This window comes from Methylobacterium sp. J-070, assembly GCF_022829385.1.
In the GTDB taxonomy this organism is placed as follows: Bacteria; Pseudomonadota; Alphaproteobacteria; order Rhizobiales; family Beijerinckiaceae; genus Methylobacterium.
The window spans coordinates 1-43,974 of the sequence record NZ_JAKSXX010000243.1 but is presented as its reverse complement, the minus strand read 5'-3'; the positions used below and the strand labels follow the sequence as shown (position 1 = coordinate 43,974).

Genomic DNA, 43,974 nt, shown 5'->3' with positions numbered 1-43,974 from the left:
CCTTCATGCGTCTCGACGTCAATGGCTTGCGGGCCTTCTACGCCAGCCCCCTGGGCCGCACGACGCACCGCGTGGTCGGGCGCGCCCTGCACGAGTTCCTGGGCTCGGTGTCGGGCCTGCGCGTCCTCGGGATCGGCTACGCGACCCCCTATCTCGGGCCGGTGCACTGCATCGCCGAGCGCACCTTGGCGTTCATGCCCGCGACGCAGGGCGTGGTGAACTGGCCGGACAGCGGCCGCTCCTGCGCGGCGCTGGCCGATCCGACGATGATGCCCCTGCCGGAGGCCGCCATCGACCGGGTCATCCTGGTCCACGCCCTCGAATCGGTCGAGAGCCCGACGGAACTGCTCCAGGAGGTGTGGCGGACGCTCACGCCCGGCGGCCGGATGATCCTCGTCGTTCCGAACCGGCGCGGCGTCTGGGCCCGCCGCGAGGCGACGCCCTTCGGCCACGGCCAGCCCTATAGCCGCTCGCAGCTCGGGCGGTTGATGCGCGACACGCTGTTCTCGCCCGTGAGCTGGGCCGAGACCCTCTACATGCCGCCGGTGCGCTCGCGGGTGATGCTGCGCACCGGCCCCGCCTGGGAGCGTCTCGGCACCAGCCTCGCCCTGCCCTTCGCGGGGCTGCACGTGGTCGACGCGACGAAGCAGCTCTATCGGCCCGTCGCCGTCCAGCAGGTGCGGCGGGCCCGGCGCCTCGCGCCGGCCCGGGTGCTGGTCCCGGCCCCGGCTCCGGGCTGAGCGTGACGGGCGCCTAACGTCGCAGATCGGCGGATGCCCGGGCCTGGAGCGGACGCACCGCGTCAGGCCGGCTGCGTGGCCGTGGGCCGGCGCAGGCGCTGGGCGGCGGGGTGTTTCGTGTACGATGCCCGGATGAGCGTCGATTTCACCATCCAGCAATTCCTGCTCGCCCTCTCGGGCCTCATCGCGATCGTGAACCCGATCGGCGGCGCCTTCATCTTCGCGCAGGTGACGAACGCCTACAGCCACGCCGAGCGGGTCCTGCTGTCGCGTCGGATCGGCGTCTACGCCGCGCTGATCATGCTCGGCGCGCTCTGGGCCGGCACGCCGATCCTCAACTTCTTCGGCGTGACCCTGGGGGCGCTGCGCATCGCCGGCGGTCTGGTCGTGATGTCGTCGGCCTGGAACCAGCTGAACAGGCCGGAGGCCCGCGAGGCGCGCAAGCAGGCCGAGGCGTCCGGTTCGGCGGATCGGGGGCCGGCGCCCGCCGAGCCGCCGGGGGATCAGGGGCGGAGCCCCCTCTCCGAGATCGCCTTCTTTCCCCTGACCCTGCCGTTCACCACAGGGCCGGGCACGATCGCGGTCGCCATCACCCTGGGGGCCAACCGTCCCACGGCCTACGCGGAGCGGTTCGGCTTCTATCTCGGCGTGACGCTGGCGGCGCTGGTGGTGGCCGCCGCGGTCGCCCTGATCTACGCCTCGGCCGACCGGGTGGTGGCCCTCATCGGGCCGGCCCGGGCGCGCGTGACCGGGCGCCTCTTCGCGTTCCTGCTGCTGTGCGTCGGGACGCAGATCCTGATCAACGGCCTCATGGACGTGGTCGCGCCGCTCGCGGCGGCCCGGTGATCCGCATCCGAAGCGGCCTCAGATGACCGGGATCGCGCCGAGGCCGCCGAACAGGGCCGCGTGGCCGACGTAGTAGAGGAACAGGAAGGCGGCCAGGGCCGCTCCGTACCAGGCCGGCGCCAGCAGCGCCTGCCGGACGCGCACCGGCACCCGGACATCGTCCGCCGCGATCCCGAGGAGCACCACGATGATCCCGGAATGGCCGATCGCGTCCACCTTGCCGAACTCGAAGATCGCCGAGACGAAGATCGCCGCCAGGATGATCGCCGCGCTGCGCCGGACCAGGGGCGTCCAGAGCAGCGCGAAGGCGAGGGTGAACTCGATCACGCCGGCGGCCTGCATGAACATCGCGGGCGTCGCCCCCATGGTCATCTCTGGCTTGGCGGCGATGAGCGGCGCCGTCCATTCCGGATAGGCCCACTTCTCGATGGAGGCCCACATCAGCGTCACGGCCGCGGACCAGCGCACGAGGTCGAGGGAGCGGACGCGGCCGGTCTTCAGGTCGAGGCCCTGGACGATCAGATACGCGGCGATCCCGAGGAAGATCGGGTAATCGGCGAGGTGGAACAGGCCGTACTGCGCGGTGGCGAAGCTGAACAGGAAGACGAGGCCGAGACCGGTGATCGGCATCGTCCGGCGCCAGATCAGGCAGCCCGCCAGCGCGAGCTGCAGCCACGGGATCCAGGCGACCTCGGTCTTGAGTTCCGGCGTGAGGATGATGTCGCCGAGGCTCCAGAGGGAGATCAGGAAAAAACCCAGCGTGGCACGGACGAGGAGTTCCGTGTCGGTCCGGATCCGCGCGGTCACGCGGTCCAGCGCCTTGAGCAGCGCGCCCCCGAGCGGCGTGCCCTCGGCCAGGCAGCCCAGCATCAGGCAGACCAGGGCGAGCCCCGTCAGCCACTCGAAATCCGGGCACAGCACCTGCTCGAGGCCCTGCGGCTGACCGGCCACGTCGTAGGCGCAGAACCATTTCACGTGCGCCTCGGCCGCGCCCGTGGCGGCGAGGATCCCTAGGCCCGACAATCCGAGGGCGCAGCCGCCCGAAAACAGCGCATTCGCGGCTCTTCGCATCGGGACCTCGGCGCACCACAGCAGCATCGCGGTTACCGAGCTATTTAGCTATCTTCGTGCGCATTTCGCCAAGGATTTATTAACGAATGTGAGTAAAAGGTTAACGCTGTGGATCCCGGTTAAACGGCCCCGCCCGAAGCGGGCCGCGCCGCGCCGATCCGCCGGCGGATCGACGGCGCGGCCGGCGTGCCGCCTGAGAAAGCCGGCCCTGTCGAGCGATGCCGATCGCTCCAGTTTGCCGGCCAGCCCCGAGCCGCCGAGATCGTGCGCCCCTGCGGACCGTCCCCGGGATCGGAAAGCCGGTCGCCGACACGTCCGAGGATAGCAGTATCATCGCGGCGACGATCGCCAGATTTTCGATCATAGTCGTACGATATCGCCATTTTTGAGTAACAATTCGCGTAAATAGACAGTAATTACTGGTATAAACCGATTTGGTTGTCCGCGGATAGATCTGTTAATGTTTGCGATATAGGAGAGGATAGAGTAACCGGACAGGGCGATACGGGCTTGCATCTCGCATTCTTCTGCGCTGAGGCTCGGCGCGCTCGGCTAGAACGGCGTCATGCCCGCGCGGCGGTCGTCGGCAACAGTGGACCGGTAACGGGGCGGAGGGTGAGGAGGAACGACATTCCGCGGCCCCAGACACAGGCCGACGCCGGGTCGCACGCGTGATCCGGCCGTTCGCATCCGACCGCACCGGCGCCCGACCCTGCACCCCGTCGCGGGGGGGTCGACGGCGTGCCGCATCGGGGCGGCCGCGTGAGAGCCGGTCGCCGTCCGGCGCGCCGTCCCGGGGGCGTGTTCAGGCCGCTGACCCGCATGTCGGTTCGCCGTCGGCGCAGGCCTGCCTGAAGCCGGGCGCACCGCATGAACCCTGAAACCCCGCAGGTCCGGTCCCGCGCGTGCCAGCCGCGCGCGCTGGCCCGCCCCCGCATTCATCAGCAAGGAAACATCCCATGACCGACGGTACGCAGATCAAGGTTCCGGCTTGGTACAGCCCGGACGAGATCCAGGACATCCAGCGCGACCTTCTGGGCTCGGCGGGCAAGCTCCTCGTCCTCTGCCTTGGCGGCAAGGGCGGCGTCGGCAAGACCACGATCGCCCTGCAGGTCGCCGATCTCTGCGCCGAGGTCGGGCCCGTCCTGGCGATCGATACCGACCCGGCCAACCGGCACTTCCACACCGCGCTGATGCAGGAGACCAATCCCGGCAGCGACAACTTCGTACCGCGCCGGAACGGCTTGACCTGCTTCCGGCAGCGCCTGCGCGCGGAGGACAGCACCGGCCGGGTCGACCCGACCCTGTGTCAGGACATGATCGAGCGCGTGATCGAGGCCGCGGAGCGCTTCGTGGTGGTCGATTTCCCCGCCGGGGACACGGAGACGACGCGGCGCTGCGCCGAGATCATCGTGGAGAGCTGCCGGGAGGCGAATGTCCGCCTCTGTGTGGTCGTCGCCGCGGGCGCCGTCGATCCCACCGCCCTTGAGGTTCTCAAGGAACTCCGGCCGATGCTCATCGAGTGCGACCGGGCGATCCTGGCGAAGAACACCGCGCAGGCGACCAATTTCGATTATCTCGAATCCTCCGACCTCGTGAAGGCGCTGCGCAAGCAGCCGAACTTCCGCACCATCGAGATCGAGCGCATCGGCGAGCGCCTGATCGAGGCGCTGCGGGTCCAGCACATGACGTGGCAGGCGCTGGCGAACAGCGCCCCCATGCGCCTGCGCGTCGAGGGCCGGCGCCTCCGGCGCAACTTCCAGACGGCGTGGCGGGATGCGCTCCGGCCGTGATCAACCTCGAGCGGTTCTACCGGTCGGTCCACGGCCGCGATCTCCAGCCCTGGGAGCGTCAGCTCGCCGTGCGGATCGCGGCCGCCTTGAACACCACGACGGACGACGACTTCGTCGTCCACCTGCTGCTCGTGTACATGTCCACCAACGCCATCACCAACATGTACAACGAGCTGGTGGCGGCTCGGAACGGTCTCGCCGAGGACAACCGGGATCTGGTGCAGACGGTCAAGGGCGATCTGCGCCGGAACCGGCTGATGACCTACGGGCTGCTCGGCGTGGTCGGCGTCGGCCTTCTGGCAAGCGGCTGGACCCTGGGCGCCGTGCTGAGCCTCTCGCACGACTCCGCCGCCAACGAGACCCGCATCGCCGCCGCCCTCGAGGCCTGCGAGCAGCGGAGCCCGCCCGGGCCGCCGCGGGGGCTCGGCATCGGACGCTGAGCCGCGGGCGCCGATGCCGTCCGGGGCGGAGCCCGCGGTGTCAGGGCGCCGGCGGGAGGTTCGCGAACGATACCGTCATGAGATCGCCGCCCGTGCCGCTGGAGAGCGTTGCCAGGAAAGCCAGCAGGTCGGCCCGCTCCGACGCCGACAGATGCAGCGGCTTGATCGACCGGGACCGGCTCGGGCGCTCGATGCCGCCGCGGTCGTAGAGGTCGATGACGGCCTCGAGGGTCGGCACGGAGCCGTCGTGCATGTAGGGGCCGCGCTTGCCGATCTCCCGGAGCGTCGGCGTCTTGAAGGCGTAGGTCAGCGCGACCGAGTTGGGCTTCAGCCGGCCGCGGCCGATATCGGTTCCGACCCCGACCCCGATATCGTGGAACGAGTTGTCGGTGAACGACCAGCCGGAATGGCAGCTCGCGCAGCCGGCCCGGCCGTTGAACAGGTCGAATCCCCGTTGGGCCGCCGCGCCGATCGCGTCCGCGCGGCCGCCGATCCAGCTGTCGAAGGGCGTCGGTTTCGTCACGATCAGCCGTTCGAAGGTCGCCAGGGCTGCCTCCAGCCGTTCGCGCGTGACCGCGGGGTCGGCGAAGGCTTCGGCGAAGGCGGCCGCATAGGACGGATCGGCGGAGAGCCGCGTCACGGCCTCCGGCATCGGCAGGTTCATGTTGCCCGGCGCGGCGATCGGCATCGCGGCGACCGCCTCCAGCGAGCGGAACTTGCCGTCCCAGCCGAGCGGTCCATCCTGCCACGCGACGTTGACGAGGGTCGGCGTCCGCAGGTCCATGTCGTCCTGCTGGCGGGTCGCCGCCCGGGCGCGGCCGTCGCCCCAGGCCAGATCCGGGACATGGCAGGTCGCGCACGAGCGGGTCCCGTCCCCCGACAGGATCGGATCGAAGAAGAGGCGCCGGCCGAGTTCGGCCTTGGCGGCCGAGTAGGGATTCTCCGGTGGAAACGGGATCGCGGCCGGGGGGCGGTAGGCCGCGCGCCAGCCATCGCGGCGCGGATCGACGTCGCCGCCACCGAGACCCACACCGACGAACCCTACGAGCACCGCGACCGCGGCGCCGACCTTCCACGCCATCATCGACCTCACCGGACACGAATAGACCCATATCCGTTAGTGATCGGTGAATATCCGCATGCATTCGCTGGAGTCTAAACGCGCCGATCCATGCAAAATCGTGCAATGGTCAAGCTTCTCGGGGGCCGAACGACGGCGCGGCGCTATTCGAGCCGGACGGAAACGCTGTCGCTCGCGCCGGTCGAGTCCAGGACGGAGATCCGCGCGAAGCCGGCACCTTCCGGGAACCACTCGGCGCGGCGTCGCGGCGTCTGAACGACCGGCTGCCCGTCCACGAGCCACGTCAGGGGCGGAACCCCCCCCAGCGCCTTGAGGGCGAGGCCCGCACCGCCGGCCGGGCCGGGCGCATCGTGCGCGACCGCGACGAGGCCGAGGTCGATCCGGGCGCCGTCCGGCGGGTAGGCGATCCGCAGGGCCGGCCCGGCTGCCTCCGAGGCGTCGCGGCGCAGCCGCCGGAGCGGCGGCGGCAGGCCGCCGGGCCCGGCCGTCAGGACGTCGCGCGGTTGCGGAATCGGATCCGGCGCATGCCCCAGGCGCGCGAAGGCGTCGAACAGGATCGGCGCCGCCACCGTCCGCCCGACGAGCCCCGGAACGGCGGCGCCGTCGGGCCGCCCGACCCAGACCACAACCGTCACGTGCCGATCGAAGCCTGCCGCCCAGGCGTCGCGGTAGCCGTACGAGGTGCCGGTCTTGTAGGCGATGCGATTCGGCAGCGCGTTCTCCGGAGGCGGCGTCCCGCGGAGGATGTCGGCGACGTACCACGACGCCACGGGCTCGGCGATCCGTTGCTCGGCCGAGGCCGAGGCCGCGGTCGCATCGGCGCGGCGAAGCAGGTCCGGCACCGCGCCGCCGCGGGCGAGCCCGGCATAGAGGCGCGCGAGATCGGTCAGGGTGATGCCGAGGCCACCCAGCGCCACGGGCAGGCCCGGCGCCGACTCGCGCGGGAGCTGGATCCCGGCGCCCGCGGCCCGCAAGCGGGCGATGAACCGCGCCGGCCCGACCGCGTCCATCAGCGCGACCGCGGGCACGTTGAGCGACATCTGCAGGGCACGCCGCGCCGTGACCGTCCCCTGAAAGCTCAGGTCGAAATTTTCCGGCGCGTAGCTCGCCGAGAAGCGCGTGGGGCGGTCCTCCAGCAGCGTCTCGGGATGCGCCAGCCCGTCCTCGAACGCCATGGCGTAGACGAACGGCTTCAGGGCGGAGCCGGGGGAGCGCACCGCGAGCGTCATGTCGATGGCGCCGCGCCGGGTCGGGTCGAGGTAGCCGGCGCTTCCGACCTGGGCGAGAACCTGTCCGTGGCGATTGTCGAGGACGAGGATCGCGGCCGAAAGGTCCGGGCCGGCCGCCGCGGCGCGCTCGGTCGCCAGCGCTTCCAGCCGCTCCTGCAGGCGCGCATCGATGGCGAGGCGGATCTCCGCGGCGGCGGGCTCGGCGGCGACCGCCTCTTCGGCGGCGTGCGCCGCGAGCATCGGGAACGGGCGCCGGACCGTCGGAACGGGCTCGGCCCTGGCGGCCGCGGTCTCGGCCGCGGTGAGAAGGCTCTGCGCGTGGGCGATCTCCAGGACGCGGTCGCGGGCTGCGGCGGCGCGCTCGGGGAAGCGGTCGGGCCGGCGGGTCTCGGGGGATTGCGGCAGGGCGACCAGGAGGGCGGCCTGCGCCGCCGTCAGCCGCACCGGCTCCCGGCCGAAATAGGCGAGGCTAGCGGCGCGCACGCCCTCCAGCGGGCCGCCGTAGGGGGCGAGGGCCATGTAGAGGTCGAGCAGCCCGGCCTTCCCGAATCGCCGCTCCAGGGCGATTGCGCGCACGATCTGCCGGAGCTTGGCCGCGACGGACCGCTCGCGCCGCGGCTCGATCAGGCGGGCCACCTGCATCGACAGGGTCGAGCCCCCCGAGACGATGCGGCCGCGCACCGCCCATTGCAACGCGGCGCGCAGCAGCGCCACCGGGTCGATACCGGGATGGTGCGCGAAGCGCCGATCCTCGTAGGCGAGCAGCATCGCCCGATAGCGCGGATCGACCGCGTCGGCGGGCACCGGCAGGCGCCAGCGCCCGTCCGCGGTCGCGAAGGGGCGCAGCAGCGTGCCGGACCGGTCGAGCACCACCGTCGACCGCGCCGACGCGGACGCGAGATCGAGGGGCGGCAACGCGGCCGCGGCGTGCCACGCGGCGCAGGCTGCCAGAGCGGCCGATGCCAGCGCGGCGGCGATGCCGAGGCGCGCGGCGCGGCCCGGCAAGCGGGCCGCTCTGTCTGGATCGGGCGCGACGTCCGGCACATGTCCCCCCGCTACCGGACCGGCCGGCCGCGCGCGCAGGATTCTCCGGTTCCGTCGGGGGGACAAGTCCTGCGAGGCCGGCGTCTTCGCCGCCGATACCCGCGGTGTCCGTCCCCGTCCTAGGCCATGCTGACGCCGCGCAGGCCCGGCAGAGCCGGACGGTTCGGCCAGCTCTCCCGGGTCGGGAACGGCACGACGTTCGACGGTATGGCTGCCGATTCGGCGGGGGGTGTCGCCGGGCTCCGATTCTTGTTGAGCTTCGTCCAGCGCCCGATCCGCTTGAAGTACGTCCGCCTAGCGAGCCAAGTCGGAATCCGCCTGTCCTTCAGCATGATCTGTCCCTCTGGATGCGACGTGCGACGACGAAATCCAGCCCGCGGATCCGATCATTGCACCGGATCGAGTCGGGACTGCATTCGTGATACGAGCGGATCGCGGACAGGCCCGCATCCTCCGTTTGGGTGACGCCGGCCCCGGCGGGCTCGGGGCAGCACGCGCCTGTCGCTCCGATCGATGCCGCTCAGGCCGCGGCCGACGCCTTCGCGCGCTCCTGGGCGAGCTTGGCGACGGACATTTGGTCGATCTTGCCGCTTCCGAGCATCGGCAGCGCCTCCAGCACCACCACCTCGGCGGGGATCGCGACGTCCGAGGCGCCGCGGCTCTTGGCGAAGCTCTGGTAGGCCGCCCGGGTGGCATCCCGCGCCTGCGTGAACAGGATGAGCCGCTCGCCCTTGCGCGGGTCCGGCACGGCCGCCACGGCGCTCGGGCGCTCGGGCCAGAGCTCGGCGGCCAGCGCCTCGATGCCGGCGAGGGAGACCATCTCGCCGGCGATCTTGGCGAAGCGCTTGGCCCGCCCCTTGATCGTGATGAAGCCCATCGGGTCGATCTCCACGATGTCCCCGGTGTCGTGCCATCCGTCGGGCGGCGGTTCCAGGACCCCCGGCCGCTCGGCGCGCAGGTAGCCGAGCATGATGTTGGGGCCGCGCACGGACAGGCGGCCGCCCTCGTCGATCCCCGGCACCGCCTGCAGCCGGGTCTCGATGCCCGGCAGGATCCGTCCCACGGTGCCGAAGCGGTTGAACATCGGCGTGTTGAGCGCCACCACCGGCCCGCATTCGGTGACGCCGTAGCCCTCCAGGATCCGCAGACCGAACTTCTCCGCCCAGGTCCTCCGGGTCGTCTCCTTCACGGCTTCGGCCCCGGCCACCACGTAGCGGAGCGAGCGCAGGTCGTAGGCGTGGGCGGCCCGGGCGTAGCCGGTCAGGAACGTGTCGGTCCCGAACAGGACGGTGCTGTTCGAGCCGTAGATCAGCTCCGGCACGATCCGGTAGTGCAGCGGTGACGGGTAAAGGTAGACCGGCACCCCGGAGACCAGGGGCAGCACCAGCCCGGCCGTGAGCCCGAAGGCATGGAACACCGGCAGGACGTTGAACACCTTGTCCATCGGTCCGAAGTCGATCCGAGCCGCCACCTGCGCCACGTTGGCCAGCATGCAGCGGTTGGCCAGCACCACCCCCTTGGGCGTCCCCTCGCTGCCCGAGGTGAAGAGCACGGCCCCCGGATCCTCGCCGGATCGCGCCACCAGCGGCCGGCGGGCGGAGAGCAGCCCGCGGACCTTGTCCGACGTCGTGATGCTGGCCCGCACGTCCTCCAGGTAGATCAGTTCGACCGATTCGCGGATCGCCTCGACCAGCGGGCCGAGCCGCCCCTTCTCGATGAAGGCCCGGGAGGTCAGGATCTTGTCGACCTGCGCCGCCCGGCAGGCCGAGAGGACGCTGGCGGGACCGGCCGAGAAGTTGATCATCGCCGGCACCCGGCCCGCCGAGGCCAGGGCGAACAGGGTGACCGCAGCGCCGTTCGCGTTCGGCAGCATCACGCCGATCCGGCCGCCGAGGGGCGCGAGCGGCATGAGCTTGCGGCCGAGCACGTTGGCGCCCATCACGAGCCGGCCGTAGGTGAGGCGTCCGCCGACCGGATCCTCCAGGGCGTTGCGGCGCCAGCCATGCCGCTCGCCCGCATCGATCAGCGCCGCCATCAGGCCGCGGTCGACGGCGGCGGTGCGGAACACGAGGTCCGACATGATCCCGTAGAGGGCCGCGCCCGCCGCCTGCCGCCTCGCCTTGCCCTTGAGCGCCGGGTCCACGGTCAGGCGCACCGGCGGCATGACGGTCACCGTCACCTTGGGCCACCAGCGGCGGCGCACCTGCCGGCGCGACAGGCGCGAGAACGCGGTGCGCTCCAGCCCGTCGATCTTCACGGGCACGACCATGGCCCCCGACTTGTCGGCGATCAGCCCGGCGCCGTCGTAGACCTTCATCAGGCTGCCGGTGACGGTGAGCCGGCCCTCGGGGAAGATGATGAGGGTCTCGCCGTTCCTGACGGCGTTGATCAGCGTCCGCGTGGCCAGCGGCCGCGTCGGGTCGAGGGGCATCGCCTTGGTGACCCGCAGGAACGGCCGCACCCACCAGCGCTGCGCGATGCCGCTGTCGATCGCGAAGACCGGTTCCTGATCGAGGAGCGACAATGCGAGGGGCGCGTCGAGGAACGACACGTGGTTGAGGGCCACGATGCAGTTCGGCCCGGCGGCCGCGACATTGTCGAGCCCGCGGACCTCCAGGCGGTAGAAGGCCCGGAACAGGATCGAGAGCGCGTCGCGGAACGGGCTGGTCGGGAGGGTCGCGAACACGATCGCGCCGACGACGAGGTTCAGTACCCCCACCAGCGCGAGGAGGCTCGCGATCGACAGGCCGGCGCCCTGCAGACCCGCCAGCGCCAGGGTGCCGGCCACCATGAAGGCCGCCGTCATGACGTTGACCGCGCCGATGATGCGCGCCCGCATCGCCTTCTCGGCCCAGGCCTGCACGGCCGCGAAGGACGGGACGATGTAGAGGCCACCGGACATCGCCAGGCCCAGGAAGTCGACGCCGGTGCGCAGCCCGTGGCCGGTCTGCAGGAAGTCGAGCGGGCCGATCGACTCCGCGGGGGGCGGGGGCAGGTGGCCGATCGTCCAGGCGAGGTCGAGGCCGAACAGGCCCATCAGCACCGCGCCGACCGGGGTGGGCAGGAGGACGATCCGGCCGCTGGCGAGCCAGGAGGCGAGCCCGGAGCCCAGCGCGATGCCGATGGAGAACAGCGCGAGCAGCAGCGTGATCACCGTCTCGGTGCCGTTGAAGGCGCCGCGCACCAGGACGGGCAGCAGCGACAGCACCACGACGCCGACCAGCCAGAACCAGCTCACCGTGAGCGAACCGCGCCACAGCCGCGTGTCGGCCCAGAGGTCGCGCAGCAGCGCGGCGGTCGAGCGGGCGACGTTGGGGTCGACGCGCAGGTCCGGCGCGCCCTCCCCGGTCGCCGGGATCATCCGGGCCGAGAGCCAGCACAGGATGGCGAAGCCCATCACGAGGCCGCCGAACAGGACCCCGGAACCGCCGAGCGACGAGGCCGCTCCGGCCGCGATGGTACCGAGCAGGATCGCCAGGAAGGTCGCGGCCTCCACCAGGGCGTTTCCGGCGGGCAGCTCCTCGCGGCGGAGGTGGTCGGGGAGGATGCCGTATTTGATCGGGCCGAACAGGGCCGCGATCGTTCCGAACAGACCCAGAGCCACGAACAGCACGGGCACGGAATGCAGCAGGAAGCCGAGCACCGCGGTGCCGGCCGCGAAGATCTCGGCGAACTTGAGCCGCCGGGCCATCAGCGCCTTGTCGTAGCGGTCGGCCCATTGGCCGCCGAGCCCCGACAGGATGAAGAACGGGCCGATGAACACCGCGCTTGCGAGCGTCACCAGAACGCCCGCATGCGCATCCGCCTGCCCGCCGATCCCGAACAGGATCAGGAAGGCGAGCGCGTTCTTCAGGAAGTTGTCGTTGAACGCCGAGAAGAACTGGCACCAGAACAGGGGCGCGAAGCGCCGCGCAGTCATCAGGGAACGGAACATGGCGGTCTCTCGGTTCCGAACCTGACTGGCCCAGCAGAGACGCCCAGGTCAAATCCGGCGGCTGCGAACGCACAGCGATCGTCGCCGTCTCGGTTCGGTCCCGTGCGGAGCGGCACCGCCGCCCCGCGCCGGACACGGTCGCCGCGCGGCCGTCAGGCCTTCCGGACGAGGCGCCGGTGCCGCGTCATCGGCGCCCAGATCCGCCGCTCGATCAGGGCGCGCAGGGAGGCGCCGCGGTCGTAGGACCACTGCAGATAGGCCGTGAGCGTCGTGATGACGAAGAGCGCGGCACCGGCCGCGCAGAACGGTATCAGCAGCAGGAAGGTCAGGACCATCCCGACCGCGGTCCGCTCGGCGAGCGAGGCCTGCGGCCAGGGATCGATCGGCAGGGTGAAGCGTCGTCCAGAGCGCATGGCCCAGCCCTCGGTGCCGACACCGTCACGGCACACGCAGTCAACAGCGGCCAGCGCCGGACGTTGCGCCCGCGTCACGGAAATCGCCGGGGCCGTGACATTGCGACCGGGGCGAATCGCGCAACTGTGCGCCGCGACATCGGTTGCCAAGCGGTTCTTCAACCGGAAGCGAGGCGGATATGGCACGGGTGGCGGTCGTTACCGGAGGCACGGCCGGGATCGGACTCGCGACCGCGCATCGATTCGCCGCCGGGGGCTGGTCGGTGGCGGTGATCGCGCGCGATCCGGACCGGCTGACCGCGGCCGAACGAGCGCTTGCCGGCTACGGCCGGCCGGTCCTGGCGATCGCCGCCGACGTCGCCGACCCGCAGGCCGTCGAGGCCGCCGCCGGGCGGGTGGAGCGCGAACTCGGCCCGATCCGCGCCTGGGTGAACAACGCCATGTCCACCGTGGTGAACCCGGCGGACCAGATCACCCCCGACGAGTATCGCCGGGTCACCGAGACCACCTATCTCAGCCAGGTCTACGGGACGCTCGCCGCCCTGCGCTACATGAAGCGGCGCGACCGGGGCGCGATCATCCAGGTCTCGTCCGGGCTCGCGATTCGGGCGGCGCCGCTGCAGGCGCCCTACTGCGCGGCGAAGTTCGCGGTCTCGGGCTTCACCGACGCGCTGCGCTGCGAGTTGATCCACGACCGGGTCAACGTCAGCCTCAGCGTGGTCTATCTGCCGGCGGTCAACACGCCCCAGTTCAACTGGGCGCGCAACCGCACCGGGCATCGTCAGTACGCCCCGGATCCGGTCTTCGATCCGCGGCTCTGCGCCGAGGCGATCCTGTACGCCGTCGAGCACCCCCGCCGGGAGGTCTGGGTCGGGCGCTCGTCGATGATGATGGCCGCCGCGCAGGCGTTGGCGCCGGCGCTCGCCGACCGCAAGGCCGCCTCCATGTGGTCGGCCCAGCTCTCCGACGAGACGATCCCCGAGATGGCCGGCAACCTCTGCGAGCCCGTGCCCGGCCCCGCCGGGATCGACGGACGCTTCACCGGTCGAACCAAGGCGAGCCGGGCCGAGTTTTGCACGAGCCGCACCCGGGACCTCGTGGTCGGCGGCCTCGCCGGCCTGGCGCTGGTCGGGCTCGCCGGCACCGTTCACGCCGCCCGTTCGGCGCGCCGGCTGGAGGGACGGCGCTGACGGCTGCGCTATGGAGCGTTGCCCGATGGTGGAGCACCCGAGGAAGGTTCGCGAACGATGCCCGGCTATCTGCCCTTCGCGGGCGCCCTCAAGCTGCCCGCCTACACCTGCGACAATTGCGGGTTCTGGCAGCGCCACTTCGAGGCGCCCGCCGCCTGCCCGATGTGCCTCGATGCGCGCCACGTGGTGCCGCAGGACGGCTGGCGCTTCCGCACCGCGCGGGAGGCCCAGGACGCGTTCCCGTGCCACTGGCAGGAGCTCGAGCCGGGGGTCTGGCGCTTCTGGAACGCGCCCGTCTCGGGCATCGGCCCCTCCGCCTACCTGATCCAGACGGAGCACGGGAACATGGGCTTCGAGGGCTGCCCGGTCTTCAGCGAGGCCGCCCTCGACCAGATCGAGCGGCTCGGCGGCATGACGGTGCTGTCGGCCTCGCACCCGCATTCCTACGGGGCGCTGCCGCAGCTGCAGGACCGGTTCGACCCGGAACTGTGCCTCCCGGCCGCCGACTTCACGTGGAGCGCGGCGCTCCAGGTGAGCTGGCCCTACGACGATTCCCTGGAGCCCCTGCCGGGTCTGGAACTGCATCGCACCGCCGGCCATTTCGACGGCCACGCGGTCCTGTACGACCGTTCGCGGAAGATCTGCTTCTGCGGCGACGCGCTCAAGTTCGAACTCGACCCGGCGGATGTCCGCCGCGCGACCACGATCTCGGCCCACAAGGCCTTCGTGCGCGGGGTGCCGCTCACCCCGGCCGAGCTGCGCCGCTATCGCGACGTGTTCGAGCGTCTCGACTTCGTCCAGACCTGGACGCCGTTCGAGCCCGCGCGCAATTGCGGACGGGCCGAGGTGCTGGCGCTGCTCGATCAGCTGCTCGGCGGGCGGTCGCACGCGGCACCGGTGCCGCTCGACCGCCTCGGGACCGGGATGGCGGGCCGGACCTGAGGCGCGCGCCGCATTGGCGGGCGCGGCCGATGGCACCGGGACCGGCTCGCGTCCGGGGGCCGGGCTCCGCCGGTCGCAGGCTCAGGGCCGGTGGAGCGGATCGTTCTCCAGGCGGATCGGCTCGCCGTGGGGAGTCGCCGCGGCGGCCCGCAGGAACGCCTCCGCCCGCGCCGCGACGCCCTCGGGTCGGGTGACGCCGCGCTCGGACAGGATCGATTCCAGCGTCTCCAGCCACGCGCCGTAATCGGCCGCCCGCTCGGGCGATCCGGCGGGCCGGATTCCCCGGCCGAGGCGCTCCGTCCATTCCGACCAGGTGAACAGCCCGGCTTCCTGCAGGGAGACCACCATGGCGAAGACCTGCGCCTCCCAGGGCGCCTTGAACGTGCTCGGGGACGGATCGCTCACGCGGGATCCAGATAGGGTTCGAAGGCCGCCACCGTGACGACACTTCCGGCTTCGCCGCTCTCGCCCCAAAGCTCCTGCGCGGTGAACGCCACGGTGTAGAGCCAGGTCGGATTCTCGCCCGCCAGAGAGGCGTTGGTGTCGGGAAGGACGAAGACGCCGTCGACCCGCACGATCCGGCCGCGCTTGCCGCGCACGTAGCGCGGCAGCCGGGTGTGGCCGGTCGGGTGCATGTTGCGCGCGAGGACGGCGTCGCCGACCGCGAACCGGGCTGGGGCTTCGGCGGCGCGGCTGCTCGGGAAGCCGGCCCGGAACCGCTCTTCGAGACCGTCGCGGCTCAGGACCCGGGCGACGGGCTTGGCCGGCTCCGCCGCCTTGCCGGACTCCATCTCGGCCGGCGTCGCCAGCCCGGTCGCCGCGACCTGCTTCTCGAGCGCCCGCAGCCAGATCGCGTAGTAGCTCGACGCGAGGTACTCCGCCGGCGGCAGCGACTCCCGGGCGGCGCGGCTGCCGTCGAGGTTCCAGGCGCCGGTGAAGCCCATCGCCATCGCCATCGCGAAGACGCGGCGCTCCCACGCGGCGTGGAACACCGGCTCGTCCGGCTCCGGCACCACCGGGCCGAAGCCCTGGCCGCCGCCGAGATCCTGGGCGCCGTTCATACCGGCATCTCCACCGGCGCGGCCGGGATGCCCTTGGGCAGGCCCGTGCCGATCATGGCGTCGCGGGTCACGAGGGCGGCAAGCGCCGCCTCGTCGAAGCCCTCGGTCTCGGCAGGACGCAGGGGCAGGACCATGTAGCGGGTCTCCGCGGTGGAATCCCAGACGGTGATGCGGGTGGTCTCGGGGAGCGTCACCCCGAACTCGGCGAGCACGCCGCGGGGGTCGATCACCGCGCGCGCCCGGTAGGGCGGCGCCTTGTACCAGACCGGCGGCAGGCCGAGCACCGGCCAGGGGTAGCAGGAGCAGAGGGTGCAGACGACGAGGTTGTGGGTCTCGGGGGTGTTCTCGACCACCACCATGTGCTCGCCGCCGCGTCCGCCGATGCCGAGTTCCGCGATGGCAGGCGTGGCGTCGGCCAGGAGCCGCGCCCGGAAATCGGGATCGACCCAGGCCCGGGCCACCACCCGGGCGCCGGCATGGGGGCCGACCTTGGTCTCGTAGAGCTCCACCAGGGCATCGAGGGAGGCAGGGTCGATGTAGCCCTTCTCGGTGAGCAGGGATTCGAGCGCCCGCACCCGCGCCTCGATCGGCGAGAGATCGCTACCGTGATCGTGATCATGCGCGTGATGCGCGTGGTCGTGGCTCATACCGCTCTCCCGGCATCGCGCGTCCCGCAGCCCGCCGCCGCGCTGTTGGGACAGCTATACCAGCCGAAGCGTCCGCGAGGCGATACGCAAACAGCCCGAACCCGCGGGCAGCGTTTGGTATCGGTTCATAATTATGCCGGTAATCACGTTAGATCGATTCCAGTATACCAGCACGCCGGATCAGGACGGGTCCATGAACCACGACGCCGAGAGCCCGACCGCGAAGGTGGCCCCCGACCAGGGTGCGATCCGCTACGCGACGATCATCGGCGAGCACCTCGCTTTGCCGATTCGCGCGTATTTCCAGGTGGTCGAGCAGGAGCCGCTGCCGGCCCAGCTCACCGCGCTGCTGGGGCGTTTCGAGGCGGCGGTCGCGGCCCAGGGCCAGACCGTGGCCTTCGACTTCCGCGACGACATCATCAAGGCGCTGCCGGCGCTGCGGACCTTCGCGCTGTCGCTGGTGGGGGACGTGAGCCGGGCCGACGACCTCGTGCAGGAGACCTTCGTCAAGGCGTGGGCCAACCAGAGCCGGTTCCGGCCCGGCACCAACTTCACCGCGTGGCTGTTCACGATCCTGCGCAACCAGTTCTACACCGACCTGCGCAAGACGCGACGCGAGATCGAGGACGTCGACGGGACCCACGCCAGCCAGATGACGTCCCTGTCCGACCAGGAGGATGCCAGCACCCTCAAGGTCGTCTGGGAGCGGCTCGGCGCGCTGCCGGCGACGCAGCGTCAGGCGTTGCTGCTGGTCGGCGCGGAGGGCCACACCTACGAGGAGGCAGCGACCAAGCTCGGCTGCCAGGTCGGCACCGTGAAGAGCCGGGTGAGCCGGGCACGGTCGTCGCTGCTCGACACGCTCGGCGTGGTGGTGGCGGGCCAGGCGCCGGCCTGACGTCGGGCGTTCATCCGGCGACTGGCCTCCCGCATCAGATGCCGGTCGGGCCGGCCGGCTCGTCGCGCGAACATCGGCGGGCGATTGCCGGAGCCGGGTGTTCTACGGGTCATCGAAGGTCTGGACGCCGCAAAGACTGCAAGCCAGTTTGTTGCCGAGGCTCCCGGGAGAGCGGGATGAGGCGACGCAGGTTCATCGCGGCAGGCGCGGCGTTTCTGGGCTCGACGCGTGCCGCGCGACCTCAGCCCTGGCGCGCGCGCAAGCTCGCGATCGCACATCCCGACCGGCCGGTCGCCCGCCTGACCCGGGAGGGCAGCCCTTACTTCGCGACGTTCTTCAAGGAATTGGCGAGCCGCGGCTTCGTGGAGGGCGACAACCTGGTCGTCAATCGCTTCGATGGCGGCGGGATAGCGGAGACCTACAAGACGATCGCCAAGGATGTCGTCGACTGGCATCCCGACGTGATCCTGGCCGTGTCGGATCGGATGACCAAGCTGCTCAAGGATCTGACGGCCGACATACCGATCATTGCCTTGACCAGCGATCCGATCGCCTATGGACTCTCGAACAGTCTGTCGAACCCCGACGGGAACATTACGGGGATCATGGTCAATTCGAGTTCGGCGATCTTCGAGAAGAGGATCGAGTTCCTGCGGGAGATCGTGCCCGGCACTGGCGGCATCTATCAGCTCACCTCCCGGACCCTCTGGGAGAGCCCGCTGGGATCGAGCGTCCGATCGGCGGTGGAGGGTGCCGGCCTGCAGCTGATCGGCCCCCCGGTCGAAAGCCCGCATCGCGAGCCGCAATACAGAGCCGCGGTGGCCTCCGCGGCGCAGCAGACCGGGGCCGCCCTGGTCACGACCGCGGTGGAGAACCTCAACAACGTCGATCTGATCATCGCGCTGATGCGGCAATATCGGATCGCCGCCTTCTATCCCTTGCGCGAATACGTCGATAAGGGCGGACTGATCGGCCACGACATCGACGTGAACGATCTCTTCCGCCATGTCGGACAGCAGGTCGCCGCGGTCTTGAAGGGCGATGCGGTGCGGACGATACCGTTCTATCAGCCGTTGCGTCTGAAGCTCGTGATCAACCTGGCCTCTGCGGCGGCTGCCGGCATCGATCTGCCGGGAAGCCTCATCGCCCGGGCCGACGAGGTGATCGAGTGACCGGGCCGTCCGCCGACCAGGGTCCTCGCGGTGCATCGCTCGCCGCTCGCCCGCGGGCGTGAGCCCCGGCGGGCGGATCGGGCGGGGACCGCCCGCGGCGCGGTCCCTGTCGCGACGGACCCGGCGCCGCCGTCAGCCGATTGGGGGCCGGCGCCGGTGCCAGTCGGTCGCGCCCTGGTAGGCCTGCCCGATCCGCAGGGCCATCGCCTCGTCGTAGCCGCGGCAGACGATCTGGAGCGAGAGCGGCAGCCCTGAGGCGGTGTAGCCGTCCGGCAGCGACAGGGCGCAGAGATCGAGCATGTTGCCGAAGCGGGTGAAGCGCGACGGCAGGTGCGCTTCGTCGACCTCGGAGAGCGCCACGGCGGCGCATTCCGTGGTCGGCGTCAGCAGGGCGTCGATGCCGTCGAGCGCCGCCGCGTATTGCAGCTTCATCGTAGCGCGCCGCTGCAGCGTGCCCAGGTAGTCCTGGGCCGACACCGCGGCGCCGGCCAGGATCCGCGCCCGCACGGCGTCGCCGAGCGGCGCGGCCGGATCCTCCGCCAGCGCACCGTTGACGAAGTAGGCTTCCGCGTTGGTGATCTGGCTCAGCGCCATGCAGTCGCTGAACCGGAACGGCAGGGCGACGTCGACGATCTCGGCGCCCTGCCCGGCCAGAAGGTCGAGCGCGGCGTCGTAGGCCTCCAGCATGTCGGAAGCGACGCCCGCGCGCTCCGCCGCGGGCATGCGCCCGAGCCGCAGGCCGCGCACGCCCCGCTTGAAGGTCGCCCAGGGCGCCTCCGGCTGGATCCCGCGGGTCGTCGGATCGAGGGGATCGGGGCCCGAAAGCGCCTCGTAGAGGAGCGCGGTGTCCTCCACGGTGCGGGCCAGCGGGCCGGGGGTGTCCAGGGTCGTCGAGAGCGGCACGATCCCCCAGGTCGAGACACGTCCGACCGTCACCTTGAGGCCGGTGAGCCCGCAGAAGGCGGCGGGCAGGCGCACGGAGCCGCCGGTATCGGTGCCGATGCCCCAGGGCGCCATCCGGGCCGCCACCGCGACGCCGGTGCCGCTGCTCGACCCGCCGGGGGTGCGCGGCGTCTCGAAATCCCAGGGGTTCCAGGGCGTGCCGAGATGCTGGTTGGTGCCCCAGCCGCCATAGGCGAACTCGACCGTGTGGGTCTTGCCGAGCACGATCATCCCCTGCGCGATCAGGCGCCGGGCGATGGTGGCGGTGCGCTCGGCCCGGCGCGCCCGATGGGCGGCCGACCCGCCCATGGTGACCCGGCCCTCCAGGTCGATCAGGTCCTTGAGCACCACCGGGACGCCGTGGAGCGGACCCACCGCGTGGCCCGACCGGATCGCCCGGTCGGCGCCCTCGGCGGCGAGGCGGGCATCGGCCTCGAAGACCTCCGTGAAGGCCCGGAGTTTCGGCTCCAGCTCCGCGACGCGGCCGAGCAGCGCGTCGACCGCGTCGACCGGCGACAGGCTACGCGACCGGAACGCTTGCCCGAGTTCGGATGCGGAGGCGTGTATGGGATCGAGATCGGACATCGGTTTACTGCACGCTGACGAGGGTGAGATCGACGAACCAGGATTGCGGCGAGACGAAGCCGTGGATCTTCTTCGACATCCCGCGGGGATTGAGGTCGTGCACGACGAACAGCCACGGCGGATTGTCCACGAGGCGCTCGTGGGCGATCCGGGTCTGCGCGTCGATGACCTTCGCGTCGGTGGTCTCGGCGAGCGCCTTGAGGGCGGCGTCGAAGGCGTCGTCCTTCCAGTTCGGGAAGTTGAAGCCGGTGGGCGGGAACCGGTCGCCGCCGAAGTAGCGGGCCATCACGGCGGCGTCCGACGAGGGCGAGGAGACGTTGAGCGCCATCGAGCCCTGGAGGCCCGGCGCGTCCGGCAGCGCCCGGCTCGAATTGAGCAGCACCTGCCACTCGACCACGTTGAAGCTGAGATCGACGTTGCAGGCCTGCTTGAGATTCTCCTGCAGGTACTCGTTCATCGGCATGGGCAGCATCTGGCCCGAGCCCGAGGACGAGATCATCACCTTGAGGCTGAGGGGCTTCCTGTCGGTGAAGCCGGCCTCGGCGAGCAGCGCCTTCCCCTTGGCGGCGTCGAACGTGTAGCGGTTCTTCGGGGCGCCGAAATTCGGGTCCTTGTCGTTGAGCCAGCCGGTCGCCGGCTCCGCGGTGCCGTTGAGGAGCTCGACGATGCCGGCGCGGTCGATGCAGTAGTTCAGGGCCTGGCGGACGCGCACGTCCTTCAGCGGGCTGTCCTTCGCGCCGATATTGTAGATGTACGGCCAGACATGCGGGTAGGACCCGGTGGTGATGGTGAAGCCCGCCTGCTTGAGGGACGGGATCGCGTCCGGAGCCGGCACCTCGATCCAGTCGACCTGACCCGCCCGGAGCGCCGCGACCCGGGCATTCGCCTCCGGGATCGGCATCAGCCGGACCTTGTCGACCTTGGCCATCCGGTCCGGATCCCAGTAGCCGTCGAACCGCGCGAGGTCGACCGCCTCGCGCGGGGCGACGCGGGTGATCTTGAACGGCCCGGTGCCGGCCGCCGGCAGGGCGGCGACCTTGCCCCAGTCGCGGCCCGCGGTCTCGAACGATCGGGGCGAGGTGAACAGCAGGTAGACCACCATGTAGGGGAAGTACGACGCCACCTGCGTGGTGGTGATCTGCACGGTGGAATCGTCGATCTTCCGGTAGCTGCCGACCAGCGGCGCCCGGGCGCGGGAGATGCCGGCGCCCTGGGGCTCGAATTGCGGGCTGTCGTTCTTGTAGTAGCGGTCGAGGTTCCAGATCACCGCGTCGGCGTTGAACGGCGTCCCGTCATGGAACTTGACGCCCTGGCGCAGGTGGAAGGTCCAGACCGTCTTGTCGCTTGGGTCCTGCTCCCAGCGCTCGGCCAGGGCGGGGATGAGGCCGGCGAGCTTGGTCGTGCTCCTGAGGTCCCACTGCACCAGCCCTTCGAAGATCGGGTAGCCGAGGAAGCGCATGCCCTCGAAGCCGTTGTTGGGCATGCCCGTGGTGGTGGGAATGTCGGTCGCCGTCATGGCGATGCGCAGCACGCTCTCGGCGCTGGCCGGCCCGGTCAGGGCGACGGACCCCGCCAGGGCGGCAGCGATCAGGCGGCGAAACGTCATGAGACCCATCCGTCGAAGTTGCGGCGCGCCCGGCGCAAGTCCCGCGCCATGCCCGGGCTTACGCCCTGCGTCCGGCGAACAGAAGATGCCAGGCTTCGCCCCTTGCGCGCGGCGCCGTCTGCGCCACGATAATAAAAAATGCGAGTCGCCGGCCGCACCGGTCCGGACCGCCAGGGAGCCGCCCGTGACCGATGGAACGCCGAGCACCATGAACGGGGCCGAGAGCCTGGTCCGGACCCTCGTCGACGGCGGGGTCGAGGTCTGCTTCACCAACCCGGGCACCTCGGAGATGCATTTCGTGGCCGCCCTCGACCGGGTCGAGGGCATGCGCTGCGTGCTGTTCCTGTTCGAGGGCGGGGCCACCGGCGCGGCGGACGGCTACGCCCGCATGGCCGACAGGCCGGCCTCGACCCTGCTCCACCTCGGCCCCGGCCTCGCCAACGGGCTGGCCAACCTCCACAACGCCAAGAAGGCGCGCACGCCCGTCGTCAACATCGTCGGCGAGCATGCCACCTACCACCGCGAATACAACGCGCCGCTGACCTCCGACATCGAGGGGCTGGCCCGGCCGATGTCGTCCTGGGTGCGGACCGGGATGAGCGCGGCCGAGATCGGCCTGGACGGCGCCGCGGCGATCGCGGCCGCCCGCACCGCCCCGGGGCAGGTCGCGACCCTGATCCTGCCGGCCAACACCGCGTGGGATCCCGGCACGGGACCCGCGCCGGTGCCGCCGGTGCCCGAGCGGGCGCGGGCGAGCGACGACGCGGTCGCGGCCGCCGTCAGGGCGCTGCGGAGCGGCGAGCCGGTGCTCCTGCATCTCGGCGACCGGGCGGTGCGCAACGAGGGCCGGGTGATCGCCGACCGGATCGCCCGGGCGACCGGCGCGCAACTGCTGGCGATGACCTCGAATTCCCGGATCGACCGCGGCGCCGGCACGGTGCCGATCGAGCGCCTGCCCTACCCGATCGACCAGGGCATCGCGGCGCTCAAGGATTTCCGCCACATCATCCTGATCGGCGCGACCCCGCCGGTGGGCTTCTTCGCCTATCCGGGCAAGCCGAGCCTGCTGGCCCCCGAGGGCAGCAGCACCATCACGCTGGCCACCCCCGAGGAGGACCAGATCGACGCCCTGGAGCGGCTCGCCGAGGCCGTCGCGGCCCCGCCCGCCGAGCCGATCGCGGTCGCGCCCCGCCCGAAGCTGCCGACCACCGGGCCCCTCGACCAGGACACGATCGGGCAGGTGCTCGGCGCGCTGATCCCGGAGGGCGCGGTGATCTGCGACGAGTCGATCACGACGGGGCGCAACTTCTTCGCCCTGACCCGGGACGCGGCGCCCCATACCTGGCTCCAGCTCAGCGGCGGGTCGATCGGGCTCGGCATTCCGATGGCCACCGGCGCGGCCGTGGCCTGCCCCGACCGCAAGGTCATCAACCTCCAGGCCGACGGCAGCGGGCTCTACACCGTGCAGGCGCTCTGGACCCAGGCCCGCGAGCGCCTCGACGTGGTGACGCTGGTCTGGTCGAACCGCTCCTACGCGATCCTGCGGGCGGAACTCGCCAATGTCGGCGCGCTCAATCCCGGACCGAAGGCGCTCGGCATGCTGAGCCTCGACGATCCGGCGCTGGATTGGGTCAGCCTCGCCCGGGGCTTCGGCGTCGAGGGCCGGCGGGTCGAGACGCTTCCCGACTTCATCGAGGCGTTCCGGGACGCGCTGGCCAAGCCGGGTCCGCACCTCATCGAAGTGGCTCTGTGAGCGGGGCCACGTACCCCCTCCCCGGCCTCGAGGCGCCGGCGGAGATCCGGGTCGACCGCTGGGGGCTGGCGCATATCCGGGCCGGGACCACGCTCGACGCCTTCCGGGCTCAGGGCTTCAACGCGGCCCGGGACCGGCTGTGGCAGCTCGACCTCTGGCGCAAGCGCGGCCTCGGCCTGCTGGCGGCGGATTTCGGACCCGGCTACCTCGCCCAGGACCGCGCCGCCCGGCTGTTCCTCTACCGCGGCGACATGGCGGCGGAATGGGCCGCCTACGGGCCGCAGGACACGAAGGCCATCGTGACGGCCTTCGTGGACGGGCTCAACGCCTTCGTGGCGCTCACCGAGGCGCGGCCCGAGCTGCTGCCGCCGGAATTCGCCCTGACCGCAACCCGCCCGGGCCGCTGGCAGCCGGAGGACGTGGTGCGCATCCGCAGCCACGCCCTGGTGCGCAACGTCCTGTCCGAGGTCGCCCGCGCCCGGGTGCTGGCCCGCGCGGAAACCCGCGCGGCCGGGCTCGCCGCGGACGACCTGCGTAAGCGGATCAGCCCGCCGCACGATCCGGTGGTCCCGGACGGCCTCGACGCCGCCGACTGGCCGGACGATCTCCTGGACGAATTTCGCCTCGCCACCGCGGCGGTCGGGTTCACCCCCGAACGGATGGCGGCCGCCCGGGAGGACGCCTGGGCCTGGAGCAAGGTCGACGCGCACGGCGCCGTCACGCGGGACCGGCGGGCCGCCCCGCGGGAGCCGGCCGAGGGCTCGAACAACTGGGTGATCGGGCCGTCCCGCACCGACACCGGCCGGCCGATCCTGGCGAGCGACCCGCACCGGGTCTACCTGCAGCCGTCGCTGCGCTACGCCGTCCACCTCACCGCCCCGGGCCTCGACGTGATCGGGGCCGGCGAGCCGGCGCTGCCGGGCATCTCCATCGGCCATAACGGCCGCGCCGCCTTCAGCCTGACCATCGCGCCGATGGACCAGGAGGATCTGTTCGTCTGCGCCACGGACCCGGACGACCCGGATCGTTTTCGATACGGCGCCGGCTGGGAGCCGATCACCCGCATCGCGGAGACGATCCCGGTGCGCGGCGGCCCGGACGAGACCGTGGTGCTCGGCTTCACCCGCCACGGACCGGTGATCCGCGAGGCGGGCGGCCGCGCCTTCGCGCTGCGGACCGTCTGGTCCGAGCCGGGTTCTGCCGCCTATCTCGGCAGCCTCGCCTATCTCGGCGCCACCGACCCGGAGGGCTTCGGCGCGGCGCTGCGCCACTGGTCGGCACCCTCGGTGAACCAGCTCTACGCCGACGCCGCGGGCCGCATCGCGTGGTTCATGGCCGGCAAGGCACCGGTGCGACCGGCCCATGACGGGCTGTTGCCGGTGCCGGGCGACGGCCGCTACGACTGGGCCGGGTTCCACGATCCGGGCACCCTGCCCCGGAGCATCGATCCGGATACGGGCTGGCTCGCCACCGCCAACGAGATGAACCTGCCGCCGGATTTCCCCGTGGAGGCCCGGAAGGTCGGGTTCGAGTGGGCCGAACCCTGGCGCGCCCGCCGCATCCGGGCGGTGCTCGGCGCGCAGATCGGGCACAACCTGGAGGATTCGCGGGCGCTCCAGGGCGATGCTGTCTCCGAGCCGGCCCTGCGGCTCGCCGATCTGATCCGGGCGCTCCCGGCGGGGTCCGATCCGGATGTCGCCTCGGCCCAGGCCCTGCTGGCGTCGTTCGACGGGGCGCTGCACCCGGAGTCCGCCGCGGCCGCCCTCATCGAGCTCGTCTGGGTGCACCACCTGCGCCCGGCCCTGCTGGCGGCACTCGTGCCCGATGCCGGGACGCGCCGCCTCCTGCCCCCCGGCGACACGCAGAGCCTGATCGAGCGGCTGGAAAGTGGTCTCGACCCGGCGACGCGCGACAGGCTGCTGATGGACGGGCTCGGCGCAGCGTTCCGGGAGTGCCTGGATCGGTTGGGACCGGATCCCTCGGGGCAGCCCACGGCGGATACACCGGGTACCCTCCCTCCCCCCTCTGCGGGGGAGGATGGCCCTCGCGTCAGCGAGGGTCGGGTCGGGACGAAGTCCCGCGAGGGGGGAACCCGGCTTCCGGACGAGGCGATCGCCTTCACGAAGGCCGAGCCGGATTCTGCGCCGTCGCTCCCCTCTCCCGACCCGCTTCGCGGGCCACCCTCCCCCGCAGAGGGGGGAGGGAGCGATGCGGAGACGTCCGCCCTTGACGCCGGCTGGTCCTGGGGCCGACTGCACCACGCCCTGTTCGCCCACCCCCTCACCGGCCTGAGGCCGGACGAGGCCTGGGATGTCGGTCCGCTGCCCGTGGGCGGGTCCGCGGCATCGGTCATGCACGCGGAGTACCGGACCGACACGTTCCGGCTGACCCACGGCGCCTCGTTCCGCATGGTCGTAGACGTGGGCGACTGGGACCGGTCGGTCTTCGTCAACGTGCCGGGCCAGTCGGGGAACCCGGAGAGCCCGCACTATGCCGACCTGGCCCCGGTCTGGGGGCGCCAGGACCACGTGCCGATGCTCTACGGCCGCGCGACCGTGGACGCGGCCACCGAGACCGTCATCGCGCTGACCCCGGGACCCGCCTGATCCGGCGGCCGGAACGGATTGGGACACGACCTTGAAGATCTTCATCGCGGGCCTCGCCACCGAGACCAATACCTTCGCCCCGCTGCCGACGGGCCGCGCGGCCTTCCGCGCCGACTACGCCCGCCGGGACGGGAGCCGGAACCCGCCGAGCCTCAGCAACATCGGCCTCAAGGCCTGGCGCGCGATGGCCGAGGCGGACGGGCACACGGTGGTCGAGAGCCTCTCGACCTTCGCCCAGCCCGGCGGGATCACCCTGCGGGCCGTCTACGAGGAGCTGCGCGACGCGCTGCTGGAGGATCTGAAGGCGGCGCTGCCGGTCGACGCGGTGCTGCTGTTCATGCACGGCGCCATGGTGGCCGAGGGCTATGACGATTGCGAGGGCGACACCCTGGAGCGGGTCCGCGCCGTGGTCGGGCCCGACGCGACGATCGGCGTCGAGCTCGACCTGCACTGCCACCTCACCGAGGCGATGCGGGCCAGCGCCGACGTGATCGTGATCTACAAGGAATACCCGCACACCGACATCGTCGACCGCGCCCGCGACCTCTACCCCCTCGTGGTGCGGACGGCCTCGAAAGAGATCCGGCCGGTCATGGCCTATGCCGATTGCCGGATCGTCAACATGTGGCGCACCAGCCGCGAGCCGGTGGCGGGCTTCGTGCGCCGCATGGAGGCTCTGGAGGGGCAGGACGGCATCCTGTCGGTCTCCTTCGGGCACGGGTTCCCCTGGGGGGACGTGGCGGAGGTCGGCGCCAAGATGCTCGTCGTCGCCGACGGCGACGCCGGGAAGGCGCAGGCTCTGGCCGACGAACTCGCCGCCGCCGTCTGGGCGATGCGGGAAGAGGCGGCGAGCCGCTGCGACAGCATCGATGCGGCCATCGACGCGGCGCTGGCTTCGCGGGACCCGCGCCCGATGGTGCTCGCCGACTTCGCCGACAATGCCGGCGCCGGCGCGCCTTCGGACAACACCGCCATCCTCGCTCGTCTGGCGGAGCGGGGCGTGACGGGCGCGGCCCTCGGGCTGATCTGGGATCCCGGCGCGGTCGGCATCTGCCACGAGGCCGGGCTCGGGGCGACGTTCGCGCTCCGGATCGGCGGCAAGTGCGGCGTGACCTCGGGTGACCCCGTCGACCTGCGCGTCACCGTGCGCGGCCTCTCGGACGATCACAGCCAGACCGGGCTCAGCGGCGGCCGCGCTGATCTCGGTCCCGCCGCCTGGGTGGAGGCGGACGGGATCCACGTGGTGCTGACCCACAGGCGCCAGCAGGCCTTCGCGCCGGATGCCTTCACGGGGCTCGGGCTCACCCTCGACGACAAGCGGATCGTCGTGGTGAAGTCGATGCAGCATTTCTACGCCGCCTTCGCACCCGTCGCGAGCGAGGTCCGCTACGTCGCGGCGCCCGGGGCCGTCCCGCCGGATTACGGCGCGATCCCCTACACCAAGCGCTCCGGCCTCTACTGGCCCCGCGTCGCCGATCCCTTCGCCGATCCCCGCGCCGAGGACGCCGCCCGATGATCCCGGACCTGCCCTTCGATGCGCGCGAGATCCTGGCGAGCCTGCGTCCCTGGGTCGAATGCGAGAGCCCGACCCACGACGCGGCGGCGGTCAACCGGATGATGGGCGTGGCCGCCCGCGATCTCGCCGTCGCGGGGGCGCGGGTCGAGACGATCCCCGGCCGGATGGGCCTGAGCGACTGTGTCCGGGCGCGGTTCCCCCACCGGGACCGCGACCGGCCCGGCATCCTGGTCCTCGGCCATCTCGATACGGTGCATCCGGTCGGCACCCTGAACAGCCTCCCCTGGCGGATCGAGGGCGACCGCGCCTATGGGCCCGGCATCCTCGACATGAAGGGCGGGAACGTCATCGCGCTGGCGGCGATCCGCGCGCTCGCGGCGGCCGGGATCGAGACGCCGCTGCCCGTCACCGTGCTGTTCACCGGCGACGAGGAGGTCGGCAGCCCCTCGACCCGCGACCTGATCGAGGCCGAGGCGGCCCGGCACGCCGTCGTGCTGGTGCCGGAGCCCGGCCAGCCCGAGAACGGCGTGGTCACGGGGCGCTACGCCATCGCGCGGTTCGATCTGGAGGCGGTCGGCCGCCCGAGCCACGCCGGCGCCTCGCCCCACGAGGGGCGCTCGGCGATCCGCGCCATGGCGCGGAAGATCCTGGCCATCGACGCGCTGTCGGATGCCGATTGCACCGTCTCCACCGGCATCGTCTCCGGCGGCCAGTGGGTGAACTGCGTCCCGACCCTGTGCCGCGGTCAGGCGCTCAGCATGGCCAAGCGCCAGGCCGACCTCGACCGCGGCGTCGCGCGGATGCTGGCCCTGTCGAGGGAGGAGGACGGCGTCCGCTTCACGGTGACCCGGGGCGTGACCCGCCCGGTCTGGGAGCCGGATGCGGGCGGGATCGCCCTCTACGAGCGGGCGCGGATCCTGAGCGAGGCGCTGGGCCAGAGCCTGCCCCAGCGCAGCGCCGGCGGCGGCTCGGACGGCAACTTCACCGGCGCCAACGGCATCCCGACGCTGGACGGCCTCGGGCCGCTCGGCCAGGGCTACCACACCCTGGAGGAGCACGTGCTGATCGACACGCTGCCCCGCCGGGCGCGGCTGTTCGCGGCCCTGCTGGCCGATCTCGGTTGAGCGGAGCCAAGGCGGCTCGGGCTGAGCCCCGACGCGGCGTCAGGCCGGATCGACCGGAATCTCCGGGACGCCGGCCGCCTCGATGGCCGCGCCGGCCGCGAGGCACAGGTCCTCGCGGTAGCGCGCCGCCGCCAGCTGCACCCCGACCGGCGTGCGCCCGACAAGACCGGTGGTGACCGTGAGGGCCGGGACGCCGATCGGCGCCAATCCGACCTGCAGCAGGTTGGCCTCGAAGGCCCGCGCGATCCCGGCATCCCCCGTGCGGTCGAGCCCGTCGGGGAACGGCAGCTCGGCCGAGACCGGCACCAGCAGCACGGGAGTCTCGGCGAGGAACCGCGACCAGTCCCGGGCCAGCGTCGCGCGCCGGGTCAGCGCCGCCGCGATGGCGTCGGGGGCCATGGCCTCGGCCCGGTCGCGGAAACTCTCCAGCAGGCCGATCGCCGCCGGATCGCCCTCGCGCTCCGCGGCGGCGCGGACCGCGGCGTAGCCGTCGCCCAGCCAGAGCTGGAGCTGGATCTCGCACGCCTCCCGGATCGGCGGCGTGTCGGCGATCTCCCGGACCGTCCAGCCGGCCTCGGTCAGGCGCCGCGCGGCGTCCCGCAGGGCGGCCTCCACCTCCGGCACCACCGCTAGACCGCCCGGGCGTACGCAGAGCGCCGCCTCGCGCGGGCGCGGCGGCCCGTCGAGGGGGGCGGGCACCCACCAGGGATCGCGCGGGTCGCCGGCGGCCATGACCTCCAGGCCCAGGCGGATATCCGCGATGCTGCGCGCCAGCGGTCCCGACACCGCCATGAGCTGGGGCCCGATCCCCCGTTCCGGCGAGGTCGCGTTCCAGGCCGGGATCCGGCCCAGGCTCGGGCGCAGGCCGTGCACGCCGCAGGCATAGGCCGGGTAGCGCACGGAGCCGGCGATGTCGGTGCCGTGGGCCAGCGCGCCGATGCCGGCGGCGACGGCCGCGCCGGCCCCGCCGGACGAGCCCCCCGGGGTCAGCGCGGGATCGCGGGGGTTCCGCGTCTCCCCGTGCAGCTGGTTGGTGGTGAACCAGCGCAGCGAGAAGGCCGGCGTGTTGGTCCGCCCGAGCAGCACCGCGCCGGCCCGGCGGAGATTGGCCACCACCGGATTGTCCTCCGCGGCCACCAGGTCGCGCTGGAGGTTCAGCCCGTTCGTCGTCGCGAACCCGCGCTGGTCGGCGTTGACCTTCACGGTCACCGGGACTCCGGCGAGGGGCCCCGGGGCGTCGCCGCGCGCCCGCGCGGCGTCGACCGCCGCGGCTTGGGCCAGAACCTCCTCGGGGCGGTGCTCGACCACGGCGTTGATCCGGCCGTTGACGGCGTCGAGCCGGTCGAGGGCGTCCTGCGCGACCTCCCGGGCCGAGACTTGGCCGGAGCGGATCAGCGCCGCGAGATCGGTCGCCGTCAGACGCCAGAGCTGCATGGAGGTTCCTTTCGTCCGCACCGGCGGGGCCGGCCGATCCCGCGAATCACGCCGCCCGGGCCCGTCCCGACTGGCCCGATCACCTTATTCAAAATGCAAGTGAAGGGCCGCTTTTTTGAGCATCTTCGGATCGCCAACACCGCCAATGGCTTGCCGCGCTGCAACGGAAATACTTAAGCATTGGTCGCGTCCGGGCTCTTGCCACGGCGGGTGCGGCGGATAACCTCGCCGGTGTTCGACGTCGCATTTCGGTTGCACGGCTCAAGAGAAGAGCCGGTCTTCCAAGACGACGTCAAGCAACCTCAAGCACAGGAGGGTTTCCATGGCAGAGGTCATTCGCGTCAAGCCGACCCACGACGGAACCTACACCGTGTATCGTGGCACGCTCGCGTTGATCTGCGGTCTCACGCGCCTCCAGGCCGAGCGCTACGAGGCGAGCCTCAGCCGCCAGCAGCGCGACGAGGAACTGGCCGCCGGCGCCTGACAGGCCGCGCGACAGCGGAACGACGCGCCGGCGCGCCCGCACGCGGGACGTGCCGGCCGATGCCCATTCAGGCGGGATCGCCGGCAAGATCGACGGCGCCGAGGTCGCCGACCGCGCCCGCCGCATCGAGGCCGCGCCGCCGGGCGCTGACCGCGAAGCCGGTCTCCGCCCGGGCGATCTCGAACAGGAGATACGAGGCCCGGCGCGCGGCGGTCGCCCCGTGCCCGTCGGGCCGGGCCGAGGCCGAGGGGACGCCGACGACCGGCACCGCTCGCCCGGCCGGCCCCGGGATGGCGGTGCTGCTCATCACGTGGTTATGCCCGTGCAGGATCAGCTCCGCGCCGGCCCGACCGATCATCGCCGTGAAGGCGGCCGCATCCTTCAGCTCGCGCCCCGTCGCAGCGCCGCCGGGCTGCGGCGGATGGTGGATCAACACCACCCGGAACGGCCGGCCCGGCTCGGTGTCCAGGGCGCGCAGCAGGGCTTCGGCGGCGGCGAGCTGGGGCGCGCCGAGGCGTCCGGTGGCCACGAACGGTTTCGTCGGGATCGCGCTGGAGAGGCCGACCAGGGCCAGCGGGCCGCGCCGCCTCAGGTACGGGAAGCGTCCCGACGCGCCCGAATCGTCGCCCGTGTAGCGGCCGCAGGCGGCGAGCAGCCCCTCCAGGGAGCCGCGCACATAGGCGTCGTGGTTGCCCGGGACGAAGCTCACCGCCTCGGGCGGTCCCAGGGCCTCCAGGAAGGTGCGGGCCGTCTGCCATTCGCTCGGCAGGCCGATGTTGCACAGGTCGCCCGTGCAGGCGACGTGCCCGGCCCCCTGCCCCTTCAGGTCCGAGACCAGGGCCTCCAGCACGGTCATGTCGTGGCTGCGCGAGCGGCCGCGGCGCCAGTTGGCGTAGCCGGTGGCGCGCTTGCCGATGAGCTGGTGCAGGCGCACCCGGCCGAGGGGGCCGACATGCGGGTCGCTGAGATGGGCGAGGCGGAAGGTCAACGCCGGGGGTCACGCTCGAGACGGCCAGGAAGGCCGATCCGCATCGCGGGCGCGGGCCCCGGCGTCAAGCGCTTCCGATCAGCATCCCGGCGGCGAGGACGAGGGCGCCGCCGAGCATGACCTGCAGGGCCGCGCGCCAGAACGGCGTCGCCATGAAGCGCGTGCGGATCGCCGCGATGACCACGAGTTCGACCACCACCACCAGCACGGCGAGGCTCGTGGCCAGGACGAAGGGGTTCGGCCAGCCGGCGGGGAGCGTGTCGGGGATCGCGTAGGGCAGCGTGTGGCCGAGGCCGCCCAGCGTCGTCATCACGCCGCAGACGAGGCCGCGGACCCAGGGATCCCCGCGCCCGGTGAGGCTGCCGTCGTCCGACAGGGCCTCGGTGAAGCCCGTGCTGATCCCCGCCCCGACGGAGGCCGCGAGCCCCACCAGGAAGGTCGCGCCATTGTGACCCGTGGCGAAGGCTGCGGCGAAGATCGGCGCCAGCGTCGAGACCGAGCCGTCGATCAGGCCGGCCAGGCCCGGTTGTACGTAGCGCAGCGCGAAGGCGCGGCGCTCCTCCCCGGCTCCTTCGGCCACGCGGCCGAGAACAGCTGCCATCTCAGAACTCCTCGATTGGATTCATTCCAATCTATATTCTAGAATCGATCTAAACAAGCGGGCCCGCCGCGTTTTCGCCGCGCGGCGGGAGCATCCGCAGCGCCGGATCGGCCGCCGGGGACGGTGGCCCTATCGGTCTGGTTGTGGGCGACGCCGATTGTTTCGTCTCAGGCGCGGGGGCTAGACGATGCCCAGTCGAATTCGATCCGGATCTGATCGGGCGGCGGCGATCAAGCCGCCTCGGGCATGACATGAGCCTCGGTAAGCGTTTTCTCCGTCACCCGATCGTGCAGCGCGTCCTCGGCCGTCTCGCGGCGGCCTACCTGCGGCTCGTGCGGTCGACAAACCGGTTCGAGGTCCATGCGGCCGGGGCGGGCCCGGCCGGCGTGGATGCGTGGATGGATGCGCGGCTGCCGCTCATCGCCGGCATGTGGCACGGGCAGCACATCATGATGCCGTTCATGCGCCGGCCGGGGGACCGGGTCGCCACGATCATCTCCAAGAATCCGGACGGCAACATCAACACGATCGCGCTGGAGCGGCTCGGCGTGCGCGTGATCCGGGCGTCCGGCGCCCGCGGCCGCAGCCGCTCCAGCGACACCCGCGCCAAGGGCGGCGCGGAGGGATTCCGGGCCATGCTGCGGGCCCTGAAGGCCGGCGACTCGGTGGCCTTCAGCGCCGACGTGCCGAAGGTCTCGCGCCGGTGCGATGCCGGGATCCTGACCCTGGCGCGCTTCTCCGGCCGGCCGATCGTCCCGGCCGCCGTGGTGACGAGCCGGCACCTGCGCTTCGGGTCCTGGGACCGGGCCTGCCTGGGCCTCCCCTTCGGCCGCGGGGCCGTCGTGCTGGGTGATGCGATCTACGTGACCCGCGACTGCGAGGGCGAGGCGTTCGAGGCGCTCCGGCGCCACGTCGAGGCCGAGATGAACCGCGTGCATGCCCGGGCCTACGCGCTGGTCGGGCGCGCCGACCGGGCCGCGCTCTATCGCGACCCGGCGCCCGAGGCCGACCCGGTGGGAGACGCGGCGTGAGGCAGCCCTCCGTGACCCTGCCGCTGCAGCTCTACCGGGCCGGCCTGCGGATCGGCGAGCCGGCCCTGACCGGGCTGCTCGCGTGGCGCGCCCAGCGCGGCAAGGAGGATCCGTTGCGGCTTCCCGAGCGGCGCGGCCTGCCCGGCCGCGCCCGCCCGGTCGGGTCGCTGGTCTGGATGCACGGGGCGAGCGTCGGCGAGGCGCTGTCGCTGATCGGTCTCGTCGAGGGCATGATCGCCCGGGGCTTCTCGGTTCTGGTGACCACCGGCACGCGCGCGGCCGCCGATCTGATCGGCGCCCGCCTGCCCGTCGGGGCGGTGCACCAGTACATGCCCCTCGACGCGCCGCGCTGGATGGGCCGGTTCCTCGACCATTGGCAGCCGAACCTCGCGGTGGTCGCCGAGTCCGAGATCTGGCCGAACACCATCCTGGCCCTGGACGAGCGCGAGATCCCGCTGATCCTGGTCAACGGGCGGATGTCGGAGCGCTCGTTCCGGGGCTGGGAGCGCTGTCCGCGCACCGCCAAGGCGCTGCTGTCGCGGATCGCCATCTGCCTCAGCCAGACCCAGGAGGACGGGGAGCGCTTCGCCAAGCTCGGCGCGCCGCGGGTGAGCATCGCCGGAAACCTGAAATTCGACGCGCCGGTGCCGCCGGCCGACGCGCAGCAGCTCGCCTATCTCGGCGCCATGATCGCCGGCCGGCCGGTCTGGGTCGCGGCCAGCACGCATCCGGGCGAGGAGACCATGGTCGCCTACGCGCACGCGGTGCTGAAGGCGCAGTTCCCGCAGCTCCTGACCATCGTCGCCCCGCGTCATCCCGGCCGCGCACCGGAGGTGATCGAGTGCGCCGACGGCGTCGGCCTGCGCAGCGCCCGGCGCTCGGCCGGGGGCCGCCCGCACCCGTCCGTGGAGGTCTACATCGCCGACACGATCGGCGAGCTCGGCCTGTTCTACCGCCTGGCCCCCCTGGTGTTCGTCGGCGGTTCCCTGGTCCCGCGCGGAGGCCAGAACCCCATCGAGCCGGTGCGCCTCGACACGGCGGTGCTGCACGGACCCCACACCGACAATTTCGGCGCGATCTACCGAGCCCTGGATCGGGCCGGCGGCGCCCTGCCCGTGCGCGACGGGGTCGAGCTCGCCGGCCTCGTCGGCGAGCTCCTGCGGGATCCGGCCCGCCTCGCCGGCGTCGCGCAGGCCGGGCAGCATGCCCTTCGGCCGTTCGAGGGGGCGGTGGCGCGCACCCTCGCGGTGCTCGATCCCTTCGTGGCGCAGATGAAGCTTCAGCGCCTCGACCGGGGCGGCCCCGTGCGCCCGCTCGCGCGGGCCTGATGCGGCCGCCGGATTTCTGGGCGCAGGGACCCGACCACCCGGCCGCGCGCTGCCTGGCGCCGCTCGGGGCGGCCTACGGGGCGCTGGCGGCCCGGCGCATGGACCGTCCCGGCGCGGCGGCGGGCTGCCCGGTGGTGTGCCTGGGGAACTTCACCCTCGGCGGGGCCGGCAAGACACCCGCCGCGCTGGCTGTGGCGGCCCTGCTCGTCGAGCTCGGCCGCGCGCCTGCCTTCCTGTCCCGCGGCTACGGCGGCCGCCTCGCCGGCCCGGTGCAGGTCGAACCCGGCCGGCACGGCGCCGCGGCGGTCGGCGACGAGCCGCTGCTCCTCGCCCGCCGGGCGCCGACCGTGGTGGCCCGCGACCGACCGGCGGGGGCCGCCCTGTGCCGGAGCCTCGGCGCCGACGCCATCGTGATGGATGACGGGCTGCAGAACCCGACCCTCGCCAAGGATCTCACGCTGGCCGTGGTCGACGGGCCCACGGGCCTCGGCAACGGCCTGCCGTTCCCGGCGGGGCCCCTGCGGGCGCCCCTGGCCCGGCAATGGCGGCACGTCTCGGGGCTGATCGTGGTCGGAGCCGGGGCGCCGGGCGAGGCGGTCGCCCGCGAGGCGGAACGGCGGGGCCTGCCGGTCCACCGGGCCCGTCTGGTCCGGGAGTCGGACGATCTGGCGGGCCGGCGTTGCCTCGGCTTCGCGGGGATCGGCCGGCCGGAGAAGTTCTTCGCCACCCTGGCGGAGACGGGGGCGGAGATCGTCGGGACGCGCCCCTTCCCGGATCATCATCCCTACCGGGACCGGGAGATGGACGCCCTCGCGTCCGAGGCGCGCCGGCTCGATGCCGAGCTCGTGACCACCGAGAAGGACGCGGTGCGTCTGCCCCCCGCCTATGCGGGCGGCGTGCGCGTGCTGCGCGTGCGCCTCGTCGTCGACGCGGCCGAAGCCCTGAGCGGACAACTCCGGAGCGCCCTCGCGGGTGCCCCGTGACGGTCAGGGACGGCCGGTCTCCTTCAGCCGCTTCAGGATCGCCTCGGGGGAGATGTAGGCCTCCTGCCGGGTGGCGCTCCAGTAGCGCAGCGCGTCGAGCGGGATCGGCTCGCCGGTGACCGCGCAGCGCACGAAGCTGCCGGGCTTGACGACCCGCATGGTGCCGTCGCCGTACTCGACCACCGCCTCGCCGCTGTTCCCGCGCTCGTAACGACCCAGCACGTCCGCCTCCTGCTCCGTCCGACCTCTACACGAATCCGGACGGCCGCGCCGCCGCGGGACGATCCGGCGAAAGCGGGCGCATCACGGCACCGGCTCGCGGCGGTTCACGACGGCGACGCCATCGGAAACGGCCCCAGCATGGACGGGGTTGCATCGGCCGCCAACAGGGCCCGCGCCGCATCTGCGTCGACGTGCATGCGCGCGACCAGCGCGTCGGCGCTGGCGAACCGCTCCTCGCCGCGGATGTACCCGACGAACTCCACGGCGATCTCCTGACCGTAGAGGTCGCCGGAGAAATCGAACAGGTAGGTCTCGAGCAGCGGCGCGCCGTCGTCGAAGGTCGGCCGGCGGCCGTAGCTCGCCACGCCGTCGTGGAACCGCCCGGCTCCGAGGCGGACCCGGACCGCGTAGATTCCGTGCGCCAGGCCGCAATCGGGCAGCCGCATGTTGGCGGTGGGGAAGCCGAGCTGCCGACCGCGCTTGTCGCCGTGGCCGACCGGGCCGAGCACGAACCAGCGGTAGCCGAGCAGGGCATTGGCGCGGGCGACGTCGCCGGCGGCGAGCGCTGTGCGGATCGCGCTCGACGAGACCGGCTCGGCCTCGCCTCCGAGGGCGACCGGCTCGACGATCCGGCAGGCCATGTCGGCCTCCCGGCAGAGTTCGGCCAGGATCGCCGGTGTGCCCTCGCGGCCACGGCCGAAATGAAAATCGTGGCCGACCACAACGCCGGACAGGCCGAGCGAGCCCTTCAGGAAGTCGCGCACGAAGGCGCGGGCGCTCGTGGCGGCCAGAACGCCGTCGAAGCGCCGGACGATCAACCCGTCCAGCCCCAGTCGGGCGAACACGATCTCCTTGGCGGCCAGGCTGGTCAGGCGGAACATCGGTGCGTCGGGCATGAAGTAGGCCCGCGGATGCGGCTCGAAGGTCAGGACCGCCGCAGGCCGGTCGGCGTCCCGCGCCGCCGCGCGCACGTTCTCGACCAGCACCCGGTGGCCGAGATGGACGCCGTCGAAATTGCCGATCGCCGCGATCGCCCCGGCCAGGGCCGGCGGCACCGGCATGTCCGCGCCGCAGATGGTGAAGGGCCGCGCGGCCGTCTCGTCGCCTGGGACCATCGGTTCGGGGTCGGATGCTCGGAAGGGCCGGATGGAGCCGCCTGACGTCTCCGCCAGGGGTGCCGGACGCGGCCGGACCCTGCCGAAAGGCGCCCGAAGGGTCAAGCGAGGCGGCGGCGGACCGCCGGGCCGCGCAACCGCGGCCCCTGCACCCTCGGCGGCGATTAACGGCTTCGCAAGGCAGATGCCCTATTTGAAATGCTGTGCATCGCAGCTAAAAAGCCGCGTTAGCGAAGCGTTCATCTATCCGGGAGCCGGCGCGGCTTCCCGCCGGCCAATACGGAGCAGTTGTTCGATGGCTCTCGACTTGAGCATGCCGATCCTCGTCGTCGACGATTACCAGACGATGGTCCGGATTATCCGTAATCTTTTGAAACAGTTGGGATTCGAGGAGGTCGATGACGCCTCGGACGGGACGGCCGCTCTTGCCCGGCTCAAGGACCGCAAGTACGGGCTCGTGATCTCCGACTGGAACATGGAGCCCATGACCGGCTACGAGCTGCTGCGCCACGTTCGGGCCGACGAGAATCTTCGGACCACGCCGTTCATCATGGTCACGGCCGAATCGAAGACCGAGAACGTGATCGCCGCCAAGAAGGCCGGTGTGAACAACTACATCGTCAAGCCCTTCAACGCGGCCACGCTGAAGTCGAAGATCGAGGCGGTCTGCGGGAGCTGATCGGTCCTATGCAGCGCATTCCGCACAGCCCGACCGAGACGCCGCTGCGCCCCATGGCGCCCAGGCGCGGCGTTGTCCGTCGAAACGGCCGTCGATCCGAGGAGGACAGCATGACGCTAACCGCCGAGCGGCAAGTCGACCTGCGACTTCGGGAGCCGCAGGCGGTGATCTCCGAGCTGATCGAGATCGCGGACTACATCGCCCATCTGCGCGAGGAGATCGGCGCGTTGCGGGCGAACGAGATGAGCCGCGACAACATCCCGATGGCGCACGAGGAACTCGGCAGCGTCGTCGCCGCGACGGCGGGCGCCACCAACACGATCATGGAAGCCGCGGAGGCGATGCTCAGCCTCCCCGACGGTCCGGGCTACCGCGACGCCGTCGAGGAGCGGATCAACACGATCTTCGAGGCCTGCGCGTTCCAGGACATCACCGGCCAGCGAATCGGCAAGGTGGTGGAGTCGCTCCGGCTGTTCGAGCAGCGGCTCGCCCGGTTCGTCGGGGCCGTGAAGGCGCGCGATGCGGCCTCCATGGATCCGGCCGAACGCGCCCGCCGGGCCCGGGCCGAGGACCTGATGCTCAACGGCCCCCAGGCCGTGTCCGCCACGCCCTCGCAGGACGACATCGACGCGCTCTTCGGCTGACGCGTTGCGGACCGCCGGCGACCCGGCGGTCGACTCGGCGGCGGCACACCGGCTACATCGCCTTCCGGCGCCGGATGCGGCGCCCCCAGGAGGCTCGGCAGGCATGGCGGCGCGGCTTTGGTCGGACCTGACCACCGAGGATCTGGCCCGCCGGGACATGCGGCGGACGATCGCGGTGCTGCCGGTGGCCGCCACCGAGCAGCACGGCCCGCACCTGCCGCTCTCCACGGACACGATCATCGCCGAGGGCTACCTCGACCGTGTGCGCACGCGCGCGACGGCGGATCTCGACGTGCTGCTGCTGCCCGTGCAGCCGGTCGGGAAGTCCGACGAGCACGACGGCTTTCCGGGCACGCTGTCCCTGGAGACCGGCACGGCGCTCGCCGCCTGGACCGGGCTCGGGGCGGCCGTGCACCGCGCCGGCTGCCGCAAGCTGGTGATCGTCACGAGCCACGGCGGCAACAGCGCGCTGATCGATCTGGTGGCGGGGGAGTTGCGCGCCCGCTTCGGCATGGTGGCGGTGACGACCGCCTGGGCGCGTTTCGGCTATCCCGAGGGCCTGTTCCCGGCGGACGAGATCGCCCACGGCATCCACGCCGGCGGCGTCGAGACCGCGCTGATGCTGGCCCTGCGGCCGGATCTGGTGCGCACCGACAAGATCGGGGATTTTCCGCCGCGGACGCGCGCGATGGTCGGCCGCTTCACCCACCTGCGGGCCGGCCGTCCCGCCGCCTTCGCGTGGAAGGCCGGCGACCTCCATCCCGCCGGCGCCATGGGCGACGCGCGGCTTGGAACCGCCGAGGCCGGTCACGCCGCCCTCGATCACGGCGCGCAGGCGTTCCTGGCCCTGTTGCGCGACGTCGACGCCTTCGAGCTCGACGAGCCGGGCCCGGCGTAACCGCTGCGGCGGCGCGGCCGAAGGAACCGGTACGTCGGCCCCGGATCGCCGGCGCGGGAGTCCCGGCCATGCGCCCTGCCCTCATGATCTCCGTCGCCCTGCTCTGCGCCGGCCTTGCCCCGGCCGCCGCGGCAGAGCGCCCCGTCGTCGTCGAGCTGTTCACCTCGCAGAGCTGCTCCTCCTGCCCGCCCGCGGAGGCGCTGATCGGCCGGCTCGCGCAGGCGGGCTCCGACGTCCTGCCGCTGGCGTTCCACGTCACATACTGGGACCACCTGAATTGGCGCGACCCCTACAGCCTGCCGGCCGCCACGGCACGCCAGGAGGCCTACGCCGCCCACCTCGGCGGCTCCAGCTATACGCCGCAGGCGGTGATCGACGGGCGGACCGGGCTGGTCGGCTCCGACGAGGCCGGCCTGCGCGGCGCGATCGCCCGCGCCCGGGCGGGCGGGTCCGCTGTCCCCCTGACGCTGGCCCCCGACGCAGACCGGCTGGTCGCGCGGGTCGGAGCCGCGACCGTTGCGGCGCCCGGCGGCGCCCGCGTCCTGCTGGTCGGCTTCGATCCGAGCCACACCACCCGGGTGCTGCGCGGCGAGAATGCCGGGCGCACCATCGACCAGGCCAACATCGTCCGTTCCCTGCGCGACCTCGGCCGCTGGTCCGGCGCCGCCGTGACGTTCACGTCCGCGCGACCCGAGGGTGAGACGGCGGCGCTGCTGCTGCAGGCCGGGGACGGACGCATCCTCGGCGCGGCCCGCCTCGAACCGGCCGATGCCGCGAAGGCCCGGGAGGCCCTGCGATGATCCTGGCGGTTTCCGGCGGGCTCCAGGCGGCCGGATGGGTGCTGGCGTCGGGATCCGACCGCAGGGTAGATACGACGCGGGCCGGTGAACGGCAGGGCGGCGGAGTCCGGATGGCGCTCGAAGACGACCTGGCGGCCCTGATGGCGTCGGCGCAGGGCGGCGACGCGGCGGCCTACCGCGCCCTGCTCACGGCCTGCCTGCCGGTCGTGTCGGCGATGGCGCGGGCCCAGGGCGTGCGCGGCGAGGCGGTGGACGATGTCGTTCAGGACGCGTTGATGACCGTCCATCGGGCCCGGGCGAGCTACGATCCGGCGCGGCCGTTCCTGCCGTGGCTGCGGGCGATCACCCAGCGGCGGGCGATCGACCGCCTGCGCAGGGCCGGCCGCCGCCCCCGGGAAGTCAACGACCCCCTGGCCTACGAGGCCGAGGCCGATCCCGGGCCCGCCCCCGGGCAGGGACTGGAGGCGCAGGACCGCGCCGCCGCCCTGGCGCGGGCCGTCGCGGCGCTCCCCGACGGGCAGCGGCAGGCGGTGGAGCATCTCGGCCTGCGCGAGCTGTCGCTCGACGAGACCGCGGCGCTCACCGGACGCAGCAAGGGCGCGCTCAAGGTCAATCTGCACAGGGCGCTGAAGGCCCTGCGCGCCAGCCTGACGCAGGAGAGGGAGTGATGGCCGACCGCGCCGGCTGCGGACTCTCACGCCACGAGCGGCTCGTCGAGGATCTCGCGGGCGGCCTGGAGCCGGTGCGCCGGCTCCCGGCGCCGGCGGTCCGTGCGGCGCTCTGGCTCGGCGCGGCCCTGCTGATCGGTCTGATGCTGGCGACGCAGGCGGACCCGGCGCGCCTCATGCTGCGCCTGCGCGTGCCGGATCTGGCGCTGGCCGGGATCGGCGCCGTGCTGACCGCCATCACCGCGGCCTTCGCGGCCTTCGCCACCAGCGTACCGGGCCGATCCGGCCGCTGGGCGCTCCTGCCGCTTCCGCCGCTGGCCCTGTGGATCGGCGCCAGCGGCCTGGGTTGCCTGCGCGAGTGGATCGCCCCGGGGACGGACATCCCCGGCGCCCATACGGTGACCGGCTGCTTCAGCTTCCTGATCTGCGTCTCGGTGCCGCTGTCGGTCCTGATCGTGGTCATGCTGCGCCGCGCCTGCCCGCTGCGGCCGAATCTCACGGCAGCCCTGGGCGGTCTCGCGGTGGCGGCGGCGGCGGCGGCGCTGCTGATCCCGGTCCATCCGCACGACGCCACGGCGACGGACCTGCTGATCCACGCCGCGGCCGTCGCCATCGTCATCGCGGCGAACGGGCTGGGCGGTGGACGGCTGCTCGGCCGGGACGCCGGGCTCGGCTGAGCGGATCCACCGGATCGGGACGCCGGCGCCCTCCGTCAGCCCGACCGCGGATTGGCCGACCGGAGACGGCCCGACCGAAAAACGGTCCTATCGCGCGTCCGGATCGAGGCCCGGCCAATCGACGATCCGGTCCAGCAGCTCCTCCTCGGAAAACTCCTCCTCGTTGCCGGCGAGCCGGCCGCGGACCGAGATGCCGGCCTCGTGCACGCTCGACGCCCGGCCCGAGATCAGGGGATGCCACGGATAGAGCGGCTCGCCGTCCCGCACGAGGCGGTAGGCGCAGGTCGGCGGCAGCCAGGCGATCGTCCGGACCGCCTCGGGGGTCAGGCGCACGCAGTCGGGCACGCGCTTCTGCCGGCGGGGATAGTCGCGGCACCGGCAGGTGAGGCCGTCGAGCAGGGTACAGCCGATATCGGTGTGGTGGACCTCGCCGGTATCCTCGTCCTCGAGCTTCAGCAGGCAGCACCGGCCGCACCCGTCGCACAGGCTCTCCCACTCGGACGGGGTCATGGCTTCGAGCGTCTTGGTCTGCCAGAACGGCTCGACTGCCCCGCGGCGCGGCGCCTCGGGCTTGGGCATCGGTCAGGTCTCTCGATCGGGATGCGTCTCTCTGCCCGAGCCGTTGGAGCGGAGCAAGCGTTGCCGGCTGCGCCCGAACCGGAGGCGGCGGCCCCCCTGAACCGGAGGCGCCGGCTTCGGCCGCCCCTCGCCTGCGACCGGCGCGCATCGCCCCGCGATCGTCCGCGGCGATTCGCAAGACTGCGCAGAGCCTCGCGGACGCCTCAGGATCCTGCTATGGACGGAGACGCCGCGCGGTGTCTCGGCCGCGGGGCCTGCCCGCGGTGCGGGCGCTCGATCCACACCGCCGCCAAGGCGCTCGACAAGCCGGGTTCGACATCGTGCGCCTGCCGACGATCAGCGAGATCAGGATCCGCCTCGAGCACGCCGCGCTCGCGTTCGACGCCTGGGTCAACGCAACCCTGTACGACAGCGGCCAGTCCACCGGCGACGCCTACGGGCGCTTCCAGCGCTTCATGAGCCGCTTCGCGGTGCGCGGCTGGAAGCGCGCCGTCCTGGACCTGACGAGCGAGGGCGTCACGATCGGGACCGGCGGCGCCGTCGTGATGCTGGCGCTGGCGCAGCCCGCCTTCCAGCTCACAAGCGACAACTGGCTCAAGCAGCAGGACCTCGCCGTCACCTTCCTCGACCGCTACGGCACCGAGGTCGGGCGGCGCGGCATCAAGCACGACGACTCGCTCAAGCTCGACGAGTTTCCCGACATCATGATCAAGGCGCTGGTCTCCACCGAGGACCGGCGCTTCTACGAGCACTGGGGCATCGACCCGATCGGCACCCTTCGGGCGCTGGTGAACAACTCGAAGGGCGGCAGCGGCACGCAGGGCGGCTCGTCCATCACCCAGCAGCTCGCCAAGAACCTGTTTTTGACGAACGAGCGCTCCCTGGAGCGGAAGGTCAACGAGGCGTTCCTGGCGCTGTGGCTGGAGAGCCATCTCACGAAGAACGAGATCCTGAAGCTCTATCTCGACCGGGCCTACATGGGCGGCGGCACCTTCGGCGCGGTGGCGGCGGCGGATTACTATTTCGGCAAGCCGCTCAAGGACATCAGCCTCGCGGAAGCCGCCATGCTGGCGGGCCTGTTCAAGGCGCCGACGAAGTACGCCCCGCACGTCAATCTGCCGGCGGCGCGGGCCCGCGCGGCCGACGTGCTGCACAACATGGTGGAGGCGGGCTTCGTCACCGAAGGCCAGATCCAGACGGCCCTGCGCAACCCGGCGACGCCGGTGACCCGGACCCGCGACATCACCGCCGACTACTACCTCGACTGGGCCTTCGGCGAGATCAAGGCCATGGCCGACGCCGGCAAACTGCGCAGCGACCGCGTGCTGATCGTGAAGACGCCCCTCGATCTCGCGATCCAGAAGCGCGCCGACGAGGTGGTCGCCGACACGCTCCGCAAATCCGGCGACGCCCTCGACGTGGACGAGGCCGCCATGGTCATCCTCGACCCCGACGGCGCCTTGCGCGCCATGGTCGGCGGCGCGGATTACGGCGAGAGCCAGTTCAACCGCGCCACCGACGCGCTGCGCCAGCCCGGCTCCTCGTTCAAGCCCTACGTCTACTCGGCGGCGCTGGCCTCGGGGCTGTTCAAGCCCGAGACCGTCGTGGTCGACAGCCCGGTCTGCATCGGCAACTGGTGCCCGCAGAATTACGGCCGTTCCTATGCCGGCCGGGTGCCGATGTGGCTCGCCGTGGCGAAGTCGATCAACACGATCCCGATCAAGATCTCGATCGCGCTGGGCAAGGGGATGGGCATCACCCACGAGGCCCGGGCCGCGAAGGCGGGCCGCGCGAAGATCATCGAGACGGCCCACCGGATGGGCATCACCTCGAACCTGATCGACACGGTCTCGATGCCGATCGGCTCGGACGAGGTGACGGTGATCGATCAGGCGGCCGGCTACGCGGTCTTCGCCAACGGCGGCTTCCGTGCCAAGCCCTACGCGGCCATGGAGGTGAAGAATTCCTCGGGCGAGGTGATCTACCGCCACGCCGACGAGGCGCCGGAGCGGGTGCTCTCGCCGCAAGTGGTCGGCGACATGAACTTCATGCTCAACAAGGTGGTCGAGGAAGGGACCGGCAAACGGGCCCAGCTCGAAGGCGTGAAGGTCGCGGGCAAGTCCGGGACCACGAACGCCTACCGGGACGCGTGGTTCGTGGGCTACACCGGCAATTACGTCGGCGCCGTGTGGTTCGGGAACGACGACCACACC

At 72.1% G+C, this 43,974-nt stretch carries 39 protein-coding genes and 1 pseudogene; 23 read left to right on the top strand and 17 right to left on the bottom strand.

The window, feature by feature from the left end; translation table 11 throughout:
• Positions 1–5: 5 nt before the first annotated feature.
• Positions 6–740, top strand: a complete 735-nt coding sequence (locus MKL01_RS28015) for a class I SAM-dependent methyltransferase (protein WP_243908455.1) — start codon at positions 6–8, stop codon at positions 738–740.
• A 132-nt stretch (positions 741–872) separates the two neighbouring features.
• Positions 873–1,586, top strand: a complete 714-nt coding sequence (locus MKL01_RS28010) for a MarC family protein (RefSeq protein WP_243908450.1) — start codon at positions 873–875, stop codon at positions 1,584–1,586.
• Positions 1,587–1,604: 18 nt separating this feature from the next.
• On the opposite strand, the gene MKL01_RS28005 is transcribed toward MKL01_RS28010, so the two are convergent.
• Positions 1,605–2,657, bottom strand: coding sequence for a hypothetical protein (locus MKL01_RS28005; RefSeq protein WP_243908449.1), 1,053 nt, complete (start codon positions 2,655–2,657; stop codon positions 1,605–1,607).
• Between the two features lie 959 nt (positions 2,658–3,616).
• Here MKL01_RS28005 and MKL01_RS28000 point away from each other — a divergent pair.
• Both MKL01_RS28000 and MKL01_RS27995 read left to right on the top strand, forming a co-directional pair.
• Positions 3,617–4,450, top strand: coding sequence for an ArsA-related P-loop ATPase (locus tag MKL01_RS28000; protein WP_243908448.1), 834 nt, complete (start codon positions 3,617–3,619; stop codon positions 4,448–4,450).
• Entirely contained in the window at positions 4,447–4,890 is a 444-nt protein-coding gene (locus MKL01_RS27995) for a hypothetical protein (RefSeq protein ID WP_243908447.1), read from the top strand. Before MKL01_RS28000 ends, MKL01_RS27995 begins: the two co-directional genes overlap by 4 nt.
• Before the next feature lie 40 nt (positions 4,891–4,930).
• On the opposite strand, the gene MKL01_RS27990 is transcribed toward MKL01_RS27995, so the two are convergent.
• The 5 genes from MKL01_RS27990 to MKL01_RS27970 form a co-directional block, all read right to left on the bottom strand.
• Complete coding sequence (locus tag MKL01_RS27990) at positions 4,931–5,971, bottom strand: cytochrome-c peroxidase (protein ID WP_243908454.1); 1,041 nt, start codon at positions 5,969–5,971, stop codon at positions 4,931–4,933.
• A 143-nt stretch (positions 5,972–6,114) separates the two neighbouring features.
• Positions 6,115–8,205, bottom strand: coding sequence for a penicillin-binding protein 1C (gene pbpC, locus MKL01_RS27985; protein ID WP_409566364.1), 2,091 nt, complete (start codon positions 8,203–8,205; stop codon positions 6,115–6,117).
• A gap of 158 nt (positions 8,206–8,363) precedes the next feature.
• Positions 8,364–8,576, bottom strand: coding sequence for a hypothetical protein (locus MKL01_RS27980; RefSeq protein WP_243908446.1), 213 nt, complete (start codon positions 8,574–8,576; stop codon positions 8,364–8,366).
• A 188-nt stretch (positions 8,577–8,764) separates the two neighbouring features.
• Positions 8,765–12,178: an acyl-[ACP]--phospholipid O-acyltransferase gene (locus MKL01_RS27975; protein WP_243908445.1), complete on the bottom strand. Its 3,414-nt coding sequence runs from the start codon at positions 12,176–12,178 to the stop codon at positions 8,765–8,767.
• A gap of 152 nt (positions 12,179–12,330) precedes the next feature.
• Entirely contained in the window at positions 12,331–12,591 is a 261-nt protein-coding gene (locus MKL01_RS27970; protein ID WP_243908444.1) for a hypothetical protein, read from the bottom strand.
• Positions 12,592–12,770: 179 nt separating this feature from the next.
• On the opposite strand from MKL01_RS27970, the gene MKL01_RS27965 reads away from it, so the two are divergent.
• Together MKL01_RS27965 and MKL01_RS27960 are read left to right on the top strand one after the other, a co-directional pair.
• The gene (locus MKL01_RS27965) at positions 12,771–13,781 is read left to right on the top strand and encodes an SDR family oxidoreductase (RefSeq protein WP_243908443.1); all 1,011 of its coding nucleotides are present in this window, start codon (positions 12,771–12,773) and stop codon (positions 13,779–13,781) included.
• Positions 13,782–13,838: 57 nt separating this feature from the next.
• Positions 13,839–14,723, top strand: coding sequence for an MBL fold metallo-hydrolase (locus MKL01_RS27960; protein WP_243908442.1), 885 nt, complete (start codon positions 13,839–13,841; stop codon positions 14,721–14,723).
• Between the two features lie 81 nt (positions 14,724–14,804).
• On the opposite strand, the gene MKL01_RS27955 is transcribed toward MKL01_RS27960, so the two are convergent.
• The 3 genes from MKL01_RS27955 to nthA are packed head-to-tail and all read right to left on the bottom strand — an operon-like array spanning position 14,805 to position 16,431.
• On the bottom strand, positions 14,805–15,128 hold the full coding sequence (locus MKL01_RS27955) for a nitrile hydratase accessory protein (protein ID WP_243908441.1): 324 nt from the start codon (positions 15,126–15,128) through the stop codon (positions 14,805–14,807).
• A complete protein-coding gene (gene nthB / locus MKL01_RS27950; RefSeq protein ID WP_243908440.1) occupies positions 15,125–15,784 on the bottom strand; it encodes a nitrile hydratase subunit beta in 660 nt (219 codons plus the stop codon). Before nthB ends, MKL01_RS27955 begins: the two co-directional genes overlap by 4 nt.
• Positions 15,781–16,431, bottom strand: coding sequence for a nitrile hydratase subunit alpha (gene nthA, locus MKL01_RS27945; RefSeq protein WP_243908439.1), 651 nt, complete (start codon positions 16,429–16,431; stop codon positions 15,781–15,783). Before nthA ends, nthB begins: the two co-directional genes overlap by 4 nt.
• 193 nt (positions 16,432–16,624) lie before the next feature.
• On the opposite strand from nthA, the gene MKL01_RS27940 reads away from it, so the two are divergent.
• Both MKL01_RS27940 and MKL01_RS27935 read left to right on the top strand, forming a co-directional pair.
• A complete protein-coding gene (locus tag MKL01_RS27940) occupies positions 16,625–17,326 on the top strand; it encodes a sigma-70 family RNA polymerase sigma factor (RefSeq protein ID WP_243908438.1) in 702 nt (233 codons plus the stop codon).
• A 176-nt stretch (positions 17,327–17,502) separates the two neighbouring features.
• Positions 17,503–18,498, top strand: coding sequence for an ABC transporter substrate-binding protein (locus tag MKL01_RS27935; protein ID WP_243908437.1), 996 nt, complete (start codon positions 17,503–17,505; stop codon positions 18,496–18,498).
• A 132-nt stretch (positions 18,499–18,630) separates the two neighbouring features.
• Here the strand turns inward: MKL01_RS27935 and MKL01_RS27930 are convergent, their stop codons facing one another.
• Together MKL01_RS27930 and MKL01_RS27925 are read right to left on the bottom strand one after the other, a co-directional pair.
• Entirely contained in the window at positions 18,631–20,025 is a 1,395-nt protein-coding gene (locus MKL01_RS27930) for an amidase (RefSeq protein WP_243908436.1), read from the bottom strand.
• Between the two features lie 4 nt (positions 20,026–20,029).
• The gene (locus tag MKL01_RS27925; RefSeq protein WP_243908435.1) at positions 20,030–21,631 is read right to left on the bottom strand and encodes an ABC transporter substrate-binding protein; all 1,602 of its coding nucleotides are present in this window, start codon (positions 21,629–21,631) and stop codon (positions 20,030–20,032) included.
• Positions 21,632–21,839: 208 nt separating this feature from the next.
• Here MKL01_RS27925 and MKL01_RS27920 point away from each other — a divergent pair, with 208 nt between their 5' ends.
• Genes MKL01_RS27920 through MKL01_RS27905 form a run of 4 tightly spaced genes read left to right on the top strand, consistent with a single transcriptional unit; the run spans position 21,840 to position 28,630 of the window.
• Positions 21,840–23,384 carry an acetolactate synthase large subunit gene (locus MKL01_RS27920; protein WP_243908452.1) on the top strand — a complete coding sequence of 515 codons (1,545 nt, stop codon included), beginning with the start codon at positions 21,840–21,842 and terminating at the stop codon, positions 23,382–23,384.
• Positions 23,381–25,990: a penicillin acylase family protein gene (locus tag MKL01_RS27915; RefSeq protein ID WP_243908434.1), complete on the top strand. Its 2,610-nt coding sequence runs from the start codon at positions 23,381–23,383 to the stop codon at positions 25,988–25,990. The genes MKL01_RS27920 and MKL01_RS27915 overlap by 4 nt, the downstream gene beginning before the upstream one ends.
• 31 nt (positions 25,991–26,021) lie before the next feature.
• Entirely contained in the window at positions 26,022–27,506 is a 1,485-nt protein-coding gene (locus MKL01_RS27910) for a M81 family metallopeptidase (RefSeq protein ID WP_243908433.1), read from the top strand.
• Complete coding sequence (locus MKL01_RS27905; protein ID WP_243908432.1) at positions 27,503–28,630, top strand: M20/M25/M40 family metallo-hydrolase; 1,128 nt, start codon at positions 27,503–27,505, stop codon at positions 28,628–28,630. Before MKL01_RS27910 ends, MKL01_RS27905 begins: the two co-directional genes overlap by 4 nt.
• Before the next feature lie 39 nt (positions 28,631–28,669).
• Here MKL01_RS27905 and MKL01_RS27900 read toward each other — a convergent pair whose 3' ends face one another.
• Positions 28,670–30,064: an amidase family protein gene (locus MKL01_RS27900; RefSeq protein WP_243908431.1), complete on the bottom strand. Its 1,395-nt coding sequence runs from the start codon at positions 30,062–30,064 to the stop codon at positions 28,670–28,672.
• Positions 30,065–30,386: 322 nt separating this feature from the next.
• Between MKL01_RS27900 and MKL01_RS27895 the strand changes: the two genes are divergently transcribed.
• Positions 30,387–30,548 (top strand): hypothetical protein, encoded by a 162-nt coding sequence (locus MKL01_RS27895; protein WP_243908430.1) that lies wholly within the window; start codon positions 30,387–30,389, stop codon positions 30,546–30,548.
• A gap of 67 nt (positions 30,549–30,615) precedes the next feature.
• On the opposite strand, the gene MKL01_RS27890 is transcribed toward MKL01_RS27895, so the two are convergent.
• Together MKL01_RS27890 and MKL01_RS27885 are read right to left on the bottom strand one after the other, a co-directional pair.
• The gene (locus tag MKL01_RS27890; protein WP_243908429.1) at positions 30,616–31,536 is read right to left on the bottom strand and encodes a metallophosphoesterase family protein; all 921 of its coding nucleotides are present in this window, start codon (positions 31,534–31,536) and stop codon (positions 30,616–30,618) included.
• Positions 31,537–31,600: 64 nt separating this feature from the next.
• Positions 31,601–32,092: pseudogene (locus MKL01_RS27885) on the bottom strand (VIT1/CCC1 transporter family protein); the annotation flags it as partial.
• A gap of 296 nt (positions 32,093–32,388) precedes the next feature.
• Here MKL01_RS27885 and MKL01_RS27880 point away from each other — a divergent pair.
• From MKL01_RS27880 to lpxK, 3 genes are read left to right on the top strand one after another with little or no spacing between them, the layout of a single operon-like run.
• Entirely contained in the window at positions 32,389–33,168 is a 780-nt protein-coding gene (locus tag MKL01_RS27880; protein WP_243908428.1) for a lysophospholipid acyltransferase family protein, read from the top strand.
• Positions 33,165–34,496: a 3-deoxy-D-manno-octulosonic acid transferase gene (locus MKL01_RS27875; RefSeq protein ID WP_243908427.1), complete on the top strand. Its 1,332-nt coding sequence runs from the start codon at positions 33,165–33,167 to the stop codon at positions 34,494–34,496. The genes MKL01_RS27880 and MKL01_RS27875 overlap by 4 nt, the downstream gene beginning before the upstream one ends.
• Positions 34,496–35,479 carry a tetraacyldisaccharide 4'-kinase gene (lpxK, locus tag MKL01_RS27870; protein WP_243908426.1) on the top strand — a complete coding sequence of 328 codons (984 nt, stop codon included), beginning with the start codon at positions 34,496–34,498 and terminating at the stop codon, positions 35,477–35,479. Before MKL01_RS27875 ends, lpxK begins: the two co-directional genes overlap by 1 nt.
• 3 nt (positions 35,480–35,482) lie before the next feature.
• On the opposite strand, the gene MKL01_RS27865 is transcribed toward lpxK, so the two are convergent.
• A complete protein-coding gene (locus MKL01_RS27865; RefSeq protein WP_243908425.1) occupies positions 35,483–35,701 on the bottom strand; it encodes a DUF2093 domain-containing protein in 219 nt (72 codons plus the stop codon).
• Positions 35,702–35,805: 104 nt separating this feature from the next.
• Entirely contained in the window at positions 35,806–36,816 is a 1,011-nt protein-coding gene (locus MKL01_RS27860) for a bifunctional riboflavin kinase/FAD synthetase (RefSeq protein ID WP_243908424.1), read from the bottom strand.
• 295 nt (positions 36,817–37,111) lie between these two features.
• Here MKL01_RS27860 and MKL01_RS27855 point away from each other — a divergent pair, with 295 nt between their 5' ends.
• From MKL01_RS27855 to MKL01_RS27830, 6 genes are all read left to right on the top strand, one after another.
• Positions 37,112–37,495: a response regulator gene (locus MKL01_RS27855; RefSeq protein ID WP_010685368.1), complete on the top strand. Its 384-nt coding sequence runs from the start codon at positions 37,112–37,114 to the stop codon at positions 37,493–37,495.
• 110 nt (positions 37,496–37,605) lie between these two features.
• Positions 37,606–38,139, top strand: a complete 534-nt coding sequence (locus MKL01_RS27850; protein WP_243908423.1) for a protein phosphatase CheZ — start codon at positions 37,606–37,608, stop codon at positions 38,137–38,139.
• A 103-nt stretch (positions 38,140–38,242) separates the two neighbouring features.
• Positions 38,243–39,037, top strand: coding sequence for a creatininase family protein (locus MKL01_RS27845; RefSeq protein ID WP_243908422.1), 795 nt, complete (start codon positions 38,243–38,245; stop codon positions 39,035–39,037).
• 68 nt (positions 39,038–39,105) lie between these two features.
• Positions 39,106–39,837: a DUF1223 domain-containing protein gene (locus MKL01_RS27840; RefSeq protein WP_243908421.1), complete on the top strand. Its 732-nt coding sequence runs from the start codon at positions 39,106–39,108 to the stop codon at positions 39,835–39,837.
• 110 nt (positions 39,838–39,947) lie between these two features.
• On the top strand, positions 39,948–40,505 hold the full coding sequence (locus tag MKL01_RS27835; RefSeq protein ID WP_243908420.1) for a sigma-70 family RNA polymerase sigma factor: 558 nt from the start codon (positions 39,948–39,950) through the stop codon (positions 40,503–40,505).
• On the top strand, positions 40,505–41,182 hold the full coding sequence (locus tag MKL01_RS27830; RefSeq protein ID WP_243908419.1) for an NrsF family protein: 678 nt from the start codon (positions 40,505–40,507) through the stop codon (positions 41,180–41,182). The genes MKL01_RS27835 and MKL01_RS27830 overlap by 1 nt, the downstream gene beginning before the upstream one ends.
• Positions 41,183–41,269: 87 nt before the next feature.
• Here the strand turns inward: MKL01_RS27830 and MKL01_RS27825 are convergent, their stop codons facing one another.
• Positions 41,270–41,761: a YcgN family cysteine cluster protein gene (locus tag MKL01_RS27825; protein WP_243908418.1), complete on the bottom strand. Its 492-nt coding sequence runs from the start codon at positions 41,759–41,761 to the stop codon at positions 41,270–41,272.
• Between the two features lie 320 nt (positions 41,762–42,081).
• Here MKL01_RS27825 and MKL01_RS27820 point away from each other — a divergent pair.
• Positions 42,082–43,974 (top strand): transglycosylase domain-containing protein (locus MKL01_RS27820; protein WP_243908451.1); only part of this gene is annotated, 1,893 nt, incomplete at its 3' end.

Coding starts and splice junctions, on each gene's coding strand:
- MKL01_RS27880 (WP_243908428.1), top strand. CDS start 32,389: ATGAGCCTCGGTAAGCGTTTTCTCCGTCACCCGATCGTGCAGCGCGTC.
- MKL01_RS28015 (WP_243908455.1), top strand. CDS start 6: ATGCGTCTCGACGTCAATGGCTTGCGGGCCTTCTACGCCAGCCCCCTG.
- MKL01_RS27965 (WP_243908443.1), top strand. CDS start 12,771: ATGGCACGGGTGGCGGTCGTTACCGGAGGCACGGCCGGGATCGGACTC.
- MKL01_RS27925 (WP_243908435.1), bottom strand. CDS start 21,631: ATGACGTTTCGCCGCCTGATCGCTGCCGCCCTGGCGGGGTCCGTCGCC.
- MKL01_RS27845 (WP_243908422.1), top strand. CDS start 38,243: ATGGCGGCGCGGCTTTGGTCGGACCTGACCACCGAGGATCTGGCCCGC.
- MKL01_RS27920 (WP_243908452.1), top strand. CDS start 21,840: ATGAACGGGGCCGAGAGCCTGGTCCGGACCCTCGTCGACGGCGGGGTC.
- MKL01_RS27970 (WP_243908444.1), bottom strand. CDS start 12,591: ATGCGCTCTGGACGACGCTTCACCCTGCCGATCGATCCCTGGCCGCAG.
- MKL01_RS27835 (WP_243908420.1), top strand. CDS start 39,948: ATGGCGCTCGAAGACGACCTGGCGGCCCTGATGGCGTCGGCGCAGGGC.
- nthA (WP_243908439.1), bottom strand. CDS start 16,431: ATGAGCCACGACCACGCGCATCACGCGCATGATCACGATCACGGTAGC.
- MKL01_RS27940 (WP_243908438.1), top strand. CDS start 16,625: ATGAACCACGACGCCGAGAGCCCGACCGCGAAGGTGGCCCCCGACCAG.
- MKL01_RS27900 (WP_243908431.1), bottom strand. CDS start 30,064: ATGCAGCTCTGGCGTCTGACGGCGACCGATCTCGCGGCGCTGATCCGC.
- MKL01_RS27990 (WP_243908454.1), bottom strand. CDS start 5,971: ATGGCGTGGAAGGTCGGCGCCGCGGTCGCGGTGCTCGTAGGGTTCGTC.
- MKL01_RS27930 (WP_243908436.1), bottom strand. CDS start 20,025: ATGTCCGATCTCGATCCCATACACGCCTCCGCATCCGAACTCGGGCAA.
- nthB (WP_243908440.1), bottom strand. CDS start 15,784: ATGAACGGCGCCCAGGATCTCGGCGGCGGCCAGGGCTTCGGCCCGGTG.
- MKL01_RS27980 (WP_243908446.1), bottom strand. CDS start 8,576: ATGCTGAAGGACAGGCGGATTCCGACTTGGCTCGCTAGGCGGACGTAC.
- MKL01_RS27860 (WP_243908424.1), bottom strand. CDS start 36,816: ATGGTCCCAGGCGACGAGACGGCCGCGCGGCCCTTCACCATCTGCGGC.
- MKL01_RS27935 (WP_243908437.1), top strand. CDS start 17,503: ATGAGGCGACGCAGGTTCATCGCGGCAGGCGCGGCGTTTCTGGGCTCG.
- lpxK (WP_243908426.1), top strand. CDS start 34,496: ATGCGGCCGCCGGATTTCTGGGCGCAGGGACCCGACCACCCGGCCGCG.
- MKL01_RS27895 (WP_243908430.1), top strand. CDS start 30,387: ATGGCAGAGGTCATTCGCGTCAAGCCGACCCACGACGGAACCTACACC.
- MKL01_RS27830 (WP_243908419.1), top strand. CDS start 40,505: ATGGCCGACCGCGCCGGCTGCGGACTCTCACGCCACGAGCGGCTCGTC.
- MKL01_RS27905 (WP_243908432.1), top strand. CDS start 27,503: ATGATCCCGGACCTGCCCTTCGATGCGCGCGAGATCCTGGCGAGCCTG.
- MKL01_RS27855 (WP_010685368.1), top strand. CDS start 37,112: ATGGCTCTCGACTTGAGCATGCCGATCCTCGTCGTCGACGATTACCAG.
- MKL01_RS27850 (WP_243908423.1), top strand. CDS start 37,606: ATGACGCTAACCGCCGAGCGGCAAGTCGACCTGCGACTTCGGGAGCCG.
- MKL01_RS28000 (WP_243908448.1), top strand. CDS start 3,617: ATGACCGACGGTACGCAGATCAAGGTTCCGGCTTGGTACAGCCCGGAC.
- MKL01_RS28005 (WP_243908449.1), bottom strand. CDS start 2,657: ATGCGAAGAGCCGCGAATGCGCTGTTTTCGGGCGGCTGCGCCCTCGGA.
- MKL01_RS27825 (WP_243908418.1), bottom strand. CDS start 41,761: ATGCCCAAGCCCGAGGCGCCGCGCCGCGGGGCAGTCGAGCCGTTCTGG.
- MKL01_RS27960 (WP_243908442.1), top strand. CDS start 13,839: ATGCCCGGCTATCTGCCCTTCGCGGGCGCCCTCAAGCTGCCCGCCTAC.
- MKL01_RS27975 (WP_243908445.1), bottom strand. CDS start 12,178: ATGTTCCGTTCCCTGATGACTGCGCGGCGCTTCGCGCCCCTGTTCTGG.
- MKL01_RS28010 (WP_243908450.1), top strand. CDS start 873: ATGAGCGTCGATTTCACCATCCAGCAATTCCTGCTCGCCCTCTCGGGC.
- MKL01_RS27840 (WP_243908421.1), top strand. CDS start 39,106: ATGCGCCCTGCCCTCATGATCTCCGTCGCCCTGCTCTGCGCCGGCCTT.